This is a genomic window from Pseudomonas sp. G11-1, assembly GCF_024031555.1.
GTDB classification, from domain to species: domain Bacteria; phylum Pseudomonadota; class Gammaproteobacteria; order Pseudomonadales; family Pseudomonadaceae; genus Halopseudomonas; species Halopseudomonas bauzanensis.
Genome location: NZ_QEYQ01000002.1, coordinates 803,525 through 861,195 on the forward strand (window position 1 = coordinate 803,525; position 57,671 = coordinate 861,195).

The 57,671-nt window shown below is 61.3% G+C and carries 51 protein-coding genes (2 of these 51 running past the window's edge); 15 read left to right on the forward strand and 36 right to left on the reverse strand.

Annotated features, from left to right (window positions below):
- Positions 1-2,713 carry the 3' portion of a winged helix-turn-helix domain-containing protein gene (locus tag DHB74_RS09770; protein ID WP_499161317.1) on the forward strand. 113 nt of this gene lie to the left of the window's left edge, so only the last 2,713 of its 2,826 coding nucleotides appear in the window; its start codon lies beyond the left edge, outside the window; the stop codon is at positions 2,711-2,713.
- On the opposite strand, the gene DHB74_RS09775 is transcribed toward DHB74_RS09770, so the two are convergent.
- The 22 genes from DHB74_RS09775 to DHB74_RS09880 all read right to left on the reverse strand — a co-directional run bounded on the left by DHB74_RS09775 (position 2,656) and on the right by DHB74_RS09880 (position 25,963).
- Positions 2,656-3,396 (reverse strand): glucose 1-dehydrogenase, encoded by a 741-nt coding sequence (locus DHB74_RS09775; RefSeq protein WP_499161318.1) that lies wholly within the window; start codon positions 3,394-3,396, stop codon positions 2,656-2,658. The two genes, DHB74_RS09770 and DHB74_RS09775, sit on opposite strands and share 58 nt — an antisense overlap.
- Positions 3,393-4,817, reverse strand: a complete 1,425-nt coding sequence (locus DHB74_RS09780; protein ID WP_499161319.1) for an FAD-dependent oxidoreductase — start codon at positions 4,815-4,817, stop codon at positions 3,393-3,395. Before DHB74_RS09780 ends, DHB74_RS09775 begins: the two co-directional genes overlap by 4 nt.
- 40 nt (positions 4,818-4,857) lie before the next feature.
- Positions 4,858-5,751, reverse strand: a complete 894-nt coding sequence (locus DHB74_RS09785) for a ThuA domain-containing protein (protein ID WP_499161320.1) — start codon at positions 5,749-5,751, stop codon at positions 4,858-4,860.
- A gap of 9 nt (positions 5,752-5,760) precedes the next feature.
- Complete coding sequence (gene lpdA, locus DHB74_RS09790; RefSeq protein ID WP_499161321.1) at positions 5,761-7,152, reverse strand: dihydrolipoyl dehydrogenase; 1,392 nt, start codon at positions 7,150-7,152, stop codon at positions 5,761-5,763.
- Positions 7,153-7,159: 7 nt separating this feature from the next.
- A complete protein-coding gene (locus DHB74_RS09795; protein WP_499161322.1) occupies positions 7,160-8,692 on the reverse strand; it encodes a dihydrolipoamide acetyltransferase family protein in 1,533 nt (510 codons plus the stop codon).
- A 1-nt stretch (position 8,693) separates the two neighbouring features.
- Positions 8,694-9,704, reverse strand: coding sequence for an alpha-ketoacid dehydrogenase subunit beta (locus tag DHB74_RS09800; protein ID WP_499161323.1), 1,011 nt, complete (start codon positions 9,702-9,704; stop codon positions 8,694-8,696).
- Positions 9,705-9,712: 8 nt separating this feature from the next.
- Positions 9,713-10,633 (reverse strand): thiamine pyrophosphate-dependent dehydrogenase E1 component subunit alpha, encoded by a 921-nt coding sequence (locus DHB74_RS09805; RefSeq protein ID WP_499161389.1) that lies wholly within the window; start codon positions 10,631-10,633, stop codon positions 9,713-9,715.
- Between the two features lie 159 nt (positions 10,634-10,792).
- Complete coding sequence (locus DHB74_RS09810) at positions 10,793-11,686, reverse strand: enoyl-CoA hydratase (RefSeq protein ID WP_499161324.1); 894 nt, start codon at positions 11,684-11,686, stop codon at positions 10,793-10,795.
- The gene (locus DHB74_RS09815; protein ID WP_499161325.1) at positions 11,686-12,924 is read right to left on the reverse strand and encodes an aromatic ring-hydroxylating oxygenase subunit alpha; all 1,239 of its coding nucleotides are present in this window, start codon (positions 12,922-12,924) and stop codon (positions 11,686-11,688) included. The genes DHB74_RS09810 and DHB74_RS09815 overlap by 1 nt, the downstream gene beginning before the upstream one ends.
- A 13-nt stretch (positions 12,925-12,937) precedes the next feature.
- Positions 12,938-13,768, reverse strand: coding sequence for a sugar phosphate isomerase/epimerase family protein (locus DHB74_RS09820; protein ID WP_499161326.1), 831 nt, complete (start codon positions 13,766-13,768; stop codon positions 12,938-12,940).
- A 4-nt stretch (positions 13,769-13,772) separates the two neighbouring features.
- The gene (locus tag DHB74_RS09825) at positions 13,773-14,099 is read right to left on the reverse strand and encodes a 2Fe-2S iron-sulfur cluster-binding protein (protein ID WP_496393979.1); all 327 of its coding nucleotides are present in this window, start codon (positions 14,097-14,099) and stop codon (positions 13,773-13,775) included.
- A 62-nt stretch (positions 14,100-14,161) separates the two neighbouring features.
- Positions 14,162-14,986 (reverse strand): glucose 1-dehydrogenase, encoded by an 825-nt coding sequence (locus tag DHB74_RS09830; RefSeq protein WP_499161327.1) that lies wholly within the window; start codon positions 14,984-14,986, stop codon positions 14,162-14,164.
- The gene (locus DHB74_RS09835; protein ID WP_499161328.1) at positions 14,973-15,788 is read right to left on the reverse strand and encodes an SDR family oxidoreductase; all 816 of its coding nucleotides are present in this window, start codon (positions 15,786-15,788) and stop codon (positions 14,973-14,975) included. Before DHB74_RS09835 ends, DHB74_RS09830 begins: the two co-directional genes overlap by 14 nt.
- A 53-nt stretch (positions 15,789-15,841) precedes the next feature.
- A complete protein-coding gene (locus DHB74_RS09840) occupies positions 15,842-17,584 on the reverse strand; it encodes a dihydrolipoamide acetyltransferase family protein (protein WP_499161329.1) in 1,743 nt (580 codons plus the stop codon).
- 9 nt (positions 17,585-17,593) lie between these two features.
- Positions 17,594-18,604, reverse strand: a complete 1,011-nt coding sequence (locus DHB74_RS09845) for an alpha-ketoacid dehydrogenase subunit beta (RefSeq protein WP_499161330.1) — start codon at positions 18,602-18,604, stop codon at positions 17,594-17,596.
- A 13-nt stretch (positions 18,605-18,617) separates the two neighbouring features.
- On the reverse strand, positions 18,618-19,634 hold the full coding sequence (locus DHB74_RS09850; RefSeq protein ID WP_499161331.1) for a thiamine pyrophosphate-dependent dehydrogenase E1 component subunit alpha: 1,017 nt from the start codon (positions 19,632-19,634) through the stop codon (positions 18,618-18,620).
- A 196-nt stretch (positions 19,635-19,830) separates the two neighbouring features.
- The gene (locus tag DHB74_RS09855) at positions 19,831-21,072 is read right to left on the reverse strand and encodes an aromatic ring-hydroxylating oxygenase subunit alpha (protein ID WP_499161332.1); all 1,242 of its coding nucleotides are present in this window, start codon (positions 21,070-21,072) and stop codon (positions 19,831-19,833) included.
- Positions 21,073-21,132: 60 nt separating this feature from the next.
- Positions 21,133-21,768 carry a TetR/AcrR family transcriptional regulator gene (locus DHB74_RS09860; RefSeq protein ID WP_499161333.1) on the reverse strand — a complete coding sequence of 212 codons (636 nt, stop codon included), beginning with the start codon at positions 21,766-21,768 and terminating at the stop codon, positions 21,133-21,135.
- 58 nt (positions 21,769-21,826) lie between these two features.
- Positions 21,827-22,642: a sugar phosphate isomerase/epimerase family protein gene (locus DHB74_RS09865; RefSeq protein WP_499161334.1), complete on the reverse strand. Its 816-nt coding sequence runs from the start codon at positions 22,640-22,642 to the stop codon at positions 21,827-21,829.
- Positions 22,643-22,645: 3 nt separating this feature from the next.
- Positions 22,646-23,209 carry a VOC family protein gene (locus DHB74_RS09870; RefSeq protein WP_499161335.1) on the reverse strand — a complete coding sequence of 188 codons (564 nt, stop codon included), beginning with the start codon at positions 23,207-23,209 and terminating at the stop codon, positions 22,646-22,648.
- Between the two features lie 9 nt (positions 23,210-23,218).
- Positions 23,219-23,557 carry a hypothetical protein gene (locus tag DHB74_RS09875; protein WP_499161336.1) on the reverse strand — a complete coding sequence of 113 codons (339 nt, stop codon included), beginning with the start codon at positions 23,555-23,557 and terminating at the stop codon, positions 23,219-23,221.
- A gap of 12 nt (positions 23,558-23,569) precedes the next feature.
- Positions 23,570-25,963 carry an efflux RND transporter permease subunit gene (locus DHB74_RS09880; protein WP_499161337.1) on the reverse strand — a complete coding sequence of 798 codons (2,394 nt, stop codon included), beginning with the start codon at positions 25,961-25,963 and terminating at the stop codon, positions 23,570-23,572.
- Between DHB74_RS09880 and DHB74_RS09885 the strand changes: the two genes are divergently transcribed.
- The gene (locus tag DHB74_RS09885) at positions 25,962-26,087 is read left to right on the forward strand and encodes a hypothetical protein (protein WP_499161338.1); all 126 of its coding nucleotides are present in this window, start codon (positions 25,962-25,964) and stop codon (positions 26,085-26,087) included. The genes DHB74_RS09880 and DHB74_RS09885 overlap by 2 nt on opposite strands.
- Here the strand turns inward: DHB74_RS09885 and DHB74_RS09890 are convergent.
- The 5 genes from DHB74_RS09890 to DHB74_RS09910 all read right to left on the reverse strand — a co-directional run bounded on the left by DHB74_RS09890 (position 26,067) and on the right by DHB74_RS09910 (position 32,611).
- Positions 26,067-27,113, reverse strand: coding sequence for a YCF48-related protein (locus DHB74_RS09890; protein ID WP_499161339.1), 1,047 nt, complete (start codon positions 27,111-27,113; stop codon positions 26,067-26,069). The two genes, DHB74_RS09885 and DHB74_RS09890, sit on opposite strands and share 21 nt — an antisense overlap.
- 47 nt (positions 27,114-27,160) lie before the next feature.
- Positions 27,161-28,516, reverse strand: a complete 1,356-nt coding sequence (locus DHB74_RS09895) for a DUF1329 domain-containing protein (protein WP_499161340.1) — start codon at positions 28,514-28,516, stop codon at positions 27,161-27,163.
- Positions 28,517-28,531: 15 nt separating this feature from the next.
- Positions 28,532-30,124, reverse strand: a complete 1,593-nt coding sequence (locus tag DHB74_RS09900; RefSeq protein WP_499161341.1) for a DUF1302 domain-containing protein — start codon at positions 30,122-30,124, stop codon at positions 28,532-28,534.
- 85 nt (positions 30,125-30,209) lie between these two features.
- Positions 30,210-31,223 carry an NAD(P)H-quinone oxidoreductase gene (locus DHB74_RS09905; RefSeq protein WP_499161342.1) on the reverse strand — a complete coding sequence of 338 codons (1,014 nt, stop codon included), beginning with the start codon at positions 31,221-31,223 and terminating at the stop codon, positions 30,210-30,212.
- On the reverse strand, positions 31,220-32,611 hold the full coding sequence (locus DHB74_RS09910; RefSeq protein ID WP_499161343.1) for an aromatic ring-hydroxylating oxygenase subunit alpha: 1,392 nt from the start codon (positions 32,609-32,611) through the stop codon (positions 31,220-31,222). The genes DHB74_RS09905 and DHB74_RS09910 overlap by 4 nt, the downstream gene beginning before the upstream one ends.
- Before the next feature lie 367 nt (positions 32,612-32,978).
- Here DHB74_RS09910 and DHB74_RS09915 point away from each other — a divergent pair, with 367 nt between their 5' ends.
- Entirely contained in the window at positions 32,979-34,217 is a 1,239-nt protein-coding gene (locus DHB74_RS09915) for an NAD(P)/FAD-dependent oxidoreductase (protein ID WP_499161344.1), read from the forward strand.
- Between the two features lie 90 nt (positions 34,218-34,307).
- Here DHB74_RS09915 and DHB74_RS09920 read toward each other — a convergent pair whose 3' ends face one another.
- The 4 genes from DHB74_RS09920 to DHB74_RS09935 are packed head-to-tail and all read right to left on the reverse strand — an operon-like array spanning position 34,308 to position 38,226.
- Positions 34,308-35,681: an MFS transporter gene (locus DHB74_RS09920; protein ID WP_499161345.1), complete on the reverse strand. Its 1,374-nt coding sequence runs from the start codon at positions 35,679-35,681 to the stop codon at positions 34,308-34,310.
- 57 nt (positions 35,682-35,738) lie between these two features.
- The gene (locus DHB74_RS09925; RefSeq protein WP_499161346.1) at positions 35,739-36,482 is read right to left on the reverse strand and encodes a ThuA domain-containing protein; all 744 of its coding nucleotides are present in this window, start codon (positions 36,480-36,482) and stop codon (positions 35,739-35,741) included.
- Positions 36,482-37,243 carry an SDR family NAD(P)-dependent oxidoreductase gene (locus tag DHB74_RS09930; protein ID WP_499161347.1) on the reverse strand — a complete coding sequence of 254 codons (762 nt, stop codon included), beginning with the start codon at positions 37,241-37,243 and terminating at the stop codon, positions 36,482-36,484. Before DHB74_RS09930 ends, DHB74_RS09925 begins: the two co-directional genes overlap by 1 nt.
- 50 nt (positions 37,244-37,293) lie before the next feature.
- Entirely contained in the window at positions 37,294-38,226 is a 933-nt protein-coding gene (locus DHB74_RS09935) for a putative 2-dehydropantoate 2-reductase (protein WP_499161348.1), read from the reverse strand.
- A 271-nt stretch (positions 38,227-38,497) separates the two neighbouring features.
- On the opposite strand from DHB74_RS09935, the gene DHB74_RS09940 reads away from it, so the two are divergent.
- On the forward strand, positions 38,498-39,286 hold the full coding sequence (locus DHB74_RS09940; protein WP_499161349.1) for an IclR family transcriptional regulator: 789 nt from the start codon (positions 38,498-38,500) through the stop codon (positions 39,284-39,286).
- A gap of 119 nt (positions 39,287-39,405) precedes the next feature.
- On the forward strand, positions 39,406-40,074 hold the full coding sequence (locus DHB74_RS09945; protein WP_499161350.1) for a TetR/AcrR family transcriptional regulator: 669 nt from the start codon (positions 39,406-39,408) through the stop codon (positions 40,072-40,074).
- Between the two features lie 36 nt (positions 40,075-40,110).
- Here the strand turns inward: DHB74_RS09945 and DHB74_RS09950 are convergent, their stop codons facing one another.
- Positions 40,111-40,905, reverse strand: a complete 795-nt coding sequence (locus DHB74_RS09950; protein ID WP_499161351.1) for a class II aldolase/adducin family protein — start codon at positions 40,903-40,905, stop codon at positions 40,111-40,113.
- A gap of 46 nt (positions 40,906-40,951) precedes the next feature.
- On the opposite strand from DHB74_RS09950, the gene DHB74_RS09955 reads away from it, so the two are divergent.
- Entirely contained in the window at positions 40,952-41,668 is a 717-nt protein-coding gene (locus DHB74_RS09955; protein WP_499161352.1) for a Crp/Fnr family transcriptional regulator, read from the forward strand.
- Here DHB74_RS09955 and DHB74_RS09960 read toward each other — a convergent pair.
- Complete coding sequence (locus DHB74_RS09960) at positions 41,665-42,561, reverse strand: LysR family transcriptional regulator (protein WP_136869168.1); 897 nt, start codon at positions 42,559-42,561, stop codon at positions 41,665-41,667. The genes DHB74_RS09955 and DHB74_RS09960 overlap by 4 nt on opposite strands.
- Before the next feature lie 124 nt (positions 42,562-42,685).
- On the opposite strand from DHB74_RS09960, the gene DHB74_RS09965 reads away from it, so the two are divergent.
- The 6 genes from DHB74_RS09965 (at position 42,686) to DHB74_RS09990 (ending at position 48,529) form a co-directional block, all read left to right on the forward strand.
- Entirely contained in the window at positions 42,686-44,194 is a 1,509-nt protein-coding gene (locus DHB74_RS09965) for a CoA-acylating methylmalonate-semialdehyde dehydrogenase (RefSeq protein ID WP_499161353.1), read from the forward strand.
- 51 nt (positions 44,195-44,245) lie between these two features.
- Positions 44,246-45,019 (forward strand): enoyl-CoA hydratase, encoded by a 774-nt coding sequence (locus DHB74_RS09970; protein ID WP_036990824.1) that lies wholly within the window; start codon positions 44,246-44,248, stop codon positions 45,017-45,019.
- Positions 45,020-45,060: 41 nt separating this feature from the next.
- The gene (gene mmsB, locus DHB74_RS09975) at positions 45,061-45,954 is read left to right on the forward strand and encodes a 3-hydroxyisobutyrate dehydrogenase (RefSeq protein WP_499161354.1); all 894 of its coding nucleotides are present in this window, start codon (positions 45,061-45,063) and stop codon (positions 45,952-45,954) included.
- Positions 45,951-47,033 carry an enoyl-CoA hydratase/isomerase family protein gene (locus DHB74_RS09980; protein ID WP_499161355.1) on the forward strand — a complete coding sequence of 361 codons (1,083 nt, stop codon included), beginning with the start codon at positions 45,951-45,953 and terminating at the stop codon, positions 47,031-47,033. Before mmsB ends, DHB74_RS09980 begins: the two co-directional genes overlap by 4 nt.
- 14 nt (positions 47,034-47,047) lie before the next feature.
- A complete protein-coding gene (locus DHB74_RS09985) occupies positions 47,048-48,199 on the forward strand; it encodes an acyl-CoA dehydrogenase family protein (RefSeq protein ID WP_499161356.1) in 1,152 nt (383 codons plus the stop codon).
- A 156-nt stretch (positions 48,200-48,355) separates the two neighbouring features.
- Complete coding sequence (locus tag DHB74_RS09990) at positions 48,356-48,529, forward strand: hypothetical protein (protein WP_499161357.1); 174 nt, start codon at positions 48,356-48,358, stop codon at positions 48,527-48,529.
- A 7-nt stretch (positions 48,530-48,536) separates the two neighbouring features.
- Here the strand turns inward: DHB74_RS09990 and DHB74_RS09995 are convergent, their stop codons facing one another.
- Together DHB74_RS09995 and DHB74_RS10000 are read right to left on the reverse strand one after the other, a co-directional pair.
- Positions 48,537-49,178: a response regulator transcription factor gene (locus tag DHB74_RS09995; RefSeq protein ID WP_036990830.1), complete on the reverse strand. Its 642-nt coding sequence runs from the start codon at positions 49,176-49,178 to the stop codon at positions 48,537-48,539.
- A 17-nt stretch (positions 49,179-49,195) separates the two neighbouring features.
- Positions 49,196-50,647, reverse strand: a complete 1,452-nt coding sequence (locus tag DHB74_RS10000; protein ID WP_499161390.1) for a sensor histidine kinase — start codon at positions 50,645-50,647, stop codon at positions 49,196-49,198.
- A 160-nt stretch (positions 50,648-50,807) separates the two neighbouring features.
- Here DHB74_RS10000 and DHB74_RS10005 point away from each other — a divergent pair, with 160 nt between their 5' ends.
- The 3 genes from DHB74_RS10005 to DHB74_RS10015 all read left to right on the forward strand — a co-directional run bounded on the left by DHB74_RS10005 (position 50,808) and on the right by DHB74_RS10015 (position 54,951).
- Complete coding sequence (locus DHB74_RS10005) at positions 50,808-52,427, forward strand: acyl-CoA synthetase (protein ID WP_280165300.1); 1,620 nt, start codon at positions 50,808-50,810, stop codon at positions 52,425-52,427.
- 145 nt (positions 52,428-52,572) lie between these two features.
- Positions 52,573-53,955 carry a solute carrier family 23 protein gene (locus DHB74_RS10010; protein WP_280165299.1) on the forward strand — a complete coding sequence of 461 codons (1,383 nt, stop codon included), beginning with the start codon at positions 52,573-52,575 and terminating at the stop codon, positions 53,953-53,955.
- Positions 53,956-54,081: 126 nt separating this feature from the next.
- The gene (locus tag DHB74_RS10015; RefSeq protein ID WP_280165298.1) at positions 54,082-54,951 is read left to right on the forward strand and encodes an MBL fold metallo-hydrolase; all 870 of its coding nucleotides are present in this window, start codon (positions 54,082-54,084) and stop codon (positions 54,949-54,951) included.
- Positions 54,952-54,955: 4 nt separating this feature from the next.
- Here the strand turns inward: DHB74_RS10015 and DHB74_RS10020 are convergent, their stop codons facing one another.
- On the reverse strand, positions 54,956-57,671 hold the 3' portion of the coding sequence (locus DHB74_RS10020; RefSeq protein WP_499161358.1) for an error-prone DNA polymerase. The gene runs 362 nt beyond the window's last position; 2,716 of the gene's 3,078 nt are visible here — the last part of the coding sequence; the start codon falls outside the window, past its right edge; it ends in the stop codon at positions 54,956-54,958.

Below are 57,671 nucleotides of genomic sequence, written 5' to 3' on the forward strand. Positions count from 1 at the left end.
GAGCCCGCCCCTGCCACGGCCGCGCCTGGAAGATCGCCTGCTCAACGTGGGGCGCTATCGCGTCGCCCTGATCAACGCTCCTGCCGGTTTTGGCAAGACCACTCTCCTGCGCCAGCTCCATGGCGAGCTGAAAAGCCGGGATACCCACGTCGGCTGGCTTTCGCTGAACAGCGATGACAACTCCCTGCCCCAGTTCATGCTCAGCCTGTTGACGCTGCTCGAGTCACTGCCCAGTCAATGGCGCGTTTCCCTGCGGGACATATTCGCCCGGGACACCAGTCCGCAGTTCCAGATGACCATGGCTTACCTTCTCAATGAACTGACCGAGCTGGGGCACCCGGTAGTTCTGCTGCTGGACAATATCCAGACACTGACCAATCCGACGACGCAGGCCAGGCTGCAGTACCTGCTGGACAACGCTCCCGACAACCTGCGGGTCTGCCTGGGCACGCGCTGCACTACCGAACTATCACTGACGCCCCTGCGTTACCGCGGCCAGCTGTTGGAATGCGATGCCCGGGAGCTGGCTTTCACCGCGGAGGAAACCCGCGACTACTTCACTCTGCGCAGCGGCCTGGGCCTGCCCGACGACGCCCTGCAGCAACTGATGGACCTATCCGAGGGCTGGGCCACCGGTCTGCAGATGCTGGCTACCAGCTCGACTTTCCAGCTGGCGCCGGGCGATGCACTGAAGCAACTCAGGGAAGGCGTCCGCGTCGTCAGTCGCTTCTTCGACGATATCGTGCTCAGCTCCCTGCCGGCGCCGATCCATGACTTCCTGCTCAAGACCAGCATCCTCAACGAGTTATCCGCAGATATCTGCAATGCGGTCACCCAGCGCCAGGACGCCGAGGACATCCTGCACTGGCTGGTGAGCAGGAATCTGTTCATCACCCTGGTGGATGAGCAGACGCCCAGCTACCGCCTGCACCAGCTGTTTGCGGAAACCCTGCAGGCCCGCCTGCTGCGCAGCCGTGAGCATGATGTTGCGCAGCTGCATATGCTGGCCAGCCAGCATCTGGCCCAGGCGCATCAGTGGCCGCAGGCCATCCGGCATGCCCTGCAAACGGCTCCCGACGGCCTGCTTGGTCAGGACCTGAGCGACCTCGAAGCGGGCGCCCGCAATCTGGCGGAACAGGGCGACCTGGATATATTGCTGCGCTGGCTCCGGCAACTGCCCAAGGCCGCCTATACCCACAGCCTGCGGCTGCAGCTGACGCTCGCCTGGGTGTTGGCCCATCACTTTCGTTTCGCCGAGTGCCATCAATTGCTGGAGGATGCCAACGTGCTGGCCTCGTCCCAGGGGCCGCAAGGCGACGCCATGCAGTTGGAAATCCGTGCAGTGGCTGCCGTATGCGCGGTGCTGGCCGATGATCCGCTGCGTGCCGAACATCTTCTCGAACCACTGTTGCCCAGGCTGTCGGACCTGCCACCCTGGATTGCCGGCCTCATCTGCAATGGTCTCAGTTCCTCCTATCTCGCCCAGGGCCGCCATGGCGAGGTGCTGGACCTGCAGCGGCAGCAGCCCCTGGACAGCGATAGCAAGGATAACCTGCTGGTCACCCTCTATCGGGCGAGCATCCTGGGTCAGGTCTACATGCGCCAGGCCGACCCGAACACCGCCGGCCGGTTCTTTCTGGAGGCGCTTGCCCGGGCGGAAAATGCCACCGGTAGCCAGTCGAACGGTGTCATCATTCTCCGCGCCCATCTTGCCGAACTGCTGCATGAGCGGCGCCAGTGGAGCGAGTTGACGGCGAAGATCGAACCGGAACTGTCACTGATCGAGCGTACCGCCACACTCGACGGTCTGCTCAAGGTCTATCGCAGCTTGATTCGCGGCCATGGGCAGCAGCCATCCGGTCGGGCCGAACAACTGATCGAACAGGGTTTGCACCTGGCGCGGCAGCGGCATTGGCCACGATTCAGCGCCGGCATGCTGTCGGAAGATATTCACCTGAAGCTCGCTCGGGGGCACCTGGCAGAGGCGCAGCTGCGCCTCACCCAGCTTGAGCAACTGCGCGATGCCCATGACCAGTTGGCCCCCTCCAGTTGCCGGGAGATCAACGAACTGATCACCCTGCAGCATGCCCGCCTGGCCATGCACCACGGCGACTATCTCGCTGCCTCCCGGCAGTTGGGGCCATTGGCCCGCCAGTTGCTGCAACGCGGGCGGGTGCTGGCCTGGTTGCAACTGGAAACCCTGCGGCTGTGCTGCGACTGGAAATTGGGGCGCCAGGCCTCGGCCATGGCCGGGCTACTGCCCTTGCTACAACGAGGCGCACAACAGCAGTTACGCCAGAGCTTCGTGGAAAGCAGCCCGATCCTGGTCGAGATGCTGCAGACCGTTCGCACCAGTCCGGACTGTACCGAGCCGCTCGGCCACTATATCGATGAGCTGCTGGGCTACTTTCCGCAGACCGGCAGCCTGGCACCCCGCCACCCGCACGAGCCGCTGCTCAGTGAGCGCGAGCAGCAGGTACTGGCGATGGTCGCTACCGGTTCAGCGAACAAGGTCATCGCCCGCTCGCTGGCCATCTCCGCCGAAACGGTCAAGTGGCATCTGAAGAACATCTTCTTCAAATTGCAGGTCGGCAATCGCATGCAGGCGTTGATCCGGGCTCGGCAACTGGGCCTGATCCCGGACCAGGCCGCACCTCAGAGCGTCATGCCGCCATCGACGAAGAACTCCGCGCCAGTCGCGAAACTGGCCTGATCCGAGGCAAGGAAGGACACCATGGCCGCAATGTCCTGCGGCTCGCCGATCCGCCCGATGGGATGGTCCGCAACAAAGCTGGCAAGCAAGGCTTCCGGCTGCTCCGACTGCTGCAGTACCTTGTCCACAATGGGCGTGCGCGTGGCGCCCGGATGAACCGTGTTGACCCGGATGCCATAGTTCTGCCGCGCGCAGTGCAGCGCCACCGTCTTGCTCAACATGGTGACCGCCGCCTTGCTAGCGTTGTAGCCAGCCAGCTCGGCCTTGACCTTGCGGCTGCAGCCGGAGGCGATATTGATGATGGCGCCACCGGTGGTCTTCATCAGGCCGATGGCGTTCTGGCAGCCAAGAAACACGCTGTCCACATTGACCGCGAACTCGCGCTTGAGCAGTTCCAGACTCAGGGTCTCGATACTGCCCATGGTGGTGATGCCGGCATTGTTGACCAGCACGTCCAACCGGCCATGCTGCTGATGGACCCAAGCCATGAGTTCCCGCCAGCGATCCTCGCGGGTCACGTCCAGCGCAAAGAACTCGGCCCGTTCGCCGAGCTCCGCCACTCTTTGCTGACCACCCGGCTGGTCAATATCGGTGAGGATGACCCACATGCCATCGGCATGCAGCCGCTGGGCAATGGCCGCCCCGAGTCCGGATGCCGCCCCGGTTATCAATGCGATCTTCATGACTGAGCCCCTTGCAGTGCGTGGGCGGCTGCCCGTACACCAGCCTCCCGACCGAATACGATAGCGTTACCCACAGCCAGACCACCGCCGCCATAACGTGCGCCCTGGAAACAACCGAGTACTTCACCCGCGGCGTACAGGCCGGGAATGGGTCGCTGGTGTTGGTCCAGCACCCGGGTGCCGGTATCGATATCCAGCCCCGCAGCCGTATTGCCTATGATCGCCGAGCGAATTTCCACCGCATAGAAGGGGCCAGTACGGATCGGGAACAACTTCGGCGCCTGTTTGTGAAAGTGAATATCCTCACCCTGATCGCAGCCCTGGTTGTACATCTCAACGGAGCGTTCAAGCGTCACGGCATCGATGCCAACCTCGGCCGCCAGTCCTTCGAGGGAATCACTGGCCTTCACCCGTCCCTTGGCCACCTGATCACGGATGGTCAGCTCCTCCCAGGTGGGGATATTGATACCGGCGTTGTACGGGTCCAGGTAGCGGATATCCATGCTGGCCTCGACCATCGCCCGATCATCGAAGATCGCCCAGGCCCGCCGCTCCGGCTGCTTTTCAATCAGATAGCCACACACGGTATAGGGCGACAGCTCCGACATGAAACGCTCACCGCGCTGGTTGACCACCATGATCCACGGCGGCAACCAGGGTTCCAGCGCCTGCCAGAAGCCCGAGGTGGGCAGCGTCAGGCCGGTATCGTGGCCGACGATGGCGGCGCCCACCGCCTCGCCGAGGGTGATACCGTCGCCGAGAATAAAGGGGTTGTTACGATGCACCGCCCAGGTCCAGCCTTCATGCCAGGCGGACGGGTAATGCTTGCGGATCATCTCCGGGCTGTTGCCGAAGCCGCCGGTGGTGACCACCACGCTGGCCGCATACAGCTCGGTATCCTGGGCCCGGACACCAACCACCCGGCCATCCTCCCGGATCAGCGATTGCACCCGGCAATCGAGTACCACCTCAATATCGGCCACGCCCACCGCGTTGATCAGCGCATCGGCAATGCCCTGGCCGGCACCCTCGCAGGAATGGCCGCGGGGCACACTGTCAACGCCAGAGCACGTCAACCAGCGCGGCGAGAATACCGCGCCCAGCTCGATCAGCCATTCCAATGTCGAACCACAGCGCTCGGCATAGAAGCGGATCAGATCCGGCCGCGCATCCCACTGGTTGAGGGTCATCAGGTAGTCGTACACCGCCTGCGGCGTGTCGTGCTCTATGCCTGCTTGCCGCTGTATCGATGTACCGCAGGCGTAGAACACCCCGCCCGAATTAGCGGTCGCCCCGCCCAGATGCTTGTCCGCCTCCAGTATCACCACGGAAGCACCGGCACGCCTGGCTTCCAGGGCGGCGGCCAGACCACCGCCACCGCCCCCTACCACGATCACGTCGTAATCATTGACTCTGGTCACGCTGAAACTCCCATTCTTGTTGTTATCGAAGCTATTGATGTTATCGATCTGCCCTACGTCGTTTTACCCAGTCGCGCGCCGGCGCCGAGCAGGCCCAGTCGATCGCCTGGTTGAGCAACTGGCGAAATTGCGGATGCTGGTAAGCCGCGGGCCCATCGCCACACTGCAGGTAGACGATAGGACTGTTGGCGTAGTGCTTGACCCAACCGATCAGCGCACTGCCGGGCGGATGCTGCCAGCCCTGGCGGTCATTCATATGCCCGTCCAACGCTCGCTTGGCGGAGAAGAACTCGCTGTCGGTGAAATTGAAATCGCTGACCAGCAAGGGTTCGATATCAGCGGTATGGACATCGAACAGATACAGCTCGTCGGTCAGGTCGAAGGACTCCAGCCCAGCGACTATGGGATGGTCCGACACCGGTGAGATCCGGTGCGTGACGTTGAGCCGATACCCGGAATCAGGTTTCAGCTCACCCACCTGCTGCACCGGCTGATAGTGGAATCGGCCGCCGACGATATCCGCCCATTGCGGCCACGCCGGCCAGGCGGCGATGGCATGGTGCAGTATGACCAGCGGCGTACCCTGCTCCAGCATGGCCAGCAAGCCCTGCTGGTAGAAGTCCGGCGGCGGATGAAAGATCGGCTTGCGGTCACCGTCCCGGACAAACTGGATACCAGGCATGTCATACAGCACATAACAGTCGAAATGCCGGGCCGCCTCCGGGTTGAACAGCAGCTGGGCCGCCGGGTGCTCCACCGCCGACCATTCGATGGCCGGATTGTCCTCGAATATCCCGTAGAAGGGATCACGCTGGAAGGCGTGACCACGGGTCACCACCAGCAGGTTGCGCTTGCTGCCCGGTGCGGGAAAGTGGGTCTGCCCACCGCGCCCGCTGCGGCCGCGGTGCTCTTCCGGAATATCTGCTGCGTCCATGACGGTCTCCTACTGATGCAGGGAACGGCCCATGCCATCCAGCACGGACTCATGGATCGCTTCGGACAGGGTCGGATGGGCGAAGATCATCTGCGCCAGTTCCTCATCACCTGCCTCCAGTTGCCGTGCCAGACCCAGTACATGGATCTGCTCGGTGGCTTCATGGCCGACCAGATGGGCACCCAACAGCTCGCCCGTTTCCTCATCCCACAGCGTCTTGGCGAAACCGTCCGCCTCGCCGGCAGCCAGCGCCTTGCCATTGGCCTGCAGGGCAAAGCGACCAACCCGCAGCGCGCGACCCGTTGCCCGTGCCGCCTGCTCGGTCAGCCCGACGCTGGCGACCTGCGGCCTGGCGTAGGTGCAGGACGGAACCAGCAGGCGATCCAGCGGCGCCGCCCCGTCCACGCCGGCAAGATGATCCACGCACAGCAGCGCTTCATGACTGGCCTTGTGCGCCAGGCAAGGCCCACCGGCGAGGTCGCCAATGGCATACAGCCCAGCCACATTGGTCCGGCACCACTGATCTATCGTGATAAAACCGCGTTCCTGCTGCACGCCGAGCGGCTCCAACCCCAGGCCCTCGCTGTTGGGCTGCACACCCGTGGCCAGCAGCAGGCGCTCGGCCTCGATCGAGGCGCTGTTGCCGCCCTGCGTCAGCTGACATACCACTCGCTCGCCAGCGCCCTGCCAGCTCAGGCTGGCACCCGTGTGCACAGTAATGCCCCGCGCCTCAAAGGCGCGCTGCATATGGGCCGAGACTTCCTCGTCCTCCAGCGGTAACAGCCGCGGCGCCTGCTCCACCAGGGTGACCTCAACGCCCAGATCGTTGTACAGACTGGCGAATTCACAGCCGATGGCACCGGCCCCGGCAATCAGCAACGAAGCGGGTAGTTCGGTCGGGCGCAGCGCCTCGCGGTAGGTCCAGATGCCGGGATGGCCGAGCGGAAAGCCCGGCAAGCCGCGCGCCCTGGCACCGGTGGCGAGGATGATATGACGAGCGGAAAACACCTGAGCGCCATCCGGCAGGGACACGCTCAGCTTGCCCTTGCCGGTCAGCCGAGCTTCACCGCGCAGTACCTCGACACCCCGCTTCTTCAACAGATAGCCGATGCCGCCCACCAGGGTGTCGGACACCTGGCGGCTGTGGGCGACCAGGCCCTGGATATCCACCTGGATATTGTCCACCCGGATACCGAAACGGGCGGCGTCCCGACAGGACTGCAGCACGTCCGCGCCCTTGAGCAGTGCCTTGGTCGGGATGCAGCCCCAGTTCAGACAGATGCCGCCCAGTTCCTCCCGCTCCACCAGCAAGGTGCGCAGCCCCAACTGGGCCGCCCGCAGAGCGGCTACATAGCCGCCGGGACCGGCACCTATCACCGCCACGTCATACATGCGCGACATCGTCACCTCACACCATGAGCAGCGCTGGGGTTTCCACCAGCCGCTTGAGTTCTTTCATGAAACGGGCAGCCAGCGCGCCATCAACCACGCGGTGATCACTGGACAGCGAAGCCGTCAGTTGCCGGCGAATCACCATCTGCCCATCCCGCGCCACCACCTGTTCCGCGGCCGCACCGACCGCCAGAATGGCCACCTGCGGCGGGTTGATGATGGCGTCGAACTGCCGGACCCCGTGCATGCCCAGGTTGGAAATACTGAAACTACCGCCCTGGAACTCCGCCGGCTTGAGGGTCCCGGCTTTGGCGCGGGTGGCCAGATCGCGTATCCGAGTGGAGATCTCACCAAGGCTTTGGCGGTTGGCAGCGGCAACGATGGGTGTGATCAGTCCACCATCAATGGCCACCGCCACGGCGATGTCGGCATCGGCCAGTTGCCTGATCACCTGCCGCTGCTCGTCGTACTGCACATTCAGCTCCGGCACCGCCATCAGGGCCTGGGCCGAAGCCTTGACCAGCATGTCATTGACCGAGATCTTCAAGCCCAGCACTGCGCCGTTGAGGGTATCGCGCAGCGTCAGCAGAGCCTCCAGGTCCAGATCCATGCTGACCCGGTAATGCGGTGCCGATTGCTTGGACGCCTGCAAGCGCGCAGCAATGGTCCGGCGCATGGCGGACAGTGGTTGTTCGGTTACCGTTGCCCCCTGCGCGGAGAGCGGAGCTTCGGTGAGAGTCGGCACAGCGTCCTGACGCATGGACAGCAATGCCTCCACATCCGCCCGGCATACCCGACCGCGACTACCGGTGGCGCGGCACTGGCGCAGGTCGATGCCCCTGGCCGCTGCCAAGCGGCGGGCGATCGGCGTGGCTGCCACCTGGCTGTCATCGCCGGTGACGCCTGGCGAGGCCGCCTGCTCACGCAGCGGCAGACTGCCGCCGGCGGCGCACACGGCCAGCACGACATCCTCGACCGAGATGCGCCCTTCCCGCCCACTGCCAGTCACTCTGCCCAGGTCGATACCTTCGCGCTGGGCCAGCCGCCAGGCATGGGGCGTGGCCAATACCGCGGAGCCGGTTTCGCCCCGCAACGACGCAGGGATACCGCTTGTGGAAACCCGCTTTACCTCAGCCATGGCTGGCGCAGCAGGCACTGACACGGGTGCGGGTGCGGGTGCGGGTGCGGGTGCGGGTGCGGGTGCGGGTGGCGTATCGGCAACCGTTGGCGCCGCCGGGGCGGCCGATGCTGCCTGCCCCGGTTGCCGGGTCGCCAAGTAGGTATCGATCTCGCTATCGCTGACCGCCGCAGGTGCGGTGATGGCCAGCAACGCCCCTACCGGCAAGGTAATGCCGGGCTCGACCAGGATCCGCCGCAACACGCCATCAAATGGAGCCTCCAGCGCATTGGCGATCTTGCTGGTCTCGATCTCGCAGAGCTCGTCCCCCTTGTGGAAAGCCTGGCCTTCCTGCACCAGCCAGGCACTCAGGGTGCCTTCCTCCATGGTCAGTCCCCACTTGGGGACCTCTATCGGCCTGATATCGCTCATCTCAGGCCTCCAGCACTTTGCGCACGGCAGCTTCGATCCGCGCGGCATTCGGCAGCCAGGCCTGTTCCAGCGATGGCGCAAAGGGCACCGGGGTATGGGGCGGCGTTACCAGTTCGATGGGCGCCTTGAGTGAGCGGAAGCCCTTGGACGCAATCAGCGCGGCGACGTCATGGGCAAAGCCGACCCGGGCGGCGGATTCATCGACGATCACCACCCGGCCGGTCCAGTCTACCGACTCGAGAATGCCTTCCTCGTCCAGGGGCGAGATGGTGCGCGGGTCGACCACTTCGACAGAAATACCCTCGGCGGCCAACTTGTCCGCCACCGCATTGGCGCGGTGCACCATGGCCGCCAGGGCAATGATGGTGACGTCGTCCCCTTCACGGGTGTAACGGGCCGTGCCAAAGGGAATTGGGTAGGCCTCATCCGGCACTTCCCCTTCCATCTTGTACAGGGTCTTGTGCTCACAAAAGACCACCGGATCATCGTCGCGGATCGCCTGGATCAGCAGCCCCTTGGCATCGTAGGGCGAGGACGGCACGACCACTTTCAACCCCGGCGTGGTGGCGAAGATGTTGTACGGCGACTGGGAATGCTGGGCACCGGCGCCGTAACCCGCGCCTATCATGCCGCGTACCACCATCGGGGTTTTCGCCTTGCCGCCGAACATGTAGCGAAACTTGGCGGCCTGGTTGTACAGCATGTCATGGGACACGCCGAAGAAATCCATGAACATGAGGTCGGCCACCGGACGTAGACCGGTCACCGCGGAACCCGCGGCCATCCCCAACAGCGCCGACTCGGTAATCGGCGTGTCAATCACCCGGGACGAGCCAAAACGCCCCCACAGCCCCTTGGTCACACCGAGCACGCCGCCATAGGCTTCGACGTCCTGCGCCGAACCACCACTGCCACCGCGGACATCTTCCCCCATGAGCACGACCCGCTGGTCGCGCTCCATTTCCTGCACCAGCGCTTCGTTCAGCGCTTCACGAAAAGTCTTGATAGTCATGATCTGCCTCAATAGGACACGTAAACGTCGGTGAGCACCTGCTCCGCGGCGGGCGGATTGGCCGCCCGGGCCCGTGCGACCGCTTCGTCGATTGCTGCTGCCACCTCACGGTCGACAGCGTCGATATCCTCCTGTGGCAACTGTCCTTCCACGCGCTGCAGAAACAGCTGCAGTGGATCCTTGCTGGCACGCAGCTCAGCCACCTCGCCGTCGGCGCGGTAGAGCATGGCATCGCCCTCGAAATGTCCACGCCAGCGCATGGCCACCGCCTCGATCACGCTGGGGCCCTGGCCGCTGCGTGCCCGCTCCACCGCCGCGCCCATGGCTTCGTGCACGGCAAAGAAATCCGTGCCATCCACCTTGACTGCCGGCAAGCCAAAGCCCGCAGCGCGCCCGGCAATATCCCGGCTGCCCACGGCGTAATCGTGGCCGGTGGCCTCGCCATAACCATTGTTTTCGAACATGAAGATCACCGGCAGCTGCAGCACGACCGCCATGTTCATTGCCTCGAATACCAGCCCCTGGTTGGAGCCGCCGTCGCCGGTAAAGGCCACGGCCACCCCGCCAGTGCCGAGGGTTTTGGCACTCAGCGCGGCACCGACGGCCAGCGGCGGCGCGCCGCCGACGATGGCATTGGCACCGAGCATGCCGCGCTCCAGGTCGGCAATATGCATGGAGCCACCCTTGCCTCGGCACAGGCCGGTCTCCTTGCCGTAGATCTCGGCCATCATGCCGTTCAGATCGCAGCCCTTGGCGATGCAGTGGCCGTGGCCGCGGTGGGTGGAACCGATATAGTCGATATCGCTCAGGTGCTCACAGACACCCACCGCAATGGCTTCCTGACCGGTATACAGGTGCAGGAAACCGGGAATCTCGCCGCTGGTGTTTTCCACCTGCAGCCGCTCTTCGAACTCGCGGATTTCCCGCATTCTGCGGTAGGCCCGCAGGAGTTGGTGTTTGCTCAGGGTCACGCCGCTCACCTCTGGTGTTCTGGTTGACACATGGCCCCGGTAACGGGGCCATGGATTAACACCAGACTAAAAAGCGGCAGGGGTAGCGACAACTACCCTCTCGGGGGGGGAAGGGGGTTACTGACCGTCCTTGTTGGCCTTGGCCATGGCCCTGGCGTCATAACCACCAATGCGGTCACCGGAGATCAGCTCGCTGTGGCTATGGGCGAAGTGATGCCAGGCAAAAGCCGCTTCCATCCCGGTGCGCTTGCCCTGCAGGTCCTCGATATGGTTGATCGCCTGCTTGGTCAGCGCCAATGCCAGGCGCGGCTGCTTGGCGATGGCCAGCGCCATCTCCATGGCCTGGTCATCGAGCTGATCGCGCGGGGCGATGCGGTTGACCATGCCCATTTCATAGGCCCGCTGGGCCGGCATGCGTCCGCCGAGAAACAGGAATTCCTTGGCAATGCGCGGATTCAGCTCATAGGGATGGGCAAAGTATTCGACGCCCGGGATACCCATGCGCACCACCGGGTCCTGGAAGAAGGCGTCCTCACTGGCGACGATCAGGTCACAGACCCAGGCCAGCATCAGCCCGCCGGCAATACAGGCACCCTGCACCACGGCGATGGTCGGCTTGGGGATATCCCGCCAGCGCCGACACATGTTCAGGTAGGCTTCCTGCTCGCGCACATAGAGAAACTCACCACCCGGCTTGTTGGTGTGGTCCCACCACATATTCACTCGATCCATGGGTTTGTCGATATCGCGCCCCGGTGTGCCGATATCGTGCCCCGCGGAAAAGTGCTTGCCGGCACCCTTGAGCAGAATGGTCTTGACCGTATCGTCATCCACTGCCCGGCGGAAGGCCGCATCCAGGGCGTAGGTCATCTGCCCGTTCTGGGCATTATTGAAGGTGGGGCGATTCATGGTGACAATCGCCACGCCTTCCTTCACCTCATACAACACCGGTTGCTCGGTCTCGTAGACCGACTGGTCCTCGCGCTGGACGAATTCGTTATTGCTTTCCATCAAGGTGCCTCCGGTGAGCCAGTCTGTTCAACATATTTATCCAGCATGGGCGTGACCCGCAGATGCTCAGGGATCCGCTCCACGCCGATACGCCGATCGATCTCTTCATGGGTCCAATAGAGGCGGCGCTCCTGATAACTCAGGCGCAGACCGGGAAACGCGTTGGAGCGCATGGAGGTCTGAATCGAGCCGAGGTTCTCCAGGTCCTCATCCAACACCTTATCGAAGGCAGGATTGGCCTTGTCCCAGTATGCAGGGCGTTCGCCCTCGCCCCAGTCCGGCCCCAGGCCGACCACTTCCATCTCGCACTCGTTGACACCGCGCGGCCAGAACCGCAGCTGCTGCACGAAGATCGAGCGGAAGGGTGTGATCATGTTGGGAAACGTCAGGTAGGCAGTACTGCTCTGGCGGTGCAGCGGCGTGGCACCGACGATATCCGGGGTATCCGGAGAATCCATGCCCAGGGTGGTCAATGCCCATGGATTGTAGGCGGTGACCATGCGCGAATGACCGCCGTCGAACAGGCCCATGGCCGATGCCTTGTGGTTCAGGGCATAGCCGATACTGTCCCGGTGCACGGTATTGATGTGATAGACCTCCTGGAAGGCATCCACCGCCGCTTTCCAGTTGCAGCCGATGATGGTCGAGCGGCGATGCACTACGCGCAATTTCTCCAGTTCCATGCAGGCCCATTCATCCAGCATGGGGGCCAGATGCTCGAGCAGCGGCGGCGCGTCGTTATCCAGGTTGATATAGATGGTGCCGCCGTAGACTTCACAGCGCACGCCGATCAGCGGCAGCTCTGCCTTGTTCAGGCCGCAGAAGTCACCTTCATCCGGCACGGCGATCAGCTTGCCGGTGAAATCGTAGGCCCAGCTGTGGTACTGGCAGCGCAGGATATTGCATTGCCCGCGGTCCGCTGGCGTCAGCGCCGCGCCCCGGTGCCGGCAGCTGTTATAGAAAGCCCGCACTACGTGATCCTTGCCCAGCACAATCAGGATCGGCCGACCGACCTTCTTCCACACCAGGAAGCTGCCGGGTTTTTCCAGCTCTTCGAGGCGGGCCACCGGCAGCCAGCACTTGCTGAAGATCTGTTCCAGCTCCAGCTGATGGAATTCTTCACTGGTATAGCGCGCCGCCGGAATTTCCGGAAACGCCGGAAACCCCGGCGGCGGCCCTTCGCGTTCGGCCTCGTATTCCAGGTCGGCGCGGATACGTTCTTGTAGTTCTGCTTTCATGTTCGCCTCGCTTTCAGCACCAGCCTGCCTGGCGCATCAGATTACGGGTTGCTTCGACCGCTTCAGCGGCGTGTTGGGCTGCGCTGCTGGCATTACCCCGATCCGTCTCCCGGGGGACCTCCACATCGACCATGACGCCCTGCCCCAGCTCGTCCAGCAACGCCAGCAACGGAAATTCGCCGGTACCCGGGATCCCGCGTGCAGCCACAGCCTCATGGTAAAGATCGCCGGGTAGCGCCATCGGGCCGTCGCACAGCTGCAGATAACCGACCCACTCGCGGGGAATCGCATGCAGATCAGCAGGGTCGCCGCCGTTACGGAAAAAATGCAGTGCGTCGATGGCCAGACAGGCCGTCGGATGCTGGATGGACTCCAGCACCTGCAGCGCTGCATGCAGCGACCGCACTGCGGAAAAACTGGTAAATTCCAATGCCGCCCGCAGCCCCGTGCTCGCTGCCAGATTGCAGAAATCGATCAGCAGAGTGCGGGCAAGGCTGGGTGATGACTCATGCAGGTGTACCGTGGCCAGCCCTACACCCAGGCGAGCAGCGCGCTCGAGCCCGGTACGGTAGTCCGCCAGCGCCACGCCCTCGCGCAGCGCAAAGACTTCGGCGTTATTCACCCGCACACCGGTGATGGCCAGGCGCTCAGCCACGGCGGCTTCCTGCTCGTCCGTATCGATACAGGGAAAGCGGGTCGCGATGCCTGGCGGCAGACAGGTAAAAAGCCCGACGTGTGAACAACCCAGCGCCGCTGCCAGATCCACCAGCTCTACCGGCGACAGCTGCAGTGCCGTGAGATGGTGCAGTGACAGTGACGCCGAGCCGGCAGGGATGGCGCTCACGGTGTTATACCTGGGCCTCGGGGATATGCAGAATCAGCTTGCCGTCGAGTTCCGGCGTGAGCTTGATCTGGCAGCTCAGGCGGCTGGTTTCACGGCGCTCGGAAGCTACCGCTTCCAGCAGATCGTCTTCCAGCGGGTCGATCGGCGGCAGCAGATCGATGCAGGACTCATCGACATAGACGTGGCAGGTGGCGCAGGCGCAGGACCCGCCGCATTCGGCGAGGATCCCCGGTACGCCATTCTGCACAGCACCACTCATGGCGCTGGAGCGTGGCAGAACGTTGACCTCGCGAGAGGTCCCGTCGGGTTGAATGAAAGTGACCATTGGCATAGCTACTGCTCCTGATGTGTACCAGCGGTGAGCCCTTCGCCCGACCGCTGCTGTTGTTCTGATTATTCGGGCAACCTGCCCATAAAACCGACCGGACGTTCGTGGAACAGCGCCGAGCCACTGGAACCTGCCACGGACACACCTGAGTCCACGACCAGCGCATGGGCGGTAATGTGCTGGGCCTCATCACTGGCCAGGTACACCAGGCTCTGGGCGATCTCGCTCGGCATGGCCGCGCTGCCCAGGGGCGATGACTGACTGGCGTTATCGATGGTTGCCTCGCGGGTCCCGTAAACCTGGTCCACCAAAGGCGTCACCACCAGCCCGGGGGCAATGGCATTGACCCGCACCCCGTACTGCGACAACTCCGAGGCGGCAGTACGGCTCAGCGCGATGACCCCATGCTTGGCAACGCTGTAGACATGCGGACCCATGCCGGCACAGACCCCGGCCAGGCTCGACAACGAGAGAATCACGCCGCTGCGCTGCTCGCGCATCTGCCGCCCGGCATGCTTGATACCGTAGAACACGCTGTCCAGCAACACCGCCATGGTGCGATCCCAATCGGCCTTGCTGGTCTCCAGCAGCGATCCCACCACGCCGATCAGCCCGGCATTATTGACCATGCAGTCCAGACGGCCATGGCGTTGCACGGCAAACTGCACCGCCGCTTCGATCTGCTCCTCCCGGGTCACATCCGCCGCGACGAAGCTGCCATTCAGCTCTCTGGCCAGCGCTTCACCGGCCGGCGCATTGATATCCGACAACACCAGTGCGGCGCCCTCAGCGGCGAAGGCTCTGGCGGCAGCGGCGCCAATACCGCTGGCGGCGCCAGTGATCAGCACCACCTTGTCTTTCAAGCCAGTCAACGAATCAGTCTGCTGCATGGGAAGCTCCTACAAAACGCATCGATTGCCCCTTGAGGACGCTGGCACCAGAGGCGGCGCCCGCACCGGTAACGCCGGAGTCCACCACCAGCGTATGGCCGGTAATGTGGGCCGCTGCATCACCAGCGAGGAACAGCAGGCCAGCGGCAATTTCCTCCGGCAACAGCGCAGAACCCAGTGGCGAGACCTGCGCCGCAGCCGCCAGCGCCTGCTCGCGACCGCCGCGCACCTCCTCGATCAGCGCCGTCACCGTGGTGCCCGGGGCAATGGCATTGACCCGGATACCGTGACGGGACAGTTCCGATGCCGCCGAACGGGTCAGCCCCACCACCGCATGCTTGGCCGCGGTGTAGGCATGCGGCCCTAGGCCGCCCATGACCCCAGCGATGCTGGAGACCGAGAGGATGACCCCGGACTTCTGCTCACGCATGGCCCGGCCGGCATGCTTGATGCCATAGAACACGCTGTCCAGCAGCACGGACTGCGTCGCCCGCCAGTAATTGCCGGGGGTTTCCAGAATGCTGCCGACCGCACCCACCATGCCGGCGTTATTGATCATGCAATCGATCCGGCCATGGTGTTCCAGGGTCGCGGCCACCAGGGCCTCGATCGCCTCTTCACGGGTGACATCGGTGTGCATGAAGAATCCACCGATATCCGCCGCTACCTGCTCACCCCGAGCGGCATTCACATCCGCCACCACCACCTTGCCGCCCTCGGCGGCGAACAGGCGGGCCGCAGCCTCGCCTATCCCGCTGGCGGCGCCGGTGACCACTACTACCTTGTCAGAGAACCTGTTCATGCTCGCGGCCCTTGTATGTCGTCATTGTTATTATCAGCCCGCACCGGATCGCATCAGCCGATCAGCGAGTACGGATTCTCCACCAGTTCGCGCAGGGCCTTGAGGAAGGTCGCCCCAACCGCACCATCGATCACCCGGTGATCACAGGACATGGTCACCGTCATTACCGTCCGGAACTCCACACCGCCGGTTTCCTGCTCGAAGCATTCCCGACGCATGCCACCTACGGCGAGGATGCCGCCCTGGGGTGGATTGATCACCGCATCGAACTGGCGAATGCCGAACATGCCGAGGTTGGACACGGTAAAGGTGCCGCCACTCAGTTGATCGGCCTTGAGCGCGCGATCACGTGCCTTCTGCGCCAGTTCTACCGCCTCGCGGGCCAGGGCATGTATGCCCTTCTGCTCGGCATTGCGGATCACCGGGGTCACCAGTCCGCCCTCAATGGCTACCGCCAGGCACAGATGGGCATTGGCGAAGCGTTTGATGCCCTGCTCGGTGTAATGCACATTGGCATCCGGTACCTCGGCCAGCGCCAGCGCCGTGGCGCGCATGACAAAATCATTGACCGACAGCTTCTTCTGGTTGGCCGCCAGCCGCGAATTCATCTTCTCGCGCAGCGCCAGCAGCGCATCCATCTGCAGGTCCACGGTCAGGTAGAAGTGCGGTACGGTCTGCTTGGAGTGGGTCAGGCTGTTGGCGATCGCCTTACGCATGGGCGTCAGCGGGATCAGTTCGTACTGGTCCGCTACCGGGCGCTCGCCGCCGGCCATGCCCTGCAGCGCAGAACGGAATGCTTCACGCACGTCATCCTTGAGCACCACATCCCGCGGGCCGCTGGGGACCAGCGAGGACAGATCAAAGCCGAGTTCGGCCGCCAGACGGCGGGCCGCTGGACCGGCGCGGAACACAGCATCGTTATCGGCAGACGCCTCTTCGCTGGCCGAAGCGACTGGCGAAGCAGGCGTCGGCTGCAGCAGCGCGTCCAGATCTTCCACCGAGACACGGCCATGGCGGCCGGTACCCTTGATGCCACGCAGATCGATGCCGTGACGATTGGCGAGACGCAACGCCACCGGGGACGCCTTAACCGTGGCGTTGGTCTGCGCCAATGCCTGGGCATCCGCAGCGGGCAGCGAGGTCCCAGACTGCTCCAGCGTCAGACCCGCCTGCTGGGCCAGATCCTCAACCGATATCCGGCCATGCCGGCCGGTGCCCTGCAGCTTGCTCAGGTCGATGCCGTGACGGTTGGCCAGGCGCAGTGCTACGGGGCTGGCCTGGGCAGCTTTGTTGGTCTCAGCAATCCGGGCCAGCTCGTCAGCCGACAGTGCGGGCTGCTGCGGAGCCGCCGGCGCAGCGGCAGGAGCAGGAGCGGGAGCGGGCGTGGCCGGAGCCTGAGGTGCCGGCACGGGCGCGGGTGTTGCAGCTGGCGCTGGCACGGCTTCCGGTTCAGGGGCCGGTGCTGCGGCGGCAGGGGCCGCGGCTGGTGCCGGCGCCTCACCGGTTTCCGCGGCGACGAAGGCATCGATCTCGGCATCATCCACAGCCGGATCAGCCATGACCGCCAGCAGGCCGCCAACCGGCAGGGTATCGCCAATATTGGCCACCAGCCGGCGCACCACACCGGCCATATCCTGACCGGCTTCCAGCGCGTTGACGATCTTCGCTGTCTCGATATCGGCGATTTCGGTGCCCTTGCTTACACTGTCGCCGACACTCACGTGCCAGTTGGACAATGTGCCCTCGGTCATTTCCAGACCCCACTGGGGCATCCTGATTGGGGTGATATTACTCATGGGGTTACCTCAGGAATGGGCGAGCACGGCGCGCACGGCTTTTTCCACATCCGCCGCATCCGGCAGATACAGACGTTCCAGCTCGGGCGCGAAGGGCACTGGCGTATGCGGCGGCGTGACGGGCAGCACCGGCGCGCGCAGGGAGGAAAACGCTTTCTCCACGGCCAGCCGGGCTACGTCCGCGGCAAAGCCACAACGCACCGGCGCCTCGTCTACCACTACCAGGCGACCGGTCTGGCGCACACTTTCCAGAATCAGTTCTTCATCCAGCGGTGAGGTGGTACGCGGGTCAATCACATCGCAGGTGATCCCTTCCTTGGCCAGCTTGTCGGCAGTCGCAACCGCAACCTTGACCATCTGCCCTGAGGCAACGATGGTGACATGCTCACCTTCGCGCACCAGCACGCCTTCGCCGAAGGGAATGGTGTAGTCGCCATCCGGCACTTCACAGGCGTCGTTGAACAGCATCTTGTGCTCGAGGAAGATCACCGGATCATCATCCCGGATGGCCTGCAGCAACAGCCCTTTTGCGTCATAGGCATTGGAGGGGATCAGCACCTTGATCCCCGGAATGGCGCTGAGCAAGCCATGGATTGTCTGCGAGTGCTGGGCACCCGCGCTGCGGCCGGCACCGACGGTCATACGGATCACCAGCGGCGCCTTGGCACCACCGAACATATAGCGGAACTTGGCTGCCTGGTTGAGAATCTGGTCGAAACAGACGCCGATGAAGTCGGAGAACATGATCTCGGCGACCGGACGATACCCAGCCAGCGCCGCGCCGTTGGCTGCACCGATAATGGCCGCTTCGCTGATCGGCGTATCGATTACCCGGTGTTCACCGAAACGCGGCAGTAGCCCCTTGGTCAGGCCGAACACACCGCCGGCTGCGTCCCGCTGGCCGGAGGTTCCGCCCGCGCCGCCGGATACGTCCTCACCGAGGATGAGTACGGTCTCATCCCTTTCCATCTCCAGATGCAGCGCTTCGTTGATGGCTTCACGAAATGTTTTTCTTGGCATGACTCGGACTCACTTAATAGCTGTTATATACGTTGGTGAGGAGGTCTTCAGGGAGCGGGCGCGGCGCCTGCTTGGCCGCGACGACCGACGACTCGATCAGCGCCAGCACCTCGGCATCGACCTGGTCGAGGGTCTCCAGCGAGACTTCACCGGTCTGTTCCATGCGTTTACGGAACTTGAGCAGGCAATCCTCCTCATCTCGATAACGACGCACTTCGTCCTTGGCCCGATAATTCTGCGGGTCGCCCTCGAAGTGACCGAAGTAGCGGATGGTTTCGCAATAGATAGCCGAGGGGCCGCCGCCGCTGCGGGACAGCTCCAGCGCCTTGCTCATCGCCTCGTAGATGGAGAAGAAATCAAAACCATCAGCCTGGAACACCGGAATGCCAAAACCTTCGATACGCTTGACGATATCGTCACAACCGATGCCGTAGTCGGCGCCGGTGTGTTCGCTGTAGCCGTTATTCTCGAAGACGAATACCTTGGGCACCTGCAATACCACCGCCATGTTCATGGCTTCGAATACCGTGCCCTGGTTGGAGGCGCCGTCACCCGTGAAGGACAGCGCTACGCTACCTTCGCCACGCAGCTTGCAGGCGATAGCCGCACCTACTGCGATAGGCTGGCCGGCGCCCACAATGCCGTTGGCACCCAGCATGCCCTTGGAGATATCAGCAATATGCATGGAGCCGCCCTTGCCCTTGTTCAGGCCATCACGGCTACCGAAAATCTCCTTCATCATCGCCGGCACATCGCAGCCCTTGGCAATGCAGTGGCCGTGCCCACGGTGAGTACTGATGATGAAGTCCTTGTCGGTCAGATGCTCGCAGGCGCCGACGGCAACCGCCTCCTGACCGGAATACAGATGGGTGAAGCCCGGAATGGCGCCGGTGGCATTCTCGATGTGCAGACGCTCCTCGAACTCGCGGATGGTCTTCATCTGGCGATAGGCTCGAACGATCGCCTCCTGGGACAGCCCACTGGCCTGAGCCGAAGCGCGCACGGCTGCTTTTTTTGTTCTGGTACTCATGTTTCCACTCCCCGAGAGCATGACTAATTCTTCCTTGCCCACTTAAAAGCGGGCCGGACTGACTTTTTTATACCATTGAAACTGATGGAATTCCAGTTCGTCTGTTGTCGCAATATGGAAATTGAATAGCGCGCGATAAATACGCTGCAATGCGAAAAGCGCCCGCCCTTGCCGTGGCCGGCAAGGGCAGCGCAGATTATCTGTCCGCGTCCAACAACGCTTGGATATGCTGGTGGATGTTCTGCAGGGCCAGTTCATTGGCACCGAGCACCGGTTGGAAGCCCGGCGGCGCGTACTTCATGTTGGCCTGGCCTTCCCGTGACACGCTGTAGTCCTCGGTCTCGACCACCTTGTGGATGAAGTCATGCATATCGGTCCACAGCTTCGGATCAGCGTCCTCGGCCATATGCCCCGGCTTGTAGGTGGTCAGCAGGGACGTGGCGTTATCCACCTCATCCAGCGGAAAGAGTCGCGACAAGCCGTAGAACTGCTCGCCGTTCGCCATGGTGTTACAGTTGATGACCGTGTTCGGGAAGATGTAGTACAGGCCGCCATAGCTGGTGGGTGGCCACTCGCTTTCTGGGGTGTCAGCGCACTCCAGAAAGTCCGCCCGGGGCATCCCCAGGCGGTGATGCGGACCATGATTGATATAGCTCATGATGTTGGACATGGCCAATGCGCCAATGCTGCTGGGATGCAGCGTGGCGAAGTGGTAGCCCTCGCCGTAGGTGTCCATGGCGTACTTCCAGTTGGCCTCGACATTGATCCGCGAGGTTTTCATGGGCCGGGCCTTTTCCAGCTCCAGGTGCGCCAGCTCGGCAGCAAAACCTTCACCCAGGTGATCCACCACGTCGATCGGCGCACCGCCGGGAACGGCGCGCACGAAGATCAGGCCATGCCACTCAGTGACCGGCACCGCGATCAGTTTGCGATCTTCCTTGTTGATGCCACAGAAGCCCTCCTCTCCCGGTCTACCGACGAGATTGCCGTCCAGGTCAAAGGTCCAGCCATGGAACTTGCAACTCATGCGGTTCTTCTTGCCACACTCGGTAACCAGCTTGGCCGCGCGATGGGTACACATGTTGAGGAAGGCATTCACCTCGCCCTGCTTATTGCGGGTGAGCAGGATCGGCGGGCCCACTTCGTCGAACAGGAAGGTATCGCCGGGATTGGGCAGGTCACCGGTGAGGGCAGCGAGGATCGGGCGCTCGCGAAACAGCACGCGACGTTCTTGCTCATGGCGAGCTTCATCGGTGTAGGCGGTGGTGGCAATGAGCATGGGCCCATCCGCCAGATCCGTGGTGCCGTTGCGGATATGCTCCACGGTCCGGCGGCGCAACTCGCTGTGGGATTCCAGCTTCAAGGCTTGCCAATCAACACTATCGTCACGCTTGGCGGACTTGAGTACTGCGCTGTCCAGCTTATTTTCAATAGTCATGAGGCTACTCCTGGTACTTGTTTTTATAGGTTGGCCCGACCGCCGGGCCAGCGGTTAAGGTTATCGTTGCATCACTGTCAGCAGGCATCGCAGTGCCTGCACGCTGCCGCGAAATTGCGCCGGTGTCGGCGCCATCAGGGAGCGGTATCCCAGCGCACCGTAGAACAGCGATAGCAGCATCGGGCCCACTTCTGCCGCATCCACATCGGCGGCCAGTTCGCCCCTGTCCTTGGCGCGCTCCACCAGACTGATGGCCACCCGGTCCCGACGCACGGACGCATCGATCAACACCTGATAGACCGATGGGTTACGCGCCGCTTCCAGCTGCGCGGTCAGACCGAGCAGCTGCAGCGTGCCATCGTCGCGGTACAGGGTGGGCACCAGATCAAGCAGCACTGCCATCCCCTCGGCGACCGAGTCCAGTGATTGCAGTGCCTGTTCGAAGGCCAGGATTTCCTCGTCATACATCTGCTGAACCACCGCAATGAAGAGGGCATCCTTGGAAGAAAAATGGTTGTAGATAGCCGGCCCGGACAGGCCGACCGTGCCGGCGATTTCCGCCAGGGTGATACCCGCCACGCCTTTGCGCGCAAAAAGATGCGCTGCGGCCTTCAGCAACAGCGTGCGGGTGCTCTCGGCGCTGCGCCGGCGCGTCGGGCTCTGGCCAAGCATGAGCGTGCTGGTGGATGGGGACATGGCGATAGCCGCTCTTGTAAATTAATAGTCATTAACCTACAAGGAGCCTCTGCACCTGTCAACAAAAACGTGCAGTCTGGACTGCTTTTGTATTATCCAGCCAGGCCTGGGTACGCTGGCGTACCTCCCGCGCTCGCAGAGCAAAGTCCGGATAAGCCGAACGCAGACTCAGGGAACGGATTTCCAGACTCAGCGGCAGCCCTTCCGGCAGCACAGCCAGCCAATCCGCCAACGGCAGATCGCCATCCCCAGGCAGCAGGCGGTAGTCCACTGCTTCCAGCCGCACGTCCGCCCGGTTGGCCATATCCGGCCCCGGACCACTGGCATCACAGAGTTGCGCATAGGTGAGCCACTGCGCCGGCAGGCTTTCGATCTGCTGCAAGGTGCCGCCGGAGCGGGCCCAGTGCAGCGCGTCGATAAGCATGCCCAGGTTGGGCCGATTGACCGCACTGATCATCTCGCGCGCCTGTTCAAGGCTGCGCACTTCGGTAAAGGCACCGAACTCCAGCACGATGCGCAGATCGCGATTGTGATCGCACAACTGCGTCAGCTTGTGGATCGTCGCCTGCTGATCCGGATCGGAACTGACCACCAGCACATGATCGGCGCTCAGCTCGGCAGCAATATCGAGGGTATGCAAGTGCGCCGGGTTCAACGCCCCCGGCTTGATCCATACCACTTCGGCATCCAGCAGTTGCAGATCATGCTCCAGCAGTGCGGATTTCACCTGTCGCAGGTAGTCCGGAGAAAAGCGCTCCGGCTCCACCCACAGGCCCACTGCGGCATAACCCGCCGCCGCGGCAGCATCGATCAATTCCAATGGCGAGGCCTCCGGGATCACCCCGGAGGCCAGTGACAACAAAAGGGCCGACATGGCTCAGCCCCGACGACGGACGGGATCGCTACCATCCCAGGTGCGAGCCATCTCGCGCACGGAAGCGAAGAAGGCACGTCCGGGATCATCACCCTTCCACAGCTCCAGCATGGTGCCGGGACCACCGCCCGTATCCAGATAGGCGACTTCCGCACTGCCGCCGCGATAGGTCGACTCCTGCAGCAAGCGAGCACCGGCGCGGTAACACACCTCCAGCGCCTGCTGCATGTCATCCACCGCGATCAGCACGTGATGCAGGCCCTCACGGCCTTCATCGAGCCAGCCGCGGTAGATGGACGGGCTATCGCAGTGCTGCTTGATGATCTCGATCTGCATGTCGCCCCAGTAGCCGATCGCTGCGGTCATGTCGATCTCGGCGGGCTGGCCGAGATACCTGCAACTGTCCGCCTGGATATGCTCCATCAGCATGAAGGGCCCGGCGCCCATGGTGTGCGTCCAGAAATGCACACAGGCGTCGAAATCCCTGGGCACGAAGGCCAGCTGGGTCACCGGACCCAGCGAGGCAATGGTGTCGTCCAGCTGCACGGGAGAAATACTATTGTTCATCTGGTCACCTCAATCATAGAAGGAAGGCATCAGGCCGCCGCGTTTTTCCAGAAACTGCAGCGACTCTTCCAGTACCGCCTGTTTGAGCACGCCCGCCGCTTCCAGATAACGTGGATCGGCACGGTAGGCATCGCCCTTCATGACCCGCTCGACGTGGGCCATGTCCTCCATTTCCCAGAGGTCCACGATCACCGCCGGCTTCACCGGGCCGAAGCGCTCGACGAAGCAGCCGTGCATCTTCCAGCCATACTCCTCGAACATGGGTGCCATCTTGTTGACCAGCACATCCACCACGTCGTTGGCCTGATAGGCCTCCACCTTGAGGGTGGCTTTCATGAAAATCGACATTCCTCACTCCTGTCAGGATAGATGGGCCGGTTCAGGGGCCGCACTGCGGCTTGTCTGACGGGGCTCGGTTTCCGGGGTCGCGGTGTCCTGCCCATCCGGCTTGGAACCGGCCGGCCGATCACGGCCGGGATCGCGCATCAGGAAGTAGGACAGCGTGGGCACCATGATCAGTGCACCCAGCATGTTGAACAGGAACATGAAGGCCAGCAGTATGCCCATGTCGGCCTGGAACTTGATGGCCGAGAAGGCCCAGGTCACCACACCGACCGACAGCGTGATCCCCACCAGTGCCACTACCTTACCGGTATCACCCAATGCCCGCGCATAGGCCTCACGCAGCGGCAGGCCGTTGCGCATGTGCACCAGTTGCACTGCCAGAAGGTATAACGCGTAATCCACACCGATTCCCACACCCAGGGCCACCACCGGCAGGGTCGCCACCTTGGTGCCAATGCCCAGCAACACCATCAGCGCTTCGGCCAGGATCGAGGTGATGAACAGCGGAATAATCGCCACCAGCACCGCACGCCAGCTACGCAGTACAATCAGACAGATCGCCGCCACCGCCAGATAGATGTAGATGAACATCTGCAAGCTGGAGCGCTCCACCACGATATTGGTGACTGCCTCGATACCCGCGGGGCCGGAGGCCAGCAGGATTTCCACCTCGCCGGTCTCGTTCTCGATCTTGAAGGCCTCCACCGCCTGGATGATGCTGTCCAGCGTGCCCGCCTTGTGGTCAGTGAGATAGGCATAGACCGGAATGAAACTGCACGCTGTATTCACCATTTCCGGGAAGTCGGTGATCAGGAACTGGGTTGCGGTTTCCAGCAGCCCCTGGTGATTGGGCAGGGCATTCCATTTGGGGTTGGCTTCCTGCAAACCACCGATCAACGACGCCACGTTGGTCGACAGGGTCGATACGCTCTGCACCTGGGGCACCTTGGACAGCTCCCAGGCCAGATTGTCCACCACCTGCAGCGCTTGATAGCTGGAGCATTGCTGTTCCGGCGTCTTGACCATCACTACGAACTGATCGTTGGTCAGGTTGTAGTTGCGATTGACGAAGCCGATATCCTGGTTGTAACGGGAATCGGCCCGCAGTTCCGGCGCGCCCTCGTCAAGATCGCCAATCTGCATGTCCTGGCGGATATAGAAACCGATCGCCAGCAGAACCAGGGAAACCACCAGCGCACCTGTCGCATAGCGACGGGAGGTGAAACGGGTAAGCACCGCCCAGGCACCCAGCTGGTTGCTGGAAGCCCGGCGCTGGGCCTGGTTCGCACGCTCGGCCGCCTTATTGCTGACTCCCACAACCGACATCAACATCGGCAACAGCAGCAGATTGGTGAAGATCAGGAAGAACACCCCGATACTGGCGCACAGTGCCAGGTCACCGATGACCGGGATATCGATGGCCAGCAACACCAGGAAGCCGATGCCATCGGACAGCAATGCCCCCATGCCCGGCATCAGCAGACGCGCCAGGGAGTTACGGGCAGCCGACAGGGGACTGAAACCTGCACCCACATCAGCGATGGTACCGCTCATGATCTGCGAGCCATGGCTGACGCCAATGGCAAACACCAGGAAGGGCACGAGAATCGTATAGGGGTTGAGCTCCTCCCCCATCAGAATGAGCGAGCCGAGCAGGCAGATGACCGCTGTCACCGAACAACCAAGCACCAACAAGGTGCTGCGCAGGCAGCGCACGAACAGATACACCACCACGCCGGCGATGACGGCCGCAAACAGGAAGAACAGGAAGACCTGCTTCATGCCATCGATCAGGTCGCCTACCAGCTTGGCAAAACCGACGATATGGATTTCCGCATTGCCGTCCCGGGAAAACTCTTCACGCACCTGCTTTTCGAGTATTTCCGACAGCTTCGAATAGTCCATCGGCTGGCCGGTATGCGGATCGTTCTCCAGCAGCGGCACCACATACATGATGGAGCTCAGATCGTTGCCCACCAGGCTGCCGAGGATGCCCGACACACGGATATTGCGCCGCAACTCACCGGTATCGAGATCCCGAGGCATGACCGGACCGCCACGGAAACCCTCCTCTGTCACTTCGGTCCAGCGCACCGACGACATCCAGATGGATTTCATCCAGGCGCGATCGACGCCGGGCATCAGAAACAGGGTGTCGTTGATCTTCTGGGTGATCTCGAGGAATTCCGGATCGAAGATATCACCAGACGGGTTCTTCACCACGACCCTGATGACGTTGCCCAACCCACCCACTTCATGGCGGGTATCGAAGTAATTCTGAATGTAGGGATGATTCTGGGGAATCATCTCATCAAAACTGGCATTGATCTTCAGGCCGCCCAGCTGCAGCGAGAAGAATCCCAGCACCAACGCACACAAGACAATGAATGGATAGCGGAGGCGAAACATGAATGCCGCCACCTTTTCTGACCGGTTGGCTGGCGGCTGGTCTGCCACTGCTGCGCCACTCGGGCTGGTGAAATCGTTTGATCTATCTGACATGATCGCCCGCCTACTTGTCATGTTGCAGTGAAAGTTGACGTACGCCGCGCGCGCCCACCAGGACCAGCGCGTCGCCACTCAACTCGACGTCGTACAGGGGCATGCCGCCCGACGACAGCTCCTCGGAGGTGAAGCTCCCGCCTTGACGTGCGACACGAAACACCTTACCGGCCTGGCCGACCAGCAACGCCGCATCCGGCGAAACCGCGACCGCATTATTGAAGGAGTCCTCGGTATCAAGCTGCACACGCTGCCAAGCGGACTCCGGCGAACCGACGTAGGCACTGCCCCGCAGGCCGTACAGCAGGATCTGCTCACCCAGGCTCACGGCGCCGAACCAGGACCCTTCATAGGGTGATTCCAGCGCCACCAGACGCTCGGCTTCGGCATCCCAGCGCAGCAACAGGCCCTTTTCGCCCACGGCATGCAACACGCCCTGATGCTCGAAAGCCGCGTAGATATGAAAGCCCATGGGGTTATCGATACGATGGGAGAATGGCACCCAGGTGTCGCCGCCATCGTCGGTACGGAAGGCATAGTTGAATGCGCCCAGCACCACTCCGTGCTGGTCATCGGAGAAATACACGGTCAGGAAGGGTTTGTCGCTGCCTTCCATTTCGAAACGTTCGTATTCGAATAGCGCCTCTTCACCGAGATCGGGATGGCTGTTACGGAACTCGCCGATCAGCGCTGCAGCCTGACGGCCGTCCAGCACCTTGCGCCAGCTGTTGCCGCCATCGGCGGTTTTCAGCACCACTCCATCATGGCCAACCACCCAACCCAGCTGGCCATTGATAAAATGACTGGCAACCAGATCCGATGCCACCGGTACGGGCTGCTGCGCCCAGGACTGGCCGCCATCATCACTGGTCAGGATATGTCCACGCCGCCCGACTGCAATGAGCCTGTCCGCTGCCGTGTCGATATCAAGCAGGCGATTGGTCAGTGCATGATTGAGATCCTCTGCTGCAGGCCGATCCAGTGGCAGCGGGACACCGGCCAGGGTAGCGGAAGAGACCAGCACGGCGCCCAGGGTAACCAAGGTTTTTCTAAACATGATACGCACCAGAAAGGCGGACTTGCCGAGGCAAGCCCGCCACGTGGTTAGTTGATGACGCGACGCGACAAGGTGGCTGACGACCAGGTCGTTGCCGGCATGCTATCGATGATAGCCATACCTTCGCCCGGTGCCATGCCCAGTGCGGTGTACACACCAGAGATCAGATCGATCACAGTGTTCCATGCGGTACCCGCAGCCTTCGACTCATAGAAGGGCGCATTCATCTGCAGGTTCACCCGGTAGACGTTGCCGGAGCTATCGTACATCTGGGCATAGCCATCGATATAAGTATCTTCGGAGATGAACATGTCACGCTTGTGGTACACGTGGCGCTGACCATCCTTGAGCACTGCCTGGACGTGCCACACGCGTTGCTTCTCCCAGCGGATGCACTCGGACTTCGGATGGCCGGCGGTGAACTTGGCGTCGCCATAGCATTCTGCATCATCCTTGTCGGTGTACTGATACCGATAGTTGTTGAACGGGATGTACATTTCCTTGCGGCCGATGAGATTCCATTCGTAGCGGTCCTTTTTGCCCGCGAACATGATGTCATCGTCGAACGTCATGGCACCACCCACCTGGGATACCGGCGTATCGGCGGCGCTATCGGGCGACAGTCTTACCCGACGGGTAGCGGGCGAATAGTTGTGGGCACGTCGCTCACTGTTCTCCAGCATATCCAGTACCAGGGTGTTCTGGCCGGACAGGCGCGAAGGCGCGGTGTACTCGTAGCGGTAGCCATAGAACATGGTCGGATTCGGCTCGTAGAACGGCTGATAACGCAGGGCGTTGGCCGTGTAGCTGTGCACCAGATCGCCATTGGGCTTGGCGTACTTGCCGACATAGTTCTTCTGCAGCACGATCAGACCACGGTAGGAGGTGTCATGGTTCCACATCACTTCCAGACCGTTTTGCGGAACTGGGAAGGCAATTCCCTGACCACAGCCGTTAGAGGTATCCAGTCCCAGCGGACCATTGATGGTCTTGCAACGCTCGGCGTTCAGCTTGGAGTTTTCCAGGAACGAATCCGGATAACTCACCGAACGGCGGGTCGGATAGACGTTGATCTTGAAGGTCTCCGGGTACTTCTGGAACATGAGCATCAGCGCTTCACTCAGTTGCTCTTCATGCTCCTTGTAGTTGTTGGCATCGATGACCAGCACCGGCTTGTCATCGGCAAACGGATCAGGGCGAAAGCCGGGATTGGCCGGATCGTAATTGGCCGGCGGCTCGACGCCGCCGGTATAGGCCGGGATGCTGCCGTCGGCATTGGCACCGGCAATGGCGCCCCAGGGCGTCAGCTCGCCGCCCAGATCACTCACTTCATAGGCAACAGCGAGTTGGCCAAACAGGGAACCAGCCAGTAGCAGGGAGGTGGCAAGTAAAGTCTTTTTCATTGTAGTTATCTCCGATCAGAACTGTCCGGTGTAGGTAAAGGAAAGCCAGCCGCGATCCTGCAATTGCGAGCCGTTGCTGTACAGAATGCCGCCTGCCGGGTTGTCCTTCTTGGTCGCCAGGTAGTCGATGTATTGCAGCTTGAACTCATGGTTTGCGTTGTAGGTCACTTTGGGACCAAAGCTGTAGCTGCCGGCCTTTTCGTTACCACCACCGGACACCGCACTGTTGCCATGGAGGCCATAGGTAATGGCGGTATCGAAGCCGACGTCCCAACCGACTGCCACAGCAGTCCACTGCGGACTGAAGCGCAGGGTAGCCTGGCTGACATTGCGAGTGACGCAACCACGCTTGGCATCGCTGCCGTCGCAGATATCCAGGTTTTCTTCATTCTTCGTGATCTTATCCAGATGGCTGAAGGCAACCTCCCCGGTCAGGGAAGCGGAAGACCAGAACTGGTTGGGGCCGTACGTCTTGATACCGTTTAGCAGGACGTGGTAGGTATCCCCACGGGCTATACTGTCGAGGCCGGCAGGCACTCTGCCGCCGGTCAGGGCTGTATCTTCACGGCGAACCAACTCAAGCCCAACACTGGTAGTGCCAACCAGCTTGGAGAAACTCAGGCCATACAGCTTGGCATCTTCGGGATAGACGAATTCGTAGGTACCTGCAGCAGCATCGGTGCTCACCCAGGGCGCGCGCTCGGTGAATTCGCGGTAATAGACACCCATGGTGGTATTGATCGAGTCGAAGAAATAACGCCCCGCCACGCCCCAGTCACCGGTATTGCTGGCCTTGCGGATACCCGCGTTGCGTAACTGGCCATTCATGGAGTCCGGGCCATCCAGCAGGATGTCGGAACCGGCTAGATAGGTACCGCCCTGGCTCAGCCGAGTCGGCTCGAACTCGAAGTAGTACTGGGCGGCCAGGGACAGATTCGGGGTAGGCTGCAGGTTAACGTGCACCTGGCCAACCGGCATACTGACCTCGCGGGCATCGGCGCCCGGTGCCACGGCCGCCTTCAGGCCATCAACCGGAGCCTGGGCGTGGGACACACTGTGGGTGGACAGAATGATCGCCTCCCCCCAGAGGTTGGTCTGACGACCGATCTTCACGTCACCGACGGTGTTACCGAAATGGAAGTTGCTGTAGACGTAGGCATCCAGCAGCTCCCCGGAAACGCCCTTGTGGTAGCGCTTGGTGGTACTGGAGAAGCGGTTGTTATCGTAGCTGCCGCTGCCCTCCAGGCCCGGGCCGTTCTCGACCTTGTCATTGAAGGCTTGGTCATACCAGGCGGCGCCGCTCAGTTTCAGGCCGAATTTGCCCTGATAGTCCCAGCCCAGCTCGCTGTACCAGTCCACCCGGTTGGTGACGATATCGTAGCGATCATAGGAACTGGTGCCCTCATCGGTACCAGGATTGGTCGCAATGGCGCTGTCCGGCTTTTCCATGCGCATACCGAGGTTGTAGCGCACAATGTTGTTCCACTCTACATTGCCACCGGCGATCTCCAGGGAATAGGCCGGGGCAGCATGGGTCATGGCGATCGCAAGTGTCAAAGCACTCAGGCTGGGTACCGCGAGAAATGCCTTATTGTTGTCAAGTTTCATAGCAGTCTCTTTCGTTCGATGTGTTTTTTCTTGTTGTGCAACACGCAATGGTTTGTAGGTATTCACCTCCAGGAGCGGGGCTCGATCAGACCCATTGAATCACCGCCTTGCCCAACAGCTCCGCACGCTCCATCTGCTGGTGCGCGAGCACGATATCGGCAGGCTCGAATTGTTGAGGTGCGGGCGGACACAGCGCGCCACTGTCCAGCAGCGGCCAGACCCGCTCGAACAGCGAGTCAGCGATCGCCCCCTTGAAGTCGACCGGCCGTGCACGGAGGGTCGAGGCGGTCATGGTCAGGCGCTTGAACAGGAAGGTGAGCAGGTCCATTTCCGCGGTCTGGCCACCCAGCACGGCGATCATGGACAGCCGGCCATCAAAGGCCAGACATTGGATATTGCGGTTGATGTAGTCCCCCGCCACGATATCCAGCACCACATCCACGCCCTTGCCCGCGGTCAGCTCCTGCACCACCGGCACGAAATCCGTGGTGCGGTAGTTGATGGCCGCGTCGGCGCCCAGCTTGATAGCGTAATCACACTTCTCATCGGAACCTGCGGTGGCGAATACCCGGTGACCCAGCGCGGTGGCGATCTGGACGGCAGCCACCCCGATACCGCTGGCGGCGCCGTGCACCAACAGGGTTTCGGTGTTGCCATCAGCCCCGAGCCGGGCGCGGTCGAACACGTTGGTCCAGACCGTGAAATAGGTTTCAGGCAGAGCGGCGGCCTGCGCCATGCTCAGCTTGTCGGGCACCGGCAGACATTGCGCCAGCGGCGCGACACAGTATTCGGCGTAACCACCACCGGCCACCAGCGCACATACCCGGCTGCCGACTGCGAAGCCGTGGCGATTGTCCGCGTGGCCAAGGTCTCCGTCCACTATCTCCCCGGCAAGTTCCAGACCCAGCAGCTCGCTGGCGCCTGGCGGCGGTGGGTAATTACCCTCGCGCTGGGAAACATCGGGCCGGTTGACACCGGAGGCATGCACCCGGATCAGTACTTCACCGGGGCCGGCGACCGGCCGCGGGGCCTCGCCAAGGTACAGTTGCTCGGCCGTACCGTACTGGTCCAGGCGAATACAACGCATCATTTCACTCATTCCGGCATCTCCAGATACTTGTCGAGGGTCTGATGGAAGTGCCGAATACGGCTTTCCTGATAATTGGCCAGCTGCAACTTGCCATTCTTCGATGCCTTCATGCCGGTCTGCACATGGGGCAGATTGCCCATGTCCTGGTCGAGAATGCTGCCCAGCACGCCCAGCGCCGAGGCCCAGTTTTCTTCTTCCGACAGCATCTGCATGGCAGCGGCGCGGGGCGCCGGCTGGCCTTCCGGCACGTAATCCAGAATGCGCACCTCCATCAGGGTGTGGTCCTGATCCGGCCATGGCCGCCAGCGATAGACTACCGTCGGCGAGAAGCCGCCCCAGGGAGAGAAGTTGGGAAAGACGTTGTAAGTCATCGCGTCCTGCAACTCCGCATCACTGGCATGATCCAGATCCTGGCCGGAAAGCTTGGAGAAGCGGGCACGATTGAACGCACCCATGGTTTCCCGTGCAGTTCGCCCTTGTTCGACGTTGATCGATTCGCCCTGGGGAACCACACGACCGTTGTACTTGAGGAAGGCATCGATCACTTCCTGCTGGCTCAGCTCCTTGTCCGCCAGGTGCGGGGAGGTATCACCAAAGGGGGTGATCGCCAGGTTCACATGGTCACCGAACAGGCTGTACTTGCTGTTGGCGTCACCAGTGAAGGGCATGATCTGCGGGTGCGTAGCGATCACATGGAAGGCCTCCATGAAGGCTTCGGCCACCGCTTTCCAGTTGGCCTTGACCACCTTGGCTGCCCACTGGGAGGTGTAGCGACGCTCATGATTCCAGCGCTCGAAATGCTCGGGCAATACGCCAAGGTATTCGGCGAGCGAAGGACCGCCCTCCGCATCCTTGACAAAAATATAACCGGCCCACTCTTCTACCTGCGCCTCGGGCAGTTGCAGGTCTTCATCCGTCACATGGGCAAAGTCCCAGCGGCACGGCACCTGGTGGATGCTGCCATCGAGCTTCCAGGTGAAGGCGTGGTACGGGCAACGCAGCTCCTGCACATGGCCATTGCTGGTCCGCAGTTTGCGGCCCCGATGCAGACACACGTTATGGAAAGCGCGAACCGAACCGTCCTCCTGGCGAACCAGGATCCAGGAACGCCCCGCGTTTTCGTACAGCACGGTGTCACCCGGGTCAGGCAGCTCTTCAACCCGCGCAGCGAACTGCCATACCCGGGGCCACATCCGTTCCAGTTCCAACTGGAAAAATTCAGGCGAGGTATAACGCGCCGGTGACAGCGGCTCTGAGCCCAGGTAGCGCGAGTTATCCTCCAACAGGAAAGCCGGCACCCGCCGCGAGTCATTGCGCGCCAGTTTGTCCCAGGCCTCCCCATGATTGCAGCTGAAGCCGGACGCAGGCTTATCTTCTTCGTAGTGATGGTCAGACATCTGCGACCTCTTGTTATAGTGTCATCGTATTTCAAAAACAAATCCGTACGGACTGTTTTACATCTTAGAAGAAAAATACGCAAGCCCACCACATAGCGAAAGCCACCCGCGATTGTCATTCCCACAGGACGGCACATAACAAAAATCATTTAATTTCAATAAATTAACCAAAAAAAATACTTTTCTTCGGCATCCAATAAACTTTAACGCACCGCCTAAGCCTGCATCCCTAACCGACATAGCCTGACAAAAGAATCAATCTGGACTGATCTATACAATTGAAATAAACTGCCAGACAAACCGTACATGCACGGGCAGCCACGGCACCCGGCATGGGCATCGAGCAATATGAAACGGGATAAGAACAATGAATAATTCAGCCAGAGTCATCATTCTGGGGGCGGGCCACGCCGGTGGCACCCTGGCCAGCGTTCTCCGGGAACGGGGGCATACCGGCCCCATCACACTCATCGGCGACGAGCCCTACCCTCCCTATAACCGCCCGCCGCTATCCAAAGCCTATATCCAGGGCAAGACCGAGCTGGATGCCTTGCTGTTGAAGACACCCGACTACTATCAGGAACAGCAGATCGACCTGCTCACCGCTGTCACCGCATCGGCCATCGACCGGGCAGGCCAGCAGCTGGTACTGACCGATGGCCGAAAACTCGCCTATGACAAGCTGGTGATCGCTACCGGCGCGCGCCCGCGGGAACTGCCCATCGATGGCATCCATCTGGATAACGTTCTGGCATTGCGTACCGCCCGGGATGCCGAGCAATTGCGCGCGCGCTTTGCCGACCACGGCGGACATGCGGTGCTGATCGGCGGTGGTTACATCGGCCTGGAACTGGCAGCTTCGGCGATCAGTATGGGTCTCTCCGTAACGGTCATCGAGCGTGAACCCCACCTGCTGGCCAGGGTCGCCAGTGAGCCCCTGTCGCGCTTCTTCCAACAGCAACACGAGCAACGCGGCGTCCGCTTCGTATTGGCCAGCCAGGCGCTGGAGCTGATCGGCACTGATCGCGTTGAAGCCATCCGGCTGAGCAACGGTGACACCCTGGCCTGCGACCTGGTATTGGTAGGCGCCGGCGTGGTGGCCAATACCGAACTGGCCGCCGAAGCCGGGTTGACCTGCGACAACGGCGTCATGGTCAACCTGCATGGCCAGACCAACGACCCGGACATCTACGCCATCGGCGATGTCAGCGCCCGCCCGCTGCCACTGTATGGACACCGCATCGCCCGGGTGGAGAGCGTTCCCAATGCCATGGAGCAGGCGCGCCTTGCCGCGGCCCACATGCTCGGGCAGGAGCAACCCAAGCCGGAGGTCCAATGGTTCTGGTCCGATCAGTACGAATTCAAGCTACAGATCGCCGGCATGGCATTCGAATGTGATCAGGCCTTGATACGAGGCGAGCCGGCCAGCGGCAAGTTCACCGTATTACGCCTTCGCCAGGGCGTACTGCAGGCCGCCGAATGCATCAACTCACCAGTGGACTTCATGGGCGCCAAACAGCTGATCGCCAGCCAGCAGCCGCTGGATCCTACACGCCTCACCGATCTGTCCTGCAAGCTCAAGGACGCCCTCCCTGTCACGGCCTGAGTCCAGGCCGTTCCCCCACCGAATAAAAAAGCCGACCAGAAACTGGTCGGCTGAAAAGTCCATTCCCTAGGGGATGGAGCAGCAAAACTTTCAGCTCGAGGTGCCCGCCTCCGCAATCTGTCCGCGGGGCAGCGCCTTGTGTCCCCGAGGCGCATGCGGATCGTTCTCGTCGAACGGGCTGATGGCATGCCGATGCGGCCACAGGTAGACCACTGCAATGATGGAGGCAACGCAGAAAAAAGCAGGATAAAACGGCACGTAGGTCAGTGATACGTTGGACAGGTAAGTCAGCACCAGCAACGCCGTCCCACCAAAAATGGCAATGGGAATGTTGTAACAGGTTGCCAGCCCGGTATACCGGATCGGCGCGGGAAACGCCCTGGCCAAAAACGTTAGCGATAGCCCCATCGCAATACCGCCACTGAGGCCGAGAACCGTGAAGGGTAGCACCAGACCTTCGAGAGTCGTTTGGCCATACGCCCAGAAGATGCTGATCAGCGTAACCACCTGGAACACTATATAAGCCAGCAATAAAGGCAGCACACGCCACATCACCAATAGCCCACCGAGAATATTACCCACCAGTGTCAGGGCAATCATCATCGTGACGAGACTGGATACTCCTTCCAGCGGTAACCCACGGATCGACGTGAAGAAGGTCATTGGAAATTGCTGGGTGGACGCAGTAATCACCGTGGTCGCTGCCGCCAGTACCATCGCCAACACCAGATTGCGCCGGTGCTGGGCCACGACCACCTTGAAGGGAGCCTGCTCCGACAGCATGCGCTGCGCTTTCAGCTCCTTGAAGACCGGTGTTTCACTGGTGAAGCGCCGCAGGTATACAGATAACGCCCCGAAAATCCCACCCATGATGAAAGGCAGGCGCCAGCCCCATTCGTCCATGGTTTCCGCACCCAGCAGGTTGGTCAGACTGCTGACCACCACCGACCCTGACAGCGATCCGAGGCAGATGCTGCCCGCCAGGATACCCATCGCAAAGACCAGCCGAGTACCGCTGACCTGCTCTGACACGAAGCTGATCGCGCCAGGCAGCTCACCACCCAACGACACACCTTGGAGCAACCGACACAACAGCAGAATGACCGGCGCCCAGATGCCGATCTGCTCGTAGCCGGGCAATAGACCTATCACCAGCGTCGGCCCGGCCATCAATGCCAGGGTCAGGGTGAATATGCGCTTGCGGCCGATCAGATCACCCAACTGAGCCATGATGATGCCGCCCACCGGACGCACGAAAAAGCCGGCGGCAAAGATACCGAAGGTCTGCATCAGGCGCAGCCATTCCGGCATGTCGGGGCTGGTGAAATGGTGTGCAATCTGCGACGCCAGAAAGACGAATATGATGAATTCGAAGTATTCGAGCATGCCGCCCAGGGAGGCGACACCCAGAGCCTTGATCTGCTCCCAACGGGAGACAGGCGGTACTGCTTCACTCGCTTGCATGGTTCTGATCTCTTGTTGTTTTTATAGCGTGTTCCGCATCAACGCGGTTGATCCGGCTTACAACTCTTTCATGGCCCAGCGTATGCCCCGGCGCAGCAGTTCATAAAACACCGGCAGCTCCCAGGCTCCCCGCTCGATCTTCGGGTAGAAGTCCATCAACGGTTGCAGATCGTAATGCCCCCGGCAATGACCCAGCGTCAGATAGCAGACCGAGCCCTCGCCAAGGTGGCGCAGATAGAGTACCGGGTGCCGGGACTTGTCCCAGGGGTTGGCGCGGAAACGCCCGGCCTGCCCTTCGAACTCGGTATCGAGCAGCACATCGATGGGCGCTGTCACGTCCACCAGATACTGCTCATCCTCTACCTCGAACGCCTGAATATCATCAACCAACGGGTGGGCAACACCCGTTGGTTCCACCCGGTAGGGTGCTATCGGGGGGTGCGCCTGAAATATCGACCCCAGGGTATCCATGAACAACGGCGCCCAGTTGGGCGTATCGATGCTGTCATCGTCCATGAATCGCAGAATGGAGTTGGTACCGTGCAGCGCCAGCCAGCGGCGGCCGCCCTGCACGTAACTGCGCAGCGCCTCCTGCTCCGCCAGTGCCGGCGTCACGTCACAGGTATAGGACACCAGAAAGTCCGACTCCTGCAACGCGTCGAGATTGGAGTAATCCTCCAGCACCCGCACGCGGATGCGTTGGTCCTCCGCCAGCAGCTTGAGCAGCTCCAGACGCGCGTAATCGATATCGTGCCACTTGCCGCCGGCAACCAGCAGGCAATTCAGGCGCTCCCCGCTCATCAGTGCTGCACTCGCTTGGTCATGCCGCCATCGATCACCAGGTTGGTGCCGGTGGTGAACGCACTGAGCGGCGAGGCCAGGAACAGCACAGCATGCGCCACTTCCTCAGCCGAACCCAGGCGACCCAGCGGGACTTGCGACAGGGTCTTCTCGTAGAACTCCGGACGGCCTTCCTTGATCTTCTGCCAGACTCCATCCTCGATCAGGATCGGACCGGGAGAGACGGTATTGACCCGGATGCCTTTGGGGGCCAGCGATTGTGCCAGGGCGCCCGCATAGTTGGCTACTGCCGCCTTGAGCGCCGCATAGGGCTGCGGTCCGAAGGCCGGCTCGATCGCTACTGTAGTGGAGACCACCACCACCGATGCGGCATCGGATTTTTCCAGCGCCGGCAGCGCCGCGTCGATACCCCGGTAGGTCGCCATCAGATCCAGCTCATAGGCACCCTTCCAGGTGTCTTCCGAGGCCGGCGCGCCACCGTTGGAGCCGAAAGAGATAAACAGGTCGCAGCCACCGAGGGCTTCACAGGACTGGGCAACCCACTGGCGGTAGGCTTCGACATCCGACATGTCGACGCTGTTACCGATGGCATTGATGCCCAGCTCTTTCAGTTCTGCGGTCAGCGTATCGATTCCCGCCTGATCCCGGGCGCAGATTGCCACATCGCAACCTTCAGCGGCCAGAGCACGCGCCACCGCGCGCCCGATCCCCTTGCTGGCACCGGCCAGAACAGCTTTCCTACCACGCATTTGCAGATCCATAACTACCTCACTTTTCAGTACATACAACAGTCTGGGTGGATTTTTTCGTGTTACTGCTGCAGGTTTCTCTGATTCAGGAACAGTAACGACTGATACAACATCTCGACCTTCGGCATGGCCCCACCCGCCGCGGCAACCGCCGCCAGGGGAGCTTCATAGATGGAGTCGAGTTCCAGTGGTCGGCCCGCATTGAAGTCAACCTGCATGCTTGACTGATAGTCGGGCTGACCGTCTGTTTTGGCCCAGGCCTCATCGATATAACCCGCCGGCAATGGGTGGCCGCACAGGGACGCAGCAGACTCGACCTCATGCATCAGCTGCCGCACCAGCGAGCGTGTTGCCGGATGCACCATCAGGGCCCGGGTGCCGCTGTCGAGCAGCACGGTCAGCCCGCTGAACGGAATATTCATCACCAGCTTCTGCCAGCGCGCCGTGATCAGGTCGGGCATGATCGACAACTCGATCCCCGCCTCACGGAAGGTCTTGTCGATCATCGACTCCACGGCTGAGCGCTGACCGGCTTCGCCGGAGTGATAGCCGACATTGAGCGCACCAAGACCGAAGTGATGGATAACCCCGGGGCTCTCGCGATGCACCGACACGATGCACAGACCGCCCAGCAGGTGAACCGACGGGTTCAGGTGCTCGCGGAAGGTGTCTTCGACACCAAAACCATTCTGCAACAGCACCACGGCGCTGCCAGGTGCGGCAACTTTCGCCAGTTGCGGCGCCAGATCGATATTGGAGGTGGTCTTGGTCGCGACCAGAATCAGATCGCATTGGGGAAGCTCGGCAACATCCCGATAGACATTGGCGGGTGCCAGCAGAAAGTCGCCCTCGGAGGCACTGACAAGCTGCATGCCAGCTTCACGGATGGTTGGATAGTCCCCGCGCACGACGAAGTGCAATTCGTGCCCGGCGCGGGCCAGCATCAGGCCATAGAAACCGCCGATGGCTCCGGCGCCTACTACTGCCACCCTCATGTCCGTTCTCCTTGAGCCGCACGAACAACGATGCCTGCAAAGACAACTGTTGCGTACTGCGAGGACGAGGGTTCAACCGTTTCCGGCAAAACAGGCGCTACGGACTTGTAGATTGGCATGGAATGGCCTCTTTTTTTTCTTGTCATAATCACCAACATCGGTGAGCATCGGGTCGTGAAATAAACAGTCCGACCCGCTTTTTATGTTATAATGGACAAGACTTGTACAGGATGCAAAACATTTTTCAAAAGCTAGGGATTTCTTTCACATAATGGAAAACAGAAAGCCTCTGGGCACGCAGAGCCTGCAGCGTGGATTGAGCATTCTCCACCTGCTTGGCACGCACCATGCTGAAGGTCTGCGGCTGACCGATATCAGCCGTAAGCTGGGACTGGAGGCATCTACTGCGCACCGGTTGCTGGCGTGTCTGATCAGCGAACATTTTGTAGAACGCAACCCGAGCAACAAACGGTTTCATCTGGGTATCGGCTCCATGCAGCTGGCGCTGGGTGCTACCGAGCGTTTACCGCTTACCGAACGGCTACGGCCCATCATGCAGAAAGTTGCGCGGATCTCCGGGGATACGGTGTTTCTGGTGGCCAGGCAGGGAGATTTTGCCCTATGCTTGCACCGGGAACACGGAGACTTCCCGGTGCATATCACCACCACATTGCCGGGCGGAAGTCGACCGCTGGGCATTGGTGCAGGAGGCAGCGCTATCATGTCTGGAATGCCAACAGACGAGGTCGTCAGTATTTACGAGCGTAACATTGCAGCCTATCAGGCGGTCGGGCTTGATCTCGACACCCTGTTCGATGCGCTGGAAGACACCCGCGTCCATGGTTTTTCCCAAACAGTCGATGTCATTACCCAAGGCATTTCTGCCATTGGCATGCCGATCCCGCTGGGATCGCGTCCGCTAGCTGCCCTATCCATCGGCAGCATTTCCTCCCGCATGCAGCCAGAGCGACGCCGGGAACTGGGCGCGCTGCTGGCTGAATGCATTACCGAGATTTCCATGGAGACCGCGCAGCCAAAAGCCGCCGGAACGTCGCGATAAATCGATAACAATTCGGAACCTACCCAATGAATGATCAATTACCCAGCAGCATCATGGAGCTTGTCCCCGAAGGTCTGACTCCTCGGCCCGGCAGTCGCCAGGAATCCAAGAGCTCGGAAATGCGTGAAACCATCCTAGAAGCCACACTCGACTGTCTGGCCGACCATGGTTATGCCCATACGACCAACAGCCTGGTCTGTGAGCAGGCCGGGATCTCCCGTGGCGCCATGTTGCACCATTACCGGACCCGTCAGGATCTGATCGTGGCGACCATCGAGTACGCGTTCTATAAGCATCTGAGTAATTTCTCGCACCTGGTAGCCAATCTCGGTGAAATCGACCGGATGAATCGCAACAGCGCCCTCGCCATTGACTGGCATCTGTGCCTGACGCGGGAATACAAGGCCTATCAGGAGTTGCAGATCGCATCGCGGACCAATCCCGAGTTACGCAAGGTATTCCAGCCCCGCGCCCGTCACCATGACCTGGTCTGGAAAGAAGAGCTGTTGAAGGTGTTTCCGGAATGGCGCCAGGACATGCGCAAACTCGAACTGAGCCGTCGCTTCGTTCGGTCGCTGCTGGATGGCATGAGCCTCAACCGCGAACAGTGGAAGGATCCCGCTATCGAATGGATATTGCTGGGTTTCCTGGCCAATCTGATGAAGCGGGTACGGACCGACGACCTGGCATTCCCGGAGGAGGAAGAGCTGGAGGGGTTCAAGCAGGCAGCCATGACGCTGCTGCCCAAGCGCACCCGACGTACCACATCGCGCAAACCGCGCCAGTGAAGCTATGTGCGCCTACCCTCCGGCAGGCGCATCATCTCAATCCCGGTAGCCGGGCATCACCCGATCAAGCCGACGCAGCAGCGCGGGCCAGGGCACATCTCCGTCCAGATTCTTCACCACCCCACCCATGTTCTGGTTCATTTCGCGGGTCATCGCGATGGTCTTGTCCAGCACGGCCTGGGGAATTTCCTCCAACTCCACCCCGGCGCTCTGCGCCCGCAGCTGAATTTCGCAGGTGCGCTGCAGCATGTACATGTGCAAGAAGGCATCGGCAATGGTCTGTCCGCAGGTGAGCAGGCCATGATTGGGCAGAATCAGATAGTCCTTGTCTCCCAGGTCCCGTTGCAGACGTCCCTTCTCATCCACATCCAGCGCGACGCCTTCGTAGGCGTGATAAGCCAGGCTGGCGAGAATGAAGATGGATTGCTGGGACAGCGGCCGCAGTCCCTGTTTCTGCATCGACACGGCGATACCTTCGGCAGTATGGGTGTGCAATACGCAGCCCACGTCATGGCGCACCTCGTGAATGGCCCCGTGGATAATGAATCCGGCCGGATTGATCTCATAGGGCGTGTCCTGCAGCTTGTTGCCCTGCAGGTCCACCTTGACCAGATTCGAGGCGGTAATTTCATCGAACATCAAACCATAGGGGTTGATCAGAAACTCCTCGGTCCCAGGGATCTTCGCCGAAATGTGGGTATAGACCAGGTCCTCCCAGCGAAACATCGACACCAGCCGATAGCAGGCAGCCAGATCGACTCGGGCCTGCCACTCGGCAGCCGAAACCCGGTCGCGCAGGGAGGCCCTTTCCGGTAGGGTGTGGATTGCCATATTCTTGTCCTTGTTGTGATAAGCCAAACCCAGAGCCTAAGCGCGCATGGCATTGCCTACCGTCAAATTTCTTACAATCACCACCCCTAAGGATATCTACCGGTATCTGCAGCAGAACTCGCTGTTCAGCGACTTACCGGAAGATGCGCTGCGGGAAGTGGCAGGCTTCTGTCGTGTTCGCCGGTTCCGGGACCGGCAGTTGATCCACGCCCGCGGTGATGCTCCGGATGGTATGTTCTCGGTTATCTCCGGCAGCGTTAGGGCCACCACTTCCTCTGACGAAGGCCGGGAAGCATTGCTGGCAATCATGGAAACCGGCGCCTGGTTCGGCGAATCGTCGCTCTTCGACGGCCTGCCCCGCGCCTATGACGCCTATGCCCAGGGCGATTGCGAGTTGTTGTTCGTTCCCAGAACGGGTATTGAAGGGTTGCTGGACCGTCGCCCACAGATCTATCGCAATATCGTGCGACTGCTATGTCAGCGCATTCGCCTGTCATTGGTCCTGCTTGAGACCAATGCGCTGCTGCCCCTGGAAGGACGTCTGGCCAATCGGCTGCTGATATTGGCCCAGGCGGAGGATCACAGCATTTCTGCGGAGCTGCGCCTGTCCCAGGAAGACCTCAGCCAGATGCTGGGCATGACTCGCCAGAGCATCAGCCGGGTACTCAAACTGTGGGAAAGCGAAGGGATCATCGAACGGCATTACCGCGGCCTGCGCATTCTCGATTTCCCGGCGCTGCGGCGTAAAACTACCGACAGTTAAGTAGTCTGTCCCAGCAAGCGCCCCTGCTCCCGCTCCGCTCTCTCCCTTAAAAAATCCCAGGTCACCCGCATCCGCGCAATATCCTTGAGCTCGATGGGCATCAGCATCCAAAAGGTACGAATAAAGCGGATCTGCGCTGGCATGATCAACTGTAAGCGGGGATCCTGATCGGCCGTAAAGGCCGGCAGGATGCCCAACCCGGCGCCGGCGGCGATGGCTTCCTGTTGCGCCAGCACACTGGTACTGCGCACCCCGACTGCGCCAGAACCGGCGATTTCGTCGAGAAACAGCAGATCCTTGCTGAAGACCAGATCATCCACATAGCTGACAAAACGGTGCTTCTCCAGGTCGCTGCGGCTGGTAATCGGGCCGTGCTGCTGCAGGTAATCCTTGCCGGCATACAGACGCAGTACATAGTCGGTGAGCTTGGTGATGATGAAGGGCCCGCGTTCGGGCCGCTCCAGAGTGATGACGATATCCGCCTCATGGCGGGACAGGCGCACCGCCCGAGGCAGCGCCAGCAGGTCGAGATGCAGATGCGGATGGCGGTGGCTGAGCTCGCTCAACTGGCCCGCTACCAGCATGGTGCCGTACCCCTCGGTGGCACCGATGCGCACCTGCCCGGACAGGGTTTCACCGGGATTGGGCAACGCCTGCTCGATACGCACGCTGGCCCCTTCCATGAGTTCGACCTGCGGCAACAGGCTGCGCCCGGCTTCGGTCAGGGTGTAGCCACTGGTATCACGAATGAAAAGTGCCACGCCGAGGCTTTTCTCCAATGCCTGCAGCCGTCGGGATACCGTGGTGTGATCCACACCGAGACGCCGCGCCGCCGTGGTCAGTCGCCCTGCTCGGCTCAACTCAAGGAAAAACCGCAGGTTATCCCAGTCCATATCCAGCCTCTGTGCAAAAACGCAGACCCAACTTGCGAATGAGCCAATTGTTTACGGGAAAAACGCACTGCTACTATCCATGACATCTTCCAAGACGACAAGGGCCGCGGCCCAGAGGACAACAATGAGCAATAACAACATTCCCACCATCAAACTGCTGATCAATGGCGAGTTTATCGAGTCAAAGACTGATCAATGGCGTGATGTCATCAACCCCGCGACCCAGGAAGTGCTGGCCCGTGTGCCCTTCGCCACCCAGGATGAGATCAATGCGGCAGTCGCCAGCGCCAAGGATGCCTTCAAGACCTGGCGCAAGACGCCGATCGGTGCCCGCGCCCGCATTTTCCTCAAGTACCAGCAGCTGATCCGCGAGAACATCAAGGAGCTGGCCGCCATTCTCACCGCCGAGCAGGGCAAGACCCTGGCCGATGCCGAGGGCGATGTCTTCCGCGGTCTGGAAGTGGTCGAACATGCCTCTGCGGTGGGTAACCTGCAATTAGGCGAGTTGGCTAATAACGTCGCCGGTGGCGTGGATACCTACACCCTGATGCAGCCACTGGGCGTCTGTGCCGGCATCACCCCGTTCAACTTCCCGGCAATGATCCCGCTGTGGATGTTCCCGATGGCCATCGCTACCGGCAACACCTTCGTGCTCAAGCCCTCCGAGCAGGATCCGATGGTCACCATGCGCCTGGTCGAGCTGGCGCTGGAGGCTGGTATCCCGGCTGGCGTGCTGAACGTGATCCACGGTGGTGTGGATGCGGTAAATGGTGTGTGCGATCACCCGGATATCAAGGCCGTGTCCTTCGTCGGCTCAACCCATGTCGGCACCCACGTGTACAACCGCGCCACCCAGGCCGGCAAGCGTGTGCAGTGCATGATGGGTGCCAAGAACCACGCCATCGTCATGCCCGACGCCAACAAGGAACAGACCCTGAACAACCTGATCGGCGCTGCCTTTGGCGCGGCTGGCCAGCGCTGCATGGCGTTGCCGGTGGTTATTCTGGTGGGCGAGGCACGCAACTGGCTGCCGGAACTGGCACGCAAGGCGCAGACCCTGAAGGTCAGTGGCGGTGTCGAGCCGGGTACCGATGTCGGTCCGGTAATTTCCACCGCTGCCCTGGAACGCGTCAACGGTTTCATCCAGAAAGGCATCGACGAGGGCGCCGAACTGGTGCTCGATGGTCGCAACCCGGATGTACCCGGCTATGCCGACGGCAACTTCGTTGGCCCGACCATCTTCGCTGGCGTCAAGCCGGGCATGACGGTCTATGATGAGGAAATCTTCGGGCCGGTGCTGTGCGTAATGCAGGCGGATAACCTGGATGAGGCCATCGACATCATCAACGCCAACCCGAACGGTAACGGTACCGCCATCTTCACCCGCTCCGGTGGCATCGCTCGCCGCTTCCAGGAAGATATCGACGTTGGCCAGGTGGGCATCAACGTGCCGATTCCGGTGCCGGTCCCGCTGTTCTCCTTCAGCGGCTCGCGCGGCTCCAAGCTGGGCGATCTGGGCCCCTACGGCAAGCAGGTGATCCTGTTCTACACCCAGACCAAGACCATCACCGCCCGCTGGTTCGATGATGACGAGCAGGCCGCCGCAGTCAACACCACCATCACACTGAAGTAAGTCTTATAGGCCGGCCATTTAATGGGCCGGCCTCTTTTTTGGAGTAGCGACATGAGCTTTGAAACTATTCTGATCGAGACCCGCGAGCGTGTGGGCCTGATTACCCTGAACCGCCCCCAGGCGCTGAATGCGCTGAATACGCAGGTGCTGGATGAGCTGAACCAGGCGCTGGACCAGTTCGAAAGCGATCCCCAGATCGGCTGTGTGGTCCTGACCGGCTCCAGCAAGGCCTTCGCCGCCGGTGCCGATATCAAGCAGATGGTGGACCTGCAATATCCCGGCGTATTCATGGATGACTTCTTCTCCCCTGCCGACCGCATCGCCAACCGCCGCAAGCCGTTGATTGCCGCAGTGGCTGGCTACGCCCTGGGTGGTGGCTGCGAACTGGCAATGATCTGCGACTTCATCTATGCCGCCGACAATGCCCGCTTCGGTCAACCCGAAATCAACCTGGGCGTATTGCCCGGCATCGGCGGCACCCAGCGCCTGACCCGCGCCATAGGCAAAGCCAAGGCAATGGAAATGTGTCTGACCGGTCGCCAGATGGATGCCCAGGAAGCCGAGCAGGCTGGCCTGGTCGCGCGCATCATTCCGGTCGATCAACTGCTGGAAGAAACCCTGAAGACCGCCCAGGTCATCGCCAGCAAGTCCCTGCCGAGCGTGATGATGACCAAAGAATGCGTCAACCGGGTATTCGAGAGCAGCCTGAGTGAAGGTGTGCGTTTCGAGCGCCGGGTATTCCACTCGATCTTCGCCACCGCTGACCAGACCGAAGGCATGCAGGCCTTTGCCGAGAAGCGTAAACCCAATTTCAAGCACGCTTGAGCATCGATACAACTGACTGACAAGAATAAGAGGTAGCTCATATGAAAATCGGATTCCTTGGCCTCGGCAACATGGGCGGCCCCATGGCCCACAACCTCCTCAAGACTGGCCATGAACTGACTGTATTCGACCTGTCCGAAGCGGCGGTGGCCAATCTGGTAGAAGCCGGCGCCAGCGCGGCCCCCAGCATTGCTGCGCTGGCTGGCAATGATGTGGAAATGATCATCACCATGTTGCCCGCCGCCCAACATGTAAAAGGTGTCTATCTGGGCGAGGATGGTCTGCTAGCCAAGGTGGCTCCCGAGGTACGGTTGATCGACAGCTCCACCATCGATCCCATGAGCGCCCGGGAAGTAGCCACTGCCGCGGCAGCAAAGGGCAACCGCATGATCGATGCGCCGGTTTCCGGCGGTACCGGCGGTGCAGCGGCGGGCACCTTGACCTTCATGGTCGGCGGTGAACAGGCCGACTTTGATGCCGCCCTGCCGGTCTTGCAGGCCATGGGCAAGAACATCGTCTATTGCGGGCCAAGTGGCAATGGCCAGGTCGCCAAGGTGGCCAACAACATGCTGTTGGGCATTTCCATGATCGGCGCCGCCGAGGCCATGAACCTGGGCGTGTCCCTGGGCATGGACCCCAAGGTGCTGGCCGGCATCATCAACACCTCCAGTGGCCGCTGCTGGAGTACCGATACCTACAATCCCTACCCCGGCGTACTGGACAACGCTCCGGCGTCCCGCGGCTACACCGGCGGCTTCGGCACCGATCTGATGCTCAAGGACCTGGGCCTGGCCACCGAGGCTGCCAAGCAGGCACGCCAGCCGGTAGTGCTCGGCGCCCTGGCGCAGCAGTTGTACCAGACCTTCAGCGGCCAGGGTAATGGCGGGCTGGATTTCTCCGCCATCATCAAGATGTACAACGGAGCGATCGAATGACCGAGCAGAGCGTACTGGCCGAAGTGCGTAACGGCGTCGGCCACCTGACCCTCAACCGTCCGGCCGGGCTCAATGCCCTGAGCCTGGAGATGGTACGCGGCCTGCGCCAGCAACTGGACGCATGGCACGACGACCCGGACGTGCGTTTAGTCGTGCTGCGGGCCAATGGCGAAAAGGCCTTCTGCGCCGGCGGCGACATCCGTGGCCTGTATGACAGTTTCAAGGCGGGCGACGGTATGTACGTCACCTTCTTTGAAGAGGAGTACGCCATGGATCAGGTGCTCCATGGCTACCCCAAGCCCGTGCTGGCACTGATGGACGGCTTCGTGCTCGGCGGCGGCATGGGGCTGGCCCAGGCTGCCTCGCATCGCGTGGTCACCGAGCGGGTGAAGATGGGCATGCCGGAAACCGGTATTGGCTACTTCCCGGATGTGGGCGGCAGTTTTTTCCTGTCCCGCCTGGAGGGTGCCATCGGCCAGTACCTGGGCGTAACCGGCTCGCATATCCGCGCCGCCGATGCCCTGTACTGCGGCCTGGCCGACCACTGCATCAGCAGCGACCTCGTCACGGAGCTGGATCAGGCACTGAACAGCCAGAGCTGGTCGGATGACCCGGCACGCGATCTGGATCAGTTGCTGCACAAACGCGCCTCGCAGAAAATCCCCGGCTCAGAAATCAAGGCGCTGCGCTCGGCCATCGACCGGCACTTCAGCCATCCGGACATGCTCAGGATACGCGCGTCCCTGTCCAGCGAGGATTGCCCCGCCTATCAGGACTGGGCCGAACGCACCCTGGCAACCATCGACAGCAAATCACCGCTGGCCATGAATGTGACGCTGGAACTGCTGCGCCGCGGCCGCGAGCTGGACCTGGCGGACTGTTTCGCGCTGGAGCTGCATCTGGACCGCCAATGGTTCGCCAAGGGCGACATCATGGAAGGCGTGCGGGCGCTGATCGTCGACAAGGACAAGACCCCGCGCTGGAGCCCGCCGACCCTGGCTGAGGTAACAGCGGAACAGGTCGCGGCGTTCTTTGCCGGTTTCACCGCGCACAGCACTGATGAACGGCGTCAGGCCTGAGGGAGACACAGAAGATGCACGATATCGAGCTCAATGAAGACCAGCGCATGATCCGCGACATGGCCCGCCAGTTCGCCCAGAGCGAATTGGCGCCGCGCGCCGCCGAATGGGACAAGTCCGGCTGGATCGACGACGCTGTGGTACGCCAGATGGGCGAATTGGGCCTGCTGGGCATGGTGGTGCCGGAAGAATGGGGCGGCAGCTATGTCGATTATGTTGCCTATGCCTTGGCCGTAGAAGAAATCGCCGCCGGTTGCAGCGCCACCGGCGCAATGATGAGTATCCACAACTCGGTGGGCTGCGGTCCTGTGCTCAAGTTCGGCACTCCTGAGCAACAGGAAGCCTGGTTGCCCGATCTCGCTGCCGGCAAGGTCATTGGCTGTTTCGCCTTGACCGAACCCCAGGCCGGCTCCGAAGCGCACAACCTGCGCACCCGGGCGGTACTGGACAATGGCGAATGGGTGATCAACGGTGCCAAGCAGTTCGTCAGCAACGCCAAGCGGGCGCAGTTGGCCATCGTCTTTGCGGTGACCGACCCGGAGCTGGGCAAGAAAGGCCTGTCGGCGTTTCTCGTCCCCACCGACAACCCTGGCTTCAAGATCGAGCGCATGGAGCACAAGATGGGCATCCGCGGCTCGGATACCTGCGCCGTGACCCTGGATAACTGCCGCATTCCCGAAGCCAACCTGCTCGGGCCGCGCGGCAAGGGGCTGGCCATCGCCCTGTCCAACCTGGAAGGCGGCCGTATCGGCATCGCCGCCCAGGCCCTGGGTATCGCCCGCTCGGCCTTCGAGGCGGCGCTGACCTACGCCCGCGAACGCACCCAATTTGGTGTGGCCCTGACCGAGCACCAGAGCATAGCCAACATGCTGGCCGACATGCACACCCGCCTCAATGCGGCACGCCTGTTGATCCTGCATGCAGCACGGCTGCGCACCGAAGGCATACCCTGCCTCTCGGAAGCCTCCCAAGCCAAGCTGTTCGCCAGCGAGATGGCCGAAGACGTCTGTTCCAAGGCGGTGCAGATCCATGGCGGCTACGGTTATCTTGAGGACTACCCGGTGGAGCGGCTGTATCGTGACGCGCGGATTACCCAGATCTACGAAGGTACAAGTGAGATCCAGCGGCTGTTAATTGCCCGGGAGTTGAAGAACTACGCATTGTAAGGATGGAAACGGCCGGGCCCCACGCCCGGCCGCCAATAAAAAAATACCGCCCGGATCGTTTATTAACGGAGTCTCGACTAACAATAAAGTGCGCAGCTGATACACTCAGCCAGCGCAAGACAAAAACAACAAAAAATAAAGCAGGAACCTGATGTCATGCATAAACACTATGTCAATGCCGTTAGCATCGTCGCCTTTTTCATTGCTCTGCTGACCGTGCTGTCCATTATCGCCGTGCACCGCACCAATGTGGCCCATGCCAACCAGCCGGCCGGCATTCCCTGTCATACCCTGAGCTGTCACGCCATGAATCCAGGCCACTGGCTCTAACCTAGCCTCATCTCGCCTGTAGTTTGAACGGCTCGATCAGCCCCACGCCGATCGCCATACCTACCAGCGCCGGCAGGCTCGTGGCCTGCATCCGCTTCATCACCCGTGAGCGGTACAGGTCCACGGTCTTGACGCTGATGCCCAATTGCTCGGCAATCTCCCGGTTGCTGTAGCCCTGCACCAGCGGCAGCAGTACGTCGCGCTCCCGGGCGGTGAGCTGTTGCATACGTTCACGCACCGGATCACCCTGCCTCTGATCGACCACCGGTGCCTGGTACAGCCGCAGCGCACGCTGGACGCTGTCGAGCAGTAACTGCTCGTTATAGGGCTTCTCGATGAAATCCACTGCCCCACCGCGAAAAGCCCGCACCACAATGGGCACATCGGCATGGGCGCTGACGAAAATCACCGGCAGCTTGCTGCCTCGCTCGCGCAGCGCGTCCTGTACTGCCAGCCCGCCCATGCCGGGCATGCGTATATCCAGCAGCACACAGGCCGGCAGCTCTTCCAGGCAATGGTCAAGAAATGCCTGGCCACTGGTGAAGGGCAACGCTTGCAATCCGACCGACTCGAGCAGCCACACCGTGGAGTCCAACATCCCCTGATCGTCATCCACCACGTACACTCGCTGCTGCCGATCCAGCTCCATATCGCTTCTCCTGATCATTATTCTTGTATAAAGCCTACGTCCTGCAGCGCTGGCAGCCAGCTATGCAGGCACAACCCGCCCCGCTCGTCGCGCAGCGCCTCCAATCCCCCGCCGAAGCTCTCGACGATGCTCTGACTCATGGATAATCCCAGCCCCAAGCCGTCGGGCTTGCTGGTATAGAACGGCGTGAACATGCTGTTCAACTGTTCATCACTGGCACCTGGCCCCTGATCGATAACCTGCAGATCCACCCGGCGTTCGTCTGCACTCAGCCGCAGATAGACCTGTGATGGCGTATCCGGGTACTTGTCCCGGTTAGCCTCGATGGCATTGCGTAGCAGGTTGAGCAACACCTGCTGCAACAGAATGGGATCGACATGGACGTCCGGCAGAGCTTCGTCGATCTGCTGGATGATTTCCACCTGCTGTTGCTGCGCCTCCCAGGCGCACAGGCGCACTGCATCCTGCGCCAGCAGTGCGGGGCTGATGCGCTGACCGCGGCGCGGCCCCTTGCGCAGGAAGGCACGCATGCGCTTGATCACCTCTGCCGCATGCTGGGCATGGCTGGCAATACGCTCAAGTCCCTGGGCCAGACGCCGGCCCGGCTCGCCACCCGGCTCCAGCGCCGCCAGATAGCGTTGACTGGCGGCGGCGTAATTGACGATGGCGGCCAGCGGCTGGTTGATTTCATGGGCGATACCGGAGGCCAGCTCACCGAGCGTCGCCAATCGCGTGGCATGTGCCAGCTCATCCTGCAGACGGCGGCTGTGCTCTTCACTGCGAATACGTTCGGTAATATCCCGCGACACACTGACAACCTCCACCACCTTGCCGGTATAAGTCTCCCGTATCGCCCGGCTGGCGGTTTCGAACCACAGATAGTGGCCGTCACGATGGCGGATCCGGTAACTGATGGTCAGATAGCCGTCCTGCTCAAGCGCGCTGTCATAGCGCTGCCTGATCTCGTCCCGCTCCTGGGGATGGAACAGATCGTGGATCTGCGTACCACGCAACTGCTCCGGCCATCGGCCAAGCAGCGCCCAGGCCGCAGGGGAAGCATCCAGAAACGTGCCTTCGGGCGTATGCCGGGAAATCAGATCCGTGGTGTTCTCGATGATCAACCGGTACAGACGCCGAGCGACCACTGCCTGCTGCTCATTGTTCAACGCCTCGGTAGCGTCTCGGGCACGGGCCAGTATCCGGTCGCTGGCCACCGGAATGAAGGTCCACAACAGATGTCGCTGACCGGGCGTTTGCACGGGCACCTCACTGATAGCCCGCTGCTGGCCGAGCGCTGCCGTTATCAGCTGCGCATGGTTGTGGGGCAACAGAATATCCGGCGCATTACCCGCAGCGAGCAGATCGTGCATGGCCGGGTTCCAACCGCACATCCTGCCGCTGGCATCGAACAAGCACGTCGGTTGCGGATCAGCAGCCTGCAGCAGGGAGGCATGCCCCTGATCCGACATGATTTTATCAGGCACCAGATCACCTTATAGTAATTATACCTATAGACCTTGGTAATACTTCCATAACAATTCCAGCTGGGATATAAACTACCCCATAAATATACGGCATTCTCGAATGGCCGTTATCAACAAGAGCTAACAAATGCCAAGGATACGATCCATGTCCATATATCAGGAAGGCCTGTCCGCTGGTGCGGTCAACCATACCGCCTTGTCGCCCCTCGGTTTCATCGAACGCGCTGCCAACGTCTATCCTCACTACCCTGCCGTGGTACATGGTGCCGTTCGGCGCACCTGGGCCCAGACCTATGACCGTTGCCGTCGTCTGGGATCGGCGCTGCAGGGCCGAGGCATCGGCAAGGGCGACACGGTAGCGGTCATGCTGCCGAATATTCCGGAAATGCTCGAAGCGCATTTCGGTGTCCCGATGATCGGGGCGGTGCTCAATACTCTGAACGTACGCCTGGATGCCGAGGCCATCGCCTTCATGCTGCAGCACGGTGAAGCCAAGGTACTGATCGCCGATCGCGAGTTCTTCGATATCGTGCACGCCGCTATCGGCATGCTTGATCACCCACCGCTGGTGATCGATGTAAACGACCCGGAGTACGGCGAGGGACAAGCCAATAGCGCCCTGGATTACGAGGCATTCCTTGCCGAAGGCGATCCCGAGTTCGTCTGGCAGGGGCCGGATGATGAGTGGGATGCGATCAGTCTCAACTACACCTCGGGGACCACCGGCAACCCCAAGGGAGTGGTTTACCATCACCGCGGCGCCTTCCTCAATGCCATGGGCAACCAGATGACCTGGAACATGGGTCAGCATCCGGTCTACCTGTGGACGCTACCCATGTTCCACTGCAATGGCTGGTGCTACCCCTGGACAGTCACCGCCATGGCCGGTGTGCATGTATTCCTGCGCCGGGTCGATCCGCAGAAGATTCTCAACCTGATCCATGATGAGCAGGTCACCCATATGTGCGGTGCGCCCATCGTGCTCAATGCCCTGGTGAACATGCCGCCGGAAGCCAAAGCTGCCATCGACCACCCGGTACATACCATGGTTGCCGGTGCGGCGCCGCCCGCCAAGGTGATTGGCGCGGTGGAAGAAATGGGCATCAAGGTCACCCATGTATACGGGCTGACCGAGACCTACGGCCCGGTCACCGTGTGCGCCTGGCATGGTCATTGGGATGAATTGCCACTGGACGAACGCGCCCGTATCAAGGCCCGCCAGGGTGTGCGTTACCCGACTCTGGAAGGGGTCATGGTCGCTGATCCACAGACCCTGCAGCCGGTGCCCCGCGATGGCGAAACCATTGGTGAGATCTTCATGCGCGGCAACACCGTCATGAAAGGTTATTTGAAGAACCCCTCAGCGACCGCTGAGGCCTTCGAAGGCGGCTGGTTTCACACCGGCGACCTGGGCGTATGGCATGCCGATGGCTATCTCGAGGTCAAGGACCGGCTCAAGGACATCATTATCTCCGGTGGCGAAAACATCTCCACCATCGAGGTGGAAGGTACGCTCTACCGCCATCCCGATATCCTGGAAGCGGCAGTGGTGGCCAGGCCCGATGAGAAGTGGGGTGAAACACCCTGCGCATTCGTCACCTTGAAAGCCGGGCATCAGGCCAGCGAAGCAGACATCATCCATTTCTGCCGGGATCATCTGGCCGCGTTCAAGATACCGAAGAACGTGGTCTTTACCGAGCTGCCGAAAACTTCCACTGGCAAGATCCAGAAATACGTTCTGCGCGACTGGGCCAAGGCAGTCTGATGCGAGCTCTGCCGTAACTCGCCAGGCGTCCCGCGACTACCGCCTCGGGGCGTCTGGCAGCCAAGACTCTGTTTCACAACAACAATAAGCCGACCGATGGTCAGGCCAAGAGGCCTGCGCATTCCGTTGGGCACAGGAGTACTGCATGCAAGTCTACAAACGCACCGATGGTGCCGAACAACCCTTCTGGCCTTGCGGCCCCTTCAAGATTCGCCTGCCCTTCATCCATTACCGCTGGGAAATGGCCGAAATGCTCCAGGCCCTGATCATGTTTGTGGTCAGCCTCGGCATGATCCCGCTACTGCAGACCTATCTCGGCCTGCCCTATGATGTAGCGCTGGCCTATGTGGTGGTCTGTGGTGTCGGTTTCATGCTGCCGGCGCTACTCGGCGTGCCTTTTGTCCCCGGTTGGATCACCCCCGGTATTCCCGTGGTTCTGCTGTTCCTCGGTGATTTCGAACCCGGCCCGGAAGCCATTCAGGCCTTATTCGCCTTGCAGTTTCTGGTGTTTGTCATCTTCCTGTTCCTCGGTATCACACGCCTCGGTAGTGTACTGGTCCGGCTGATTCCGAACTCGATGAAGGGCGGCATCATCATTGGCGCCGGTATTGCCGCACTCATTGGTGAAATCGAGACCGGTGGACGGCTGGCTGCCACACCCTTTTCTCTGGTAATCGGCAGTCTGGTCTGTCTTTACTTGATGTTCTCAGTGTCCTTCAAGGGGTTGACCGAGCGGGTTCCATTTGCGCGCAAAGTGGTCAACTACGGCATGGTACCCGGCATGCTTGTGGCCATCTTCGTAGGTATCACCACCGGCGAATATGAGATGCCGGATGTCCGCTTCGGCATCACCGCACCGGCCTTCGCCGAGATGTGGAACTACCTGCCATTCACCCTTGGCTTCCCGGATGCAAAAGTGTTCATGCTGGCCATACCCACGGCGGTCATTGCCTACATCATCGCCTTTGGCGACATCATTGTCGGCCAATCTCTGATGCAGCGCGCTGACGAGCTGCGCACCGACGAAGTGATCGAGAACAACATTGACCGGGTGCATCTGGTGACTGCCGTCCGCAATGCAATGCATGCGTTTTTCGCGCCCTCTCCCGGTCTGGCCGGTCCTTTGTGGACGGCCGTTGCTGCCACCATGGCGGAACGCTACAAATATGGTCGCCATGCCATGGAGTCGATCTACAGCGGTGCCGGCACCTTCTGGATTACCGGCTTTCTGGCGCTGTTTCTGCTGCCGCTGGTGAGCTTCTTCCAGCCGGTCCTGCCGATCGCCCTGTCGCTGACACTGATTCTCACCGGCTATATCTGCCTGATGGTCGGTTTCGAGCAGCTCAACAATAATACCGAGCGCGGCATTGCCGGCACCATGGGCGTGGTACTGGCGGTGTATGGCGCAGGCTGGGGGCTGGCCGCCGGCGCCGCGCTGTATATCCTGATCGAGCGTACCCACCTGTTGAAGTTCCGCAGCCCGAGTGACCTCGATCAGCCGGAAGCGGAACAGGAGCAGCCCAGATGAGTAACACTACCGAACTGCCACTCCGCCGATTCAGCTGGCAGCCATTCCATGCGTCGATCGAGAATACTTTCACGCGGTAATTGATTACCGCCGCCGGCCCGGGCCGGCGGCGGCTGGAGAATAGCTATGCGTACTTTCACCACCCTTGAAGGCAACAGCCAGCGCCTGGATGGCGGGGCCATGTTCGGTAACGCCCCCAAGGCCCTCTGGTCACGCTGGGTCGAGACCGATGAGCACAACCGCATCGCCCTGAGCTGTCGTGCCCTGCTGGTGCAGGAAAACGATCGCAATATTCTTATCGAGACGGGTATCGGTGCCTTTTTCTCGCCGCAGATGAAAGAGCGCTACGGCGTGGTCGAGGATCATCATGTGCTGCTCGACAATCTGGCCGAGATCGGATTGAGTCATGCGGACATTGATGTGGTGGTGTTGACACATCTGCATTTCGATCACGCCGGTGGCCTGCTGAGTCCCTGGCAGGCCGATCAACCACCCCAATTGTTGTTTCCCAAGGCCACCTTCATTACCGGCCAGCGCCATTGGGCGCGAGCCCGCCGACCGCACCCGCGGGATCGTGCGTCCTTCATTCCCGAGCTGCTCGGGCTGCTCGAAGCCAGCGGCCGGCTGGAGCTGATCCAGGACGGTGATGGCTCCGCCACGCTGGGGCCGGACTGGCGGTTCCGCTTCAGCGACGGACATACCCCGGGGCTGATGCTGCCCGAATTCGATATGCCCGACGGCCCGGTGGTGTTTCCCGGCGATCTGATCCCCGGCGCGCCCTGGGTGCACCTGCCAATCACCATGGGATATGACCGTTTTCCCGAGATCCTGATCGGGGAAAAGGAAGCGCTGCTCAATGACATGGTTGCCACGAACGGCCGACTGGTTTTCACCCATGACGCGCAGATGGCCGTGGCACATATCGAGCGAGACGGAGAATCCGGACGCTTCCGGGTGCGTGATACGTCCGGCAACCTGCAGTACGCCAGCAACTGACGCATCAGTGAAAATCCCGGCTACGGGTCGCCAGACCGTTGAGCATGTCTGTCAGGTCAACCAGCCGGGAGGCGATCAGATGACGCACTCCCTCCTTGGTTTCCAACCGGCCATAGACCTGCAACATGCTGGAATGCACCAGCTCCTTGCGTTGGCGCTCGGCCAGCGCACGCCAGACCACGACATTGACCATGCCATGCTCGTCTTCCAGGGTGACGAAGGTCACCCCGCTGGCAGTGCCGGGGCGCTGGCGACCGGTCACCAACCCGGCGACCGTCACCGGGCGGCCGTGCTCCAGGCTACGCAATTCGTTCGAATCCCGGCAGCGCAGCTGGCGTAATTTTGGTCGCAAGATAGCCATGGGATGGCGTCCCATGGTGGTGCCGACCAGTGCATAGTCGGCCTGCATCTCTTCGGCTTCCGATGGCAGGGGTAAGGTTACTGCGGCTTCCCTGATTGCCGGCTGCCCGGCAAACAGCGGCAGCTGGGGTTCGATGCCAGCCACAGCCCAGCGCGCCCGGTGCCGATTACCTGCCAATCCCCGCAACGCTCCGGCGTCCGCCAGCAGATCCCGGGCCCGGGCATGCAACCCGGCCCGCCGGCTCAGATCGGTGACATCGGTAAAGGGTTGCTGCTGGCGGGCCTGCTCGATACGCCCCGCATCCTCGACATGGAAACCGCGCACCATACGCAACCCCAGACGAATACCCAGTTCGCCATCCCGGCCAGGCTCCAGCGAGCAATCCCAGGCGCTGTAACGCACATCCACTGGAAAGGTCTCGATACCGTGACGCCGGGCATCCTGCAGCAACTGATCGGGACTGTAGAAACCCATCGGCCAGCTGTTGATCAGCGCACAGGCAAAGGCCGCCGGTTCATGGCATTTGAGCCAGCTGCTGGCGTAGGTCAGCAAGGCGAAACTGGCCGAGTGGGATTCAGGAAAGCCGTACTCGCCAAAGCCCTTGATCTGCTCGAAGATGCGCTCGGCGAACTCGATGTCATAGCCGCGCTCCAGCATGCCCCGGGTGAGCTTTTCCCGATGCGGTTCCAGCCCGCCGCGGCGCTTCCAGGCGGCCATGGAGCGGCGCAGCTCGTCCGCTTCTCCGGCGCTGTAACCGGCGGCGACTATGGCTATCTCCATGACCTGTTCCTGGAACAGGGGCACGCCGAGAGTGCGTTTGAGTACCTTTTCCAGCGCGGGGGAAGGATAGGTCACCAGTGCCTTATCATTACGCCGTTGCAGATACGGATGCACCATATCGCCTTGGATCGGGCCGGGCCGGACGATGGCTACTTCGATGACCAGGTCGTAGAACTCCCGGGGGCGCAGTCTCGGCAACATGCTCATCTGCGCCCGGGATTCGATCTGGAATACACCGATGGTGTCGGCCCGACTGATCATGTCATAGGTCAGCTCGTCATCCGCCGGAATGGTCGCCAGGGTCAGTTCGCGCCCCCGGTAATGACGGACCAGATCGAAGCAGCGGCGCAGCGCGGTAAGCATGCCCAGCGCCAGGATATCCACCTTGAGCAGGCCGACGGCGTCCAGGTCATCCTTGTCCCACTGGATGATGGTGCGCCCATCCATGGCAGCGTTTTCCACCGGTACCAGGGTATCCAGCGGTTGCTCGGAGATGACGAAGCCGCCGGGATGCTGGGACAGATGCCGGGGAAAACCGATCAGCTGTCCACTCAGGGTCAGCACCCGGTGCACTATCGGACTGTCCGGATCGAAACCGGCCTCGCGCAGCCGCTCCGGTGTGGGGATATGATCGCTCCAGCGCCCACAACAACGGGCCAAGGTATCGACTTGCTCGGCCGGCAGCCCCAGCGCCTTGCCTACATCGCGCACGGCGCCAGCGGCGTGGTAGCTGCTGACCACGGCGGTCAGTGCGGCCCGGCGGCGGCCATAGCGGCGGAACACATACTGGATCACTTCTTCACGCCGCTCGTGTTCGAAGTCCACATCGATGTCCGGCGGCTCATTGCGCTCGCGGGACAGGAAACGCTCGAACAGCAGGTTGCTGTGCGCCGGATCGATCTCGGTGATGCCCAGGGCAAAGCACACTGCCGAGTTGGCCGCCGAGCCACGTCCCTGACAGAGAATATGCTGGCTGCGGGCGAAGCTGACGATGTCATGCACGGTCAGAAAATAGCTTTCATATTCCAGGTCGCAAATCAGCGTCATTTCTGTCTCGATCTGCCCGCGCAGTTTGGCGGAAATACCGGCGGGCCAGCGCCAGGCGATACCCTCCTCGGTCAGCTGTCGCAACCAGGACGCCGGGGTATGCCCTGCCGGCACCAGTTCACGGGGGTAATGGTATTTCAGATCATCAAAATCGAACTGGCAGCGTTCGGCGATACGCAGCGTCTCGGCCAGCAATGCCGCCGGATAGATATCGACCAGCCCCGCGCGGCTGCGCAGATGCCGTTCACCATTGGCAAACAGGCGGTGGCCGGCCTCGTCCACCCGGCAGTGATGCCGAATGGACGTGATGGTGTCCTGCAATGCCCGACGCCCACGAGCGTGCATATGCACATCCCCGGCGGCCACCGCCGGGACATCCAGACTGGCGGCCAATGCTTGCAGCCGGGCCAGGCGCTGATCATCATCGGGCCCTCGATGCAGCTCGATAGCCAACCACAGGGTGGCGGGAAATCGCTCTTTCAGCCAGACACCGGTACTCACGTCCTCCTTCTCTGTCGGCAACCATAACGCC

Coding starts and splice junctions, on each gene's coding strand:
- mmsB (WP_499161354.1), top strand. CDS start 45,061: ATGAAAATCGGATTCCTTGGCCTCGGCAACATGGGCGGCCCCATGGCC.
- DHB74_RS09950 (WP_499161351.1), bottom strand. CDS start 40,905: ATGGCAATCCACACCCTACCGGAAAGGGCCTCCCTGCGCGACCGGGTT.
- DHB74_RS09835 (WP_499161328.1), bottom strand. CDS start 15,788: ATGAACAGGTTCTCTGACAAGGTAGTAGTGGTCACCGGCGCCGCCAGC.
- DHB74_RS09875 (WP_499161336.1), bottom strand. CDS start 23,557: ATGTCGATTTTCATGAAAGCCACCCTCAAGGTGGAGGCCTATCAGGCC.
- DHB74_RS09860 (WP_499161333.1), bottom strand. CDS start 21,768: ATGTCCCCATCCACCAGCACGCTCATGCTTGGCCAGAGCCCGACGCGC.
- DHB74_RS09970 (WP_036990824.1), top strand. CDS start 44,246: ATGAGCTTTGAAACTATTCTGATCGAGACCCGCGAGCGTGTGGGCCTG.
- DHB74_RS09915 (WP_499161344.1), top strand. CDS start 32,979: ATGAATAATTCAGCCAGAGTCATCATTCTGGGGGCGGGCCACGCCGGT.
- DHB74_RS09910 (WP_499161343.1), bottom strand. CDS start 32,611: ATGTCTGACCATCACTACGAAGAAGATAAGCCTGCGTCCGGCTTCAGC.
- DHB74_RS10015 (WP_280165298.1), top strand. CDS start 54,082: ATGCGTACTTTCACCACCCTTGAAGGCAACAGCCAGCGCCTGGATGGC.
- DHB74_RS09870 (WP_499161335.1), bottom strand. CDS start 23,209: ATGAACAATAGTATTTCTCCCGTGCAGCTGGACGACACCATTGCCTCG.
- DHB74_RS09905 (WP_499161342.1), bottom strand. CDS start 31,223: ATGAGTGAAATGATGCGTTGTATTCGCCTGGACCAGTACGGTACGGCC.
- DHB74_RS09865 (WP_499161334.1), bottom strand. CDS start 22,642: ATGTCGGCCCTTTTGTTGTCACTGGCCTCCGGGGTGATCCCGGAGGCC.
- DHB74_RS09945 (WP_499161350.1), top strand. CDS start 39,406: ATGCGTGAAACCATCCTAGAAGCCACACTCGACTGTCTGGCCGACCAT.
- DHB74_RS09825 (WP_496393979.1), bottom strand. CDS start 14,099: ATGCCAATGGTCACTTTCATTCAACCCGACGGGACCTCTCGCGAGGTC.
- DHB74_RS09995 (WP_036990830.1), bottom strand. CDS start 49,178: ATGGAGCTGGATCGGCAGCAGCGAGTGTACGTGGTGGATGACGATCAG.
- DHB74_RS09980 (WP_499161355.1), top strand. CDS start 45,951: ATGACCGAGCAGAGCGTACTGGCCGAAGTGCGTAACGGCGTCGGCCAC.
- lpdA (WP_499161321.1), bottom strand. CDS start 7,152: ATGTCGCGCATGTATGACGTGGCGGTGATAGGTGCCGGTCCCGGCGGC.
- DHB74_RS09930 (WP_499161347.1), bottom strand. CDS start 37,243: ATGGATCTGCAAATGCGTGGTAGGAAAGCTGTTCTGGCCGGTGCCAGC.
- DHB74_RS10005 (WP_280165300.1), top strand. CDS start 50,808: ATGTCCATATATCAGGAAGGCCTGTCCGCTGGTGCGGTCAACCATACC.
- DHB74_RS09880 (WP_499161337.1), bottom strand. CDS start 25,963: ATGTTTCGCCTCCGCTATCCATTCATTGTCTTGTGTGCGTTGGTGCTG.
- DHB74_RS09810 (WP_499161324.1), bottom strand. CDS start 11,686: ATGGAAAGCAATAACGAATTCGTCCAGCGCGAGGACCAGTCGGTCTAC.
- DHB74_RS09985 (WP_499161356.1), top strand. CDS start 47,048: ATGCACGATATCGAGCTCAATGAAGACCAGCGCATGATCCGCGACATG.
- DHB74_RS09855 (WP_499161332.1), bottom strand. CDS start 21,072: ATGACTATTGAAAATAAGCTGGACAGCGCAGTACTCAAGTCCGCCAAG.
- DHB74_RS09800 (WP_499161323.1), bottom strand. CDS start 9,704: ATGACTATCAAGACTTTTCGTGAAGCGCTGAACGAAGCGCTGGTGCAG.
- DHB74_RS09805 (WP_499161389.1), bottom strand. CDS start 10,633: ATGCGGGAAATCCGCGAGTTCGAAGAGCGGCTGCAGGTGGAAAACACC.
- DHB74_RS09845 (WP_499161330.1), bottom strand. CDS start 18,604: ATGCCAAGAAAAACATTTCGTGAAGCCATCAACGAAGCGCTGCATCTG.
- DHB74_RS09935 (WP_499161348.1), bottom strand. CDS start 38,226: ATGAGGGTGGCAGTAGTAGGCGCCGGAGCCATCGGCGGTTTCTATGGC.
- DHB74_RS09895 (WP_499161340.1), bottom strand. CDS start 28,516: ATGAAAAAGACTTTACTTGCCACCTCCCTGCTACTGGCTGGTTCCCTG.
- DHB74_RS10010 (WP_280165299.1), top strand. CDS start 52,573: ATGCAAGTCTACAAACGCACCGATGGTGCCGAACAACCCTTCTGGCCT.
- DHB74_RS09795 (WP_499161322.1), bottom strand. CDS start 8,692: ATGAGCGATATCAGGCCGATAGAGGTCCCCAAGTGGGGACTGACCATG.
- DHB74_RS09850 (WP_499161331.1), bottom strand. CDS start 19,634: ATGAGTACCAGAACAAAAAAAGCAGCCGTGCGCGCTTCGGCTCAGGCC.
- DHB74_RS09925 (WP_499161346.1), bottom strand. CDS start 36,482: ATGAGCGGGGAGCGCCTGAATTGCCTGCTGGTTGCCGGCGGCAAGTGG.
- DHB74_RS09900 (WP_499161341.1), bottom strand. CDS start 30,124: ATGAAACTTGACAACAATAAGGCATTTCTCGCGGTACCCAGCCTGAGT.
- DHB74_RS09785 (WP_499161320.1), bottom strand. CDS start 5,751: ATGGACGCAGCAGATATTCCGGAAGAGCACCGCGGCCGCAGCGGGCGC.
- DHB74_RS09960 (WP_136869168.1), bottom strand. CDS start 42,561: ATGGACTGGGATAACCTGCGGTTTTTCCTTGAGTTGAGCCGAGCAGGG.
- DHB74_RS09840 (WP_499161329.1), bottom strand. CDS start 17,584: ATGAGTAATATCACCCCAATCAGGATGCCCCAGTGGGGTCTGGAAATG.
- DHB74_RS09890 (WP_499161339.1), bottom strand. CDS start 27,113: ATGTTTAGAAAAACCTTGGTTACCCTGGGCGCCGTGCTGGTCTCTTCC.
- DHB74_RS09955 (WP_499161352.1), top strand. CDS start 40,952: ATGGCATTGCCTACCGTCAAATTTCTTACAATCACCACCCCTAAGGAT.
- DHB74_RS09965 (WP_499161353.1), top strand. CDS start 42,686: ATGAGCAATAACAACATTCCCACCATCAAACTGCTGATCAATGGCGAG.
- DHB74_RS09940 (WP_499161349.1), top strand. CDS start 38,498: ATGGAAAACAGAAAGCCTCTGGGCACGCAGAGCCTGCAGCGTGGATTG.
- DHB74_RS09775 (WP_499161318.1), bottom strand. CDS start 3,396: ATGAAGATCGCATTGATAACCGGGGCGGCATCCGGACTCGGGGCGGCC.
- DHB74_RS09885 (WP_499161338.1), top strand. CDS start 25,962: ATGAATGCCGCCACCTTTTCTGACCGGTTGGCTGGCGGCTGGTCTGCC.
- DHB74_RS09815 (WP_499161325.1), bottom strand. CDS start 12,924: ATGAAAGCAGAACTACAAGAACGTATCCGCGCCGACCTGGAATACGAG.
- DHB74_RS09990 (WP_499161357.1), top strand. CDS start 48,356: ATGCATAAACACTATGTCAATGCCGTTAGCATCGTCGCCTTTTTCATT.
- DHB74_RS10000 (WP_499161390.1), bottom strand. CDS start 50,647: ATGTCGGATCAGGGGCATGCCTCCCTGCTGCAGGCTGCTGATCCGCAA.
- DHB74_RS09830 (WP_499161327.1), bottom strand. CDS start 14,986: ATGCAGCAGACTGATTCGTTGACTGGCTTGAAAGACAAGGTGGTGCTG.
- DHB74_RS09920 (WP_499161345.1), bottom strand. CDS start 35,681: ATGCAAGCGAGTGAAGCAGTACCGCCTGTCTCCCGTTGGGAGCAGATC.